General features: G+C 65.6%; 47 protein-coding genes and 1 pseudogene. 19 read left to right on the plus strand and 29 right to left on the minus strand.

Features of this window, described 5'->3' with window-relative positions; genetic code table 11:
- Window positions 1-191 precede the first annotated feature (191 nt).
- Window positions 192-1418, minus strand: coding sequence for a tyrosine--tRNA ligase (tyrS, locus tag ACW7G0_RS13315; RefSeq protein ID WP_456990343.1), 1227 nt, complete (start codon window positions 1416-1418; stop codon window positions 192-194).
- Window positions 1419-1603: 185 nt separating this feature from the next.
- Here tyrS and ACW7G0_RS13320 point away from each other — a divergent pair, with 185 nt between their 5' ends.
- Window positions 1604-3043 carry a peptidoglycan DD-metalloendopeptidase family protein gene (locus tag ACW7G0_RS13320; RefSeq protein ID WP_456990345.1) on the plus strand — a complete coding sequence of 480 codons (1440 nt, stop codon included), beginning with the start codon at window positions 1604-1606 and terminating at the stop codon, window positions 3041-3043.
- A 6-nt stretch (window positions 3044-3049) separates the two neighbouring features.
- Complete coding sequence (locus ACW7G0_RS13325; protein WP_456990347.1) at window positions 3050-4240, plus strand: anhydro-N-acetylmuramic acid kinase; 1191 nt, start codon at window positions 3050-3052, stop codon at window positions 4238-4240.
- On the opposite strand, the gene ACW7G0_RS13330 is transcribed toward ACW7G0_RS13325, so the two are convergent.
- The 3 genes from ACW7G0_RS13330 to ACW7G0_RS13340 form a co-directional block, all read right to left on the minus strand.
- Complete coding sequence (locus ACW7G0_RS13330; RefSeq protein ID WP_456990348.1) at window positions 4225-4575, minus strand: hypothetical protein; 351 nt, start codon at window positions 4573-4575, stop codon at window positions 4225-4227. The two genes, ACW7G0_RS13325 and ACW7G0_RS13330, sit on opposite strands and share 16 nt — an antisense overlap.
- Before the next feature lie 81 nt (window positions 4576-4656).
- Window positions 4657-5952 carry an AmpG family muropeptide MFS transporter gene (locus ACW7G0_RS13335; RefSeq protein ID WP_456990350.1) on the minus strand — a complete coding sequence of 432 codons (1296 nt, stop codon included), beginning with the start codon at window positions 5950-5952 and terminating at the stop codon, window positions 4657-4659.
- Window positions 5949-6758 carry an exodeoxyribonuclease III gene (locus ACW7G0_RS13340; RefSeq protein ID WP_456990352.1) on the minus strand — a complete coding sequence of 270 codons (810 nt, stop codon included), beginning with the start codon at window positions 6756-6758 and terminating at the stop codon, window positions 5949-5951. Before ACW7G0_RS13340 ends, ACW7G0_RS13335 begins: the two co-directional genes overlap by 4 nt.
- A gap of 105 nt (window positions 6759-6863) precedes the next feature.
- On the opposite strand from ACW7G0_RS13340, the gene ACW7G0_RS13345 reads away from it, so the two are divergent.
- The 3 genes from ACW7G0_RS13345 to ACW7G0_RS13355 all read left to right on the plus strand — a co-directional run bounded on the left by ACW7G0_RS13345 (window position 6864) and on the right by ACW7G0_RS13355 (window position 8820).
- On the plus strand, window positions 6864-7397 hold the full coding sequence (locus tag ACW7G0_RS13345) for a GNAT family N-acetyltransferase (protein ID WP_456990354.1): 534 nt from the start codon (window positions 6864-6866) through the stop codon (window positions 7395-7397).
- Between the two features lie 2 nt (window positions 7398-7399).
- Window positions 7400-8062 (plus strand): orotate phosphoribosyltransferase, encoded by a 663-nt coding sequence (gene pyrE, locus ACW7G0_RS13350; protein WP_456990356.1) that lies wholly within the window; start codon window positions 7400-7402, stop codon window positions 8060-8062.
- A gap of 71 nt (window positions 8063-8133) precedes the next feature.
- A complete protein-coding gene (locus ACW7G0_RS13355; RefSeq protein WP_456990358.1) occupies window positions 8134-8820 on the plus strand; it encodes a hypothetical protein in 687 nt (228 codons plus the stop codon).
- Here ACW7G0_RS13355 and ACW7G0_RS13360 read toward each other — a convergent pair.
- From ACW7G0_RS13360 to coaBC, 3 genes and pseudogenes are all read right to left on the minus strand, one after another.
- Window positions 8782-11109, minus strand: a complete 2328-nt coding sequence (locus ACW7G0_RS13360; protein ID WP_456990449.1) for a phosphomannomutase/phosphoglucomutase — start codon at window positions 11107-11109, stop codon at window positions 8782-8784. The two genes, ACW7G0_RS13355 and ACW7G0_RS13360, sit on opposite strands and share 39 nt — an antisense overlap.
- 39 nt (window positions 11110-11148) lie before the next feature.
- Window positions 11149-11622 (minus strand): dUTP diphosphatase, encoded by a 474-nt coding sequence (gene dut, locus ACW7G0_RS13365; RefSeq protein WP_456990360.1) that lies wholly within the window; start codon window positions 11620-11622, stop codon window positions 11149-11151.
- Window positions 11622-12871: pseudogene (gene coaBC / locus ACW7G0_RS13370) on the minus strand (bifunctional phosphopantothenoylcysteine decarboxylase/phosphopantothenate--cysteine ligase CoaBC). Before coaBC ends, dut begins: the two are co-directional and overlap by 1 nt.
- A 162-nt stretch (window positions 12872-13033) precedes the next feature.
- On the opposite strand from coaBC, the gene radC reads away from it, so the two are divergent.
- The 3 genes from radC (at window position 13034) to ACW7G0_RS13385 (ending at window position 16299) form a co-directional block, all read left to right on the plus strand.
- A complete protein-coding gene (gene radC / locus ACW7G0_RS13375) occupies window positions 13034-13708 on the plus strand; it encodes a RadC family protein (RefSeq protein ID WP_456990362.1) in 675 nt (224 codons plus the stop codon).
- Between the two features lie 101 nt (window positions 13709-13809).
- Window positions 13810-15498 (plus strand): arginine--tRNA ligase, encoded by a 1689-nt coding sequence (argS, locus tag ACW7G0_RS13380; RefSeq protein ID WP_456990363.1) that lies wholly within the window; start codon window positions 13810-13812, stop codon window positions 15496-15498.
- On the plus strand, window positions 15499-16299 hold the full coding sequence (locus tag ACW7G0_RS13385) for an SPOR domain-containing protein (protein ID WP_456990365.1): 801 nt from the start codon (window positions 15499-15501) through the stop codon (window positions 16297-16299).
- 24 nt (window positions 16300-16323) lie between these two features.
- Here ACW7G0_RS13385 and ACW7G0_RS13390 read toward each other — a convergent pair whose 3' ends face one another.
- On the minus strand, window positions 16324-17178 hold the full coding sequence (locus ACW7G0_RS13390; RefSeq protein ID WP_456990367.1) for an NAD(P)-dependent oxidoreductase: 855 nt from the start codon (window positions 17176-17178) through the stop codon (window positions 16324-16326).
- Between the two features lie 8 nt (window positions 17179-17186).
- Window positions 17187-19085: an arginine decarboxylase gene (speA, locus tag ACW7G0_RS13395; protein WP_456990369.1), complete on the minus strand. Its 1899-nt coding sequence runs from the start codon at window positions 19083-19085 to the stop codon at window positions 17187-17189.
- Window positions 19086-19335: 250 nt separating this feature from the next.
- Between speA and speE the strand changes: the two genes are divergently transcribed.
- Window positions 19336-20187: a polyamine aminopropyltransferase gene (gene speE, locus ACW7G0_RS13400; protein ID WP_456990371.1), complete on the plus strand. Its 852-nt coding sequence runs from the start codon at window positions 19336-19338 to the stop codon at window positions 20185-20187.
- Between the two features lie 11 nt (window positions 20188-20198).
- Here the strand turns inward: speE and ACW7G0_RS13405 are convergent, their stop codons facing one another.
- Window positions 20199-20537, minus strand: a complete 339-nt coding sequence (locus ACW7G0_RS13405; protein WP_456962884.1) for a P-II family nitrogen regulator — start codon at window positions 20535-20537, stop codon at window positions 20199-20201.
- Between the two features lie 191 nt (window positions 20538-20728).
- Here ACW7G0_RS13405 and ubiK point away from each other — a divergent pair, with 191 nt between their 5' ends.
- Both ubiK and ACW7G0_RS13415 read left to right on the plus strand, forming a co-directional pair.
- The gene (ubiK, locus tag ACW7G0_RS13410) at window positions 20729-21028 is read left to right on the plus strand and encodes a ubiquinone biosynthesis accessory factor UbiK (RefSeq protein ID WP_456990373.1); all 300 of its coding nucleotides are present in this window, start codon (window positions 20729-20731) and stop codon (window positions 21026-21028) included.
- Between the two features lie 9 nt (window positions 21029-21037).
- On the plus strand, window positions 21038-22552 hold the full coding sequence (locus ACW7G0_RS13415; protein ID WP_456990375.1) for a YifB family Mg chelatase-like AAA ATPase: 1515 nt from the start codon (window positions 21038-21040) through the stop codon (window positions 22550-22552).
- A 9-nt stretch (window positions 22553-22561) separates the two neighbouring features.
- On the opposite strand, the gene ACW7G0_RS13420 is transcribed toward ACW7G0_RS13415, so the two are convergent.
- Window positions 22562-22855 (minus strand): hypothetical protein, encoded by a 294-nt coding sequence (locus tag ACW7G0_RS13420; RefSeq protein ID WP_456990376.1) that lies wholly within the window; start codon window positions 22853-22855, stop codon window positions 22562-22564.
- A gap of 85 nt (window positions 22856-22940) precedes the next feature.
- A complete protein-coding gene (locus ACW7G0_RS13425; protein ID WP_456990378.1) occupies window positions 22941-24107 on the minus strand; it encodes a putative peptide maturation dehydrogenase in 1167 nt (388 codons plus the stop codon).
- 134 nt (window positions 24108-24241) lie between these two features.
- Between ACW7G0_RS13425 and ACW7G0_RS13430 the strand changes: the two genes are divergently transcribed.
- A complete protein-coding gene (locus tag ACW7G0_RS13430) occupies window positions 24242-24562 on the plus strand; it encodes an NHLP-related RiPP peptide (protein WP_456990380.1) in 321 nt (106 codons plus the stop codon).
- Between the two features lie 42 nt (window positions 24563-24604).
- On the opposite strand, the gene ACW7G0_RS13435 is transcribed toward ACW7G0_RS13430, so the two are convergent.
- The 6 genes from ACW7G0_RS13435 to aceB all read right to left on the minus strand — a co-directional run bounded on the left by ACW7G0_RS13435 (window position 24605) and on the right by aceB (window position 32118).
- Window positions 24605-27112: a putative peptide modification system cyclase gene (locus ACW7G0_RS13435; RefSeq protein WP_456990382.1), complete on the minus strand. Its 2508-nt coding sequence runs from the start codon at window positions 27110-27112 to the stop codon at window positions 24605-24607.
- Window positions 27109-28095, minus strand: a complete 987-nt coding sequence (locus ACW7G0_RS13440; protein WP_456990384.1) for a GGDEF domain-containing protein — start codon at window positions 28093-28095, stop codon at window positions 27109-27111. Before ACW7G0_RS13440 ends, ACW7G0_RS13435 begins: the two co-directional genes overlap by 4 nt.
- Window positions 28096-28226: 131 nt before the next feature.
- Window positions 28227-28439, minus strand: a complete 213-nt coding sequence (locus ACW7G0_RS13445) for a DUF2945 domain-containing protein (protein ID WP_456990386.1) — start codon at window positions 28437-28439, stop codon at window positions 28227-28229.
- A gap of 39 nt (window positions 28440-28478) precedes the next feature.
- Window positions 28479-28970 (minus strand): hypothetical protein, encoded by a 492-nt coding sequence (locus tag ACW7G0_RS13450; protein ID WP_456990388.1) that lies wholly within the window; start codon window positions 28968-28970, stop codon window positions 28479-28481.
- An 88-nt stretch (window positions 28971-29058) separates the two neighbouring features.
- Window positions 29059-30357: an isocitrate lyase gene (gene aceA / locus ACW7G0_RS13455; RefSeq protein ID WP_456990390.1), complete on the minus strand. Its 1299-nt coding sequence runs from the start codon at window positions 30355-30357 to the stop codon at window positions 29059-29061.
- Between the two features lie 45 nt (window positions 30358-30402).
- Window positions 30403-32118 (minus strand): malate synthase A, encoded by a 1716-nt coding sequence (gene aceB, locus ACW7G0_RS13460; protein ID WP_456990392.1) that lies wholly within the window; start codon window positions 32116-32118, stop codon window positions 30403-30405.
- A gap of 161 nt (window positions 32119-32279) precedes the next feature.
- Here aceB and ACW7G0_RS13465 point away from each other — a divergent pair, with 161 nt between their 5' ends.
- On the plus strand, window positions 32280-33248 hold the full coding sequence (locus tag ACW7G0_RS13465; protein WP_456990393.1) for a LysR family transcriptional regulator: 969 nt from the start codon (window positions 32280-32282) through the stop codon (window positions 33246-33248).
- 21 nt (window positions 33249-33269) lie between these two features.
- Here the strand turns inward: ACW7G0_RS13465 and ACW7G0_RS13470 are convergent, their stop codons facing one another.
- From ACW7G0_RS13470 to ACW7G0_RS13510, 9 genes are all read right to left on the minus strand, one after another.
- Window positions 33270-34712, minus strand: a complete 1443-nt coding sequence (locus ACW7G0_RS13470; protein ID WP_456990394.1) for a glycosyltransferase family 2 protein — start codon at window positions 34710-34712, stop codon at window positions 33270-33272.
- Between the two features lie 195 nt (window positions 34713-34907).
- Window positions 34908-35528 (minus strand): 1-acyl-sn-glycerol-3-phosphate acyltransferase, encoded by a 621-nt coding sequence (locus tag ACW7G0_RS13475; protein ID WP_456990396.1) that lies wholly within the window; start codon window positions 35526-35528, stop codon window positions 34908-34910.
- A gap of 96 nt (window positions 35529-35624) precedes the next feature.
- The gene (arfB, locus tag ACW7G0_RS13480) at window positions 35625-36047 is read right to left on the minus strand and encodes an alternative ribosome rescue aminoacyl-tRNA hydrolase ArfB (protein WP_456962869.1); all 423 of its coding nucleotides are present in this window, start codon (window positions 36045-36047) and stop codon (window positions 35625-35627) included.
- A 9-nt stretch (window positions 36048-36056) separates the two neighbouring features.
- Window positions 36057-36860, minus strand: coding sequence for a pseudouridine synthase (locus tag ACW7G0_RS13485; RefSeq protein ID WP_456990398.1), 804 nt, complete (start codon window positions 36858-36860; stop codon window positions 36057-36059).
- A complete protein-coding gene (gene ubiB / locus ACW7G0_RS13490) occupies window positions 36836-38533 on the minus strand; it encodes a ubiquinone biosynthesis regulatory protein kinase UbiB (RefSeq protein WP_456990400.1) in 1698 nt (565 codons plus the stop codon). Before ubiB ends, ACW7G0_RS13485 begins: the two co-directional genes overlap by 25 nt.
- Window positions 38530-39240 carry a ubiquinone biosynthesis accessory factor UbiJ gene (locus tag ACW7G0_RS13495; RefSeq protein WP_456990402.1) on the minus strand — a complete coding sequence of 237 codons (711 nt, stop codon included), beginning with the start codon at window positions 39238-39240 and terminating at the stop codon, window positions 38530-38532. The genes ubiB and ACW7G0_RS13495 overlap by 4 nt, the downstream gene beginning before the upstream one ends.
- Before the next feature lie 9 nt (window positions 39241-39249).
- A complete protein-coding gene (gene oleD / locus ACW7G0_RS13500) occupies window positions 39250-40278 on the minus strand; it encodes a 2-alkyl-3-oxoalkanoate reductase (protein ID WP_456990403.1) in 1029 nt (342 codons plus the stop codon).
- Window positions 40279-40354: 76 nt separating this feature from the next.
- Window positions 40355-42013 carry an olefin beta-lactone synthetase gene (gene oleC, locus ACW7G0_RS13505; protein ID WP_456990405.1) on the minus strand — a complete coding sequence of 553 codons (1659 nt, stop codon included), beginning with the start codon at window positions 42011-42013 and terminating at the stop codon, window positions 40355-40357.
- 27 nt (window positions 42014-42040) lie between these two features.
- Window positions 42041-42973, minus strand: coding sequence for an alpha/beta fold hydrolase (locus ACW7G0_RS13510; protein WP_456990407.1), 933 nt, complete (start codon window positions 42971-42973; stop codon window positions 42041-42043).
- 165 nt (window positions 42974-43138) lie between these two features.
- Between ACW7G0_RS13510 and xth the strand changes: the two genes are divergently transcribed.
- Complete coding sequence (gene xth, locus ACW7G0_RS13515) at window positions 43139-43927, plus strand: exodeoxyribonuclease III (protein ID WP_456990409.1); 789 nt, start codon at window positions 43139-43141, stop codon at window positions 43925-43927.
- Window positions 43928-44028: 101 nt separating this feature from the next.
- On the opposite strand, the gene ACW7G0_RS13520 is transcribed toward xth, so the two are convergent.
- A complete protein-coding gene (locus ACW7G0_RS13520) occupies window positions 44029-44298 on the minus strand; it encodes a GlsB/YeaQ/YmgE family stress response membrane protein (protein WP_456963064.1) in 270 nt (89 codons plus the stop codon).
- Between the two features lie 99 nt (window positions 44299-44397).
- Entirely contained in the window at window positions 44398-45759 is a 1362-nt protein-coding gene (locus ACW7G0_RS13525; protein ID WP_456990411.1) for an AMP-binding protein, read from the minus strand.
- Between the two features lie 77 nt (window positions 45760-45836).
- On the opposite strand from ACW7G0_RS13525, the gene ACW7G0_RS13530 reads away from it, so the two are divergent.
- From ACW7G0_RS13530 to ACW7G0_RS13550, 5 genes are all read left to right on the plus strand, one after another.
- Complete coding sequence (locus ACW7G0_RS13530; RefSeq protein WP_456990412.1) at window positions 45837-46424, plus strand: 4'-phosphopantetheinyl transferase family protein; 588 nt, start codon at window positions 45837-45839, stop codon at window positions 46422-46424.
- A 38-nt stretch (window positions 46425-46462) separates the two neighbouring features.
- Entirely contained in the window at window positions 46463-47164 is a 702-nt protein-coding gene (gene rsmG / locus ACW7G0_RS13535) for a 16S rRNA (guanine(527)-N(7))-methyltransferase RsmG (RefSeq protein ID WP_456990413.1), read from the plus strand.
- A 60-nt stretch (window positions 47165-47224) separates the two neighbouring features.
- Complete coding sequence (locus tag ACW7G0_RS13540) at window positions 47225-48052, plus strand: ParA family protein (protein ID WP_456990415.1); 828 nt, start codon at window positions 47225-47227, stop codon at window positions 48050-48052.
- Window positions 48049-49026, plus strand: a complete 978-nt coding sequence (locus tag ACW7G0_RS13545; RefSeq protein ID WP_456990417.1) for a ParB/RepB/Spo0J family partition protein — start codon at window positions 48049-48051, stop codon at window positions 49024-49026. The genes ACW7G0_RS13540 and ACW7G0_RS13545 overlap by 4 nt, the downstream gene beginning before the upstream one ends.
- 104 nt (window positions 49027-49130) lie before the next feature.
- Window positions 49131-50963, plus strand: coding sequence for a DUF885 domain-containing protein (locus ACW7G0_RS13550; RefSeq protein WP_456990419.1), 1833 nt, complete (start codon window positions 49131-49133; stop codon window positions 50961-50963).
- Window positions 50964-51105 lie beyond the last annotated feature (142 nt).

A 51105-nucleotide genomic window follows, 5' to 3' on the forward strand; every position in this document is an offset into this window, starting at 1 on the left:
TTTTACCGCTGCCCCGTCGCGCTGTTGCTGCGTCGAGCCGACCATCTTAACCGGTTTTCACAGCACGTCAACACCTCGTGAACCCCGCAACCCCTCAACCCGCTCCGCCGCCCTGCTCACCTCTCGGCGCGGCCGCGTAGTCTGCACCAGTGGGGATGAACAGGGAAGCGGTCGCGAAACCGCTCCCGCTATCAGGCCGCAACCAGCCGTACCCGCGCGAAGGTCCGCTTGCCCACGGCCAGAACACCCTCGAAGCCCGGGGCGAACATGCGTCCCGCGTCTTCCACCACCTCGCCATCCACCCGCACCGCCCGCTCCTTGAGCTTGCGATTGGCCTCCGAGTTGCTGGAGGTCAATCCGGCGGCGGTCAGTGTCGCGGCAATGCGCAGCCCTTCAACCGGCACCACCAGGTCCCGAAGCGGTAACTGCGCGGTATCCCCCTGTCCGCGAACCACCGCGTTCCAGCCGGCGATGGCGAGATCGGCCGCGCCCGCATCATGGAACCGTGCGGCCAGCTCGCGGGCCAGTCGCAACTTCACGTCACGCGGGTTCAATTGCCCCGCCTGGATCTGCGCCTTCAATGCGGCGACCTCGGCAATCGATATCTCGAAGCTGAGCAGCTCGATCCAGCGCCACATCAAGGCGTCATCGATCTTCATTACCTTGGTGACGATTTCCAGCGCCGGCTCGCTGATGCCGATGTAGTTGCCAAGCGACTTGCTCATCTTCTGGACGCCGTCGATCCCCTCCAGCAAGGGCATGGTCAGCACGACCTGCGGCGGCTGGCCGTGGGCCTCCTGCAAGCCGCGCCCCATCAGCAGATTGAACTTCTGATCGGTACCACCCAGCTCGACATCAGCCTCCAGCGCCACCGAGTCATAGCCTTGAACCAGCGGGTACAGGAACTCGTGGATTGCAATGGAATGTTGTGCGGCATAACGCTTGGCGAAATCATCGCGCTCGAGCATCCGCGCCACGGTGTGGCGGGAGGCGAGCTTGATCATGTCGGCCGCGGTCATCCGCGAAAACCATTCCGAGTTGAAGCGTATTTCGGTCTTGTCGCGATCGAGCACCTTGAACACCTGCTCGGCGTAGGTGTCGGCATTGGCCAGCACGTCCTCGCGGGTCAGGGGCTTGCGGGTGACGTTCTTGCCACTGGGATCACCGATCATCCCGGTGAAGTCACCGATCAGGAAGATCACCTGATGACCGAGGTCCTGGAACTGCCGCAGCTTGTTGAGCAACACGGTATGACCCAGATGCAGGTCCGGCGCGGTCGGGTCAAAGCCGGCCTTGATCCGCAACGGGCGGCCAAGCTGCAGGCGGGTAACCAGCTCGTCGCGTTTCAGCAGCTCGTCTGCGCCGCGCTCGATCAATGCCAGGGAGGCATCCGGGGAGGGTGTGGGTTGTGCAGACACTAAGGAGTCTCGCTGGCTGGATCACGACCGAGTTGCAATCACGATCATAAATGTGAAATAACTTGCCGATCGGGAATCCCTTGGGGAAAACCCTATTCAGCTCAAGGGTTTGACGCATACTTCTCGCGTCCTTATCGTAACGCCGTGACACCGCCTTCACACACTCGCGCGCAGGTAGCCTCCGAATGACAGCACCAGATTCCGGTCCAGATCGGCGCCAGCGCCTGAAAAAGCTTCGCGAAGCCGCCCTCTACCGACCGGTCCTGGCCCGACACCTGTCCGACGGATTCAACGGTCGCTGGACACGACGCCAGTGGATGCAGGCAAGCCTGTTTGCCACCATCGGCATGCTGGTAGGCGCAATCGTACCCGGGTTCGGCGACCTTGAGGTTGGCACTTCACAAGCGCCGCGGCATCTCACGGCGCTGCCGTTGCCACCGCTGACGCTGAAGCAGGCACACGCCCACGCGGAGGACGCATGGCAATTGGTGCAGGTGCAATCGGGCCAGACCCTGGGCGCGCTGTTCCAGCAGGTTGGAGTGCCGGCCAGCACCATGTACCGGATCCTGGACCTGCCTGATACGAAACCGGTATTGACCCGGCTGCGCCCGGGCGCGGAGCTTGCCTTCGAGCTTGGTGCCGACGGTGCACTACGCGGATTCCGCTATGACCGGGACGCCAGCCATCGCGTCGAGCTCAGCCTGGACGGTGAACAGATCGAACAGACGGTGATCAAGCGGCCCAGCCAGCGCCGCAGCACCGTGGCTACAGGCGAGATCAGCAGCTCGTTGTATGCCGCCGCACGCAAGGCAGGCCTGTCCCCGAACTCGATCGCCACTCTGACCGACGAGATTTTCCAGTACGACATCGACTTCACCGATGCACAAAAGGGCGACCGTTTCAGCGTTGTCTACGACCAGATCTGGCGCGAGGGCGAGCGCATCGGCAACGGCGACATCCTCGCGGCGACCTTCACCACGGGCGGCAAGACCTATTCCGGCTTCCGCTTCGAGCGCGATGGCAACATCGGCTATTACACCGCCGATGGTCGACCGCTGAAGAAGGCCTTTATCCGCATGCCCATTCCCTATGCGAGGGTCACGTCGGGATTCACCACGGCGCGCAAACACCCGATCCTGGGACGCACCCGTGCCCATCAGGGCGTCGATTATGGCGCCGGCAGCGGCACCCCGATCATGGCCGCCGGCGATGCCCGGGTGAAGTTCGTCGGCTGGAAAAGCGGCTATGGTCGCACCGTGGTACTGGACCACGGCAAGGGCTACACCACGTTGTATGCGCACATGTCGCGCTTCAGCAAATACAAGAGCGGCGCGAGCATCAAGCAAGGCACGGTGATCGGCTATGTCGGCAGCTCCGGGCTGGCGACCGGCCCGCACCTGCACTACGAGTTCCGGGTCAACGGGGTTCACCGCAATCCGCTGACCGTGACCATGCCGCCGCCCGAACCATTGAAGGGTGCCGCACTGGTCGCGTTCCGCGCCCAGACCGCACCGGCACTGGCCCGGATTCGCCAGGTCGAGGAACTGCTGGAGGGCAACGCACGGGTTGCTTCCACGGAGGCGCGTTCGCCCAAGCCAACGGCCGGGGCCGACCAGAAGGCTTGAGTCCAGATGGCAACAAGCACCCGGACGGGCTCTGCTGACCCAGCACCGGCCGCGCTGGACAACAACCAGCTGTTCATCGGCTTGATGTCGGGCACCAGCGCCGATGGCATCGATGCGGCATTGGTCCGCTTCCACGGCTCCGCCTGCTCCCTGCTGCTGGGCCGCACCTATCCCTGGGACGCTCGGGTACGCGCCCGACTGGTTGCACTGGGCCAGGGCGGCGCGGCGCAATCGGTCGAAGAACTTGGCACCCTGGACGTGCAGGTCGCGGAAGCCTTTGCGGACGCTGCGGTGCAACTGGTGAGCGATGCCGGCGTCGCGCCATCGGAAGTACGCGCCATCGGCTCGCACGGACAGACCGTGCGTCATCGCCCGAACGGGGCGCTGCTCGATGGCAACCAACCCTTTACCTGGCAACTCGGCGACGGCAACCTGATTGCCGAGCGCAGCGGCATGACCACGGTGGCCGACTTCCGCCGCCGCGACGTGGCGGCCGGTGGCCAGGGTGCGCCATTGCTGCCCGGCCTGCATGCGGCGATGTTGCACTCGCCCTATGAGGACCGTGCGGTTCTCAACCTGGGTGGAATCGCCAATTTCACCCTGTTGCCCGCCGGTGATCCAAGCGCAGGCGGCAAGAATGTCCGCGGCTTCGACACCGGTCCGGCGAATGCGTTGATGGACGCCTGGTGCGAACAGGAGCTGGGCCAGCCGTACGACGCGGGCGGCGCGTTCGCCGCGCGCGGAGCGGTCGACGTCGCGCTGCTGGAACGTTTGCTGGCCGACCCCTGGTTTGCACTGCCACCACCCAAGAGCACCGGACGCGAGCAGTTCCATCTGGGATGGCTGCTGGGCCGACTGGCGGGCACGGAACGGCCCGAGGATGTCCAGGCGACCTTGCTGGAGCTGAGCGCGGCCACCATTGCCGGTGCACTGCTCACGCTTCAGCCGGAAACCCGGCGGGTGCTGGTTTGCGGCGGCGGCGTACACAACGCTCGCCTGCTCCAACGCATCGGGGCGCGGCTACCGGGAATGCTGATGGAGTCCACCGCCGCGCATGGGCTAGACCCGGATTTCGTCGAAGCGATGGGGTTTGCCTGGCTGGCTCGACGAACCCTTGCCGGTCAACCCGGCAACCTGCCCAGTGTCACCGGCGCGAGGGGTCCGCGAGTACTGGGCGCAATCTACCCTGCCGCTTGAGGGAGCGCGTCACCCGACGCCTTGACCGGCGCCCCACCACGACCGTCATCAAGCGCATCTGTCGCGGCGTCCACTTCCGCGCCGGAAGGCCCAGCACGGCCGATCAGCGAAAAGCCCGGATCGTTGTCGATCTGCTCCAACGCCATGATCGCCGCCTGCAGCGCATCGGCGTCCGAGTCATCAAACCCCGAGCTCATGGCTGCCTCGCAGGCAAACAATCCGTGTTCCAGTAAATGGATAAGCGCCTGCTTCTGGCTCCAGCCGTTTGCGCTGGCCACCCGACGGATGCGCTCCACCAGAAACATGTCGATATCGAGTAGCACGGTTTCGCTCATGACAGCCTCCTTCGACACGGTAACGCCGTGGCCCGATCTTGCGTGAACGCGTACCGCCAGGGACTCCGGATCATCGTGCCGTCAATCCCTGGATTCGAACAAATGGGTATGCCGCCACAGCCAGGCCAGCAACAACAGGGTCGGCACGATCGATAGCGAACTGAACACGAAGAAGCCGACGTAGCTCCATTTCTCGACCATGAAACCCGACATCCCGCCGATGATCTTACCCGGCATGTTGGCCAGTGAAACGAGTAAGGCGTACTGGGTTGCCGTGAATTCCCGACTGGTCAGCCCCGACAGGAACGCGATCAGCACCACGCCGGCATATCCCAATGCCAGATTGTCGCCGGACAACGCTGCCACGAACGCCCAGGTCTGGCTGGGGTTCATGGCCATCAGCAGGTACAACAGGTTTGACAACGACAGTCCCAGCGCGCCAATCAAAATGGAACGGCGCAGGCCCAGCGCCGCCACCGACAGGCCGCCCAGAAACGCGCCGGCAATCCCGATCCAGACCCCGTACAACTTCGAAACCGTCGCGATCTCGGCCTTGCTGTAGCCGGTGTCGATATAGAACGGTCCGGCGACCACGCCGAGCATCTGGTCGGGCAACTTGAACAGGCCGACGAACACCAGCAGCACGATCGCGACCGCCACCCCGTGGCGGCGGAAGAACTCATTGAACGGGCCGACGAAGGCCTCGCCAAGACTCTTGCGCTCGCGCACCTGGATCTGCTCGGGCTCGCGCGCCAGCAGTGCCGCCAGCAGCGGCAACAGCAACACCGCGGCCATGGTCAGGTAAGCGATCCGCCAGCCGCTGAACTCGGCGATATACAGCGCGCCCGCGCCCGACACGATCAACCCGATGCGGTAGCCGAGCGTATAGGTGGCGGCCAGCGCGCCCTGGGCGTGGACCGGTGCAATCTCGATCCGGTAGGCATCCACCACGGTGTCCTGGGTGGCGCCGGCAAACGCGGTCAGCGCGGCCAGGCCGACAAAGGTGGCCAGTTGCACCGGCCCGGTGAAGGCCATCCCGGCCAGGGCCGCGATCAGCACCGCGATCGCCAGCACTAGCCAGCCGCGGCGCCGGCCAAGCACACCCAGCAACGGGGCGTTCCAGCGGTCGATCAACGGCGCCCACAGGAACTTGAACACGTAGAACATGCTGACGTAGCTGAGCAGGCCGATCGTGCTCAGCTCCAACCCGTACTCGCGCAGCCAGATCGACAACGTGTAGCCGACCAGCAGGAACGGCAGGCCACACCCAAATCCCAGGAAAAACATGGTCCCCGCCGATGGCGTGCCAAACGCGGCCAGGATGCCGCGCCAACCCTTGGGCCTTGCCGGAGCCGGGGCCGCTGCGGCGGCGTTCAACCCAACTCCCCGCGGTAGTCCACGACGAATGGCGCGTGATCGGAGAACCGCGGCTCACGCAGGATCGAGCAAGCCTGCACGCGCGTCGCCAGCGCCGGCGTCACCAGTTGGTAGTCGAGCCGCCAGCCCACGTTGTTGGTATAAGCCGCGCCGCGGTTGCTCCACCAGGTGTAATCCTGGCCCTCGGGGTGCAGTGCCCGGTAGGCGTCGGTCCAGCCAGGGCGGTCGTCCTGACCCGGCCCGCACAGGCCATTGAGCCACTCACGCTCCGGTGGCGTGCAGCCGGAGTTTTTCTGGTTCGATTTCCAGTTCCGGATATCCAGAGCGGTGCGCACGATGTTCCAGTCACCGCACAGCACGTAGTCGCGCCCGCTGGCGAGCCACTCGTCCAGCGTTGGCTGGAGCCAGTTCATCACCTCGAACTTGAAACCCTGGCGCAGCTCGCCCGAGGAACCCGACGGGATGTAGAACGACACCACGCTGAGGTTGCCAAAACGCGCCTCGATGTAGCGCCCCTCCTCGTCGAAAGGCGCCCAGCCCAGCGCGGTACGGACCTCGTCGGGCTCACGCCGGCTGTAGATCGCCACCCCGCTGTATCCCTTTTTGGTGGTCGCATCGCGAAAGAAGGCACGATAGCCATCGGGCAGGAAGGCCGGATCCAGTCCGTCGGGACCGTGAAGCTGGTGCTCTTGCGCCTTGGTCTCCTGCACGCACAACACGTCGGCGTCCTGTTCGCGGAACCAGTCGAAAAAGCCCTTGCGGGCCGCCGAGCGCAACCCGTTGGCGTTGAAGCTGATGATGCGCAAGGTGCGCTCCGCGATGGGGGATTAGCGATCATAACAATGCCGCCACGGCACGCGCAGCACCACGTCCCGGCGGTGAAGGCCAACGGGTGTCTTATCATCGGTTGCATGCACGAGCCGGCCGACATCCAGGTGGTGGTGGCCGACGCCACTCACGTCGCCGCGATACGGAGCCTGCGGGTCGCCCCGGGGCAATCGGCGTTTGTCGGTGACATCGCCTTCAACCTGGCCGATGCGCAGCGTGATCGGCTCAGCGATGCAATGGCGATCCTGCACGCGGGCCAGCTGGTGGGCTTTTATCGACTCGATCGCGCGCCGCACGCCGTCACCGGTCGTCGCCTCGACCGGCCACACCTGGGCTTGCGAGCGTTCGTGATCGATCGCCAGTATCAGGGCCGGGGATTGGGTATACGCGCCATCCGGGCGTGCTGCGCCGATGCATTGCGGCGCTATCCGCAGCGTCGACTGTTGGCGTTGACGGTGAACTGCGACAATATTGTCGCCCTCGCCGCGTATGCCCGCGCCGGGTTTCGTGACACCGACGAGCTCTATCCCGGTGGCCCCGCGGGACCTCAACAGCTGATGCTGTGTCATTTGGACGAACTCGCCACCGATCCACCCTCCCTGCCTGGACCCCGCTGACCATGACCGACCACCGCACCCGATTCCTGCAACTTGGGTTGCGCGTAGACGCGCTGCGCTTCGGTGAGTTCACGCTGAAATCCGGTCGCGTCAGTCCGTACTTCTTCAATGCCGGGCGGTTTGATTCCGGTGCCTCGATGGCCACGCTGGCCGGCTGCTACGCCGACGCCATCGATGCCGCGGGGATCGAGTTCGACCTGATCTTCGGGCCGGCCTACAAAGGCATTCCGCTGGCAACGGCGGTGGCCTGCGAATACGCCCATCGTGGGCGTGACCTGCCGGTGGCCTTCAACCGCAAGGAGCCCAAGGCCCACGGCGAAGGCGGCAGCCTGATCGGCGCTTCGATGGAAGGCCGGCGGGTGCTGGTGATCGATGACGTGATCACCGCCGGAACCGCGATCCGTGAAGCGCTGGGCATTATCGACCGCGCCGGCGGCACGACAGTCGGGATCGTGATCGCACTGGACCGGCAGGAAGCCGTGGACCCGACGCACAGCCGACGCTCGGCGGCACAAACTGTCGCTGTGGAGCACGGCCTCCCGGTCGTCGCGGTGGCCAGCCTGGACGATCTTCTTGCCTTGGTGAGCGAGTCTGGGGCGCTGGGCGACCAGCGCGAACGCCTGTTGGCCTATCGCGCACGCTACGGCGGCGGCACGGACGACTGAGCTGCGGGGCGCGCGGTTTGGCCCGACTCTTGCGTTACCTGTTAGGTGATAGCGACAGGTGCTGCCCCGACATGAACAATCTTCCGCCCCGATCCATTACCCAGGCGCTCGCCGTCGTCCTGCTGTTGGCGGCCGCGCCGGCGCTGGCCCAGAAAACGGAAGCCAAGAAGATCTATTGCTGGCAGACCGAAACCGGCAAGGTCTGTGGCGACGCGCTACCCGCCAGCGCGGTCGATAACGCCCGCACCGAGTTCAGTGTCAGCGGCATGGCGACCAAGCAGGTGCAACGTGCGCCGACCGAGGCGGAACTCAAGGTCGCCCGGGCGCAAGCCTTGCTTGGCAAGGAGGCAGCGCGCGTCAACGCCTCGCAGGCCCGCCAGGAAAGCGCCATGGTGGCGTCGTTCGCCACGGAAGTGGAGCTGGAGCAGAACTTCAAGAACCGCATCGAGGTGATCGAGTCGAACATCGAGACCTCCCGGATCGGGATAAAGAGCACGCGGCGGAGCCTGCTGAACCTGTTGCAGCGGGCAGGACAGGCGGAACTGGCGGAAAAGCCGGTCGCCAAAACGCTGGCTGGCAACATCCTGAGCCAGCACCAGGCGCTGCGCGGACACCAGCAGTTGCTGGAGGCACGGCAACTTGAACTCGGCACGATCGACGAAGAGCTCAACGCCGCACTGGCCCGCTATCGCGAACTGAAGCCAGCGGGCGCTGCCGGATCAGAAGGGCAGCTCGAGGTCCTGGTTCACCGTCAGTAGCTTCTCCCGGAAGATGCCCTTGATCCGGGCCATCGCCGCCTGGTTGTCGGCATCGAAACGCATCACCAGCACCGGCGTGGTGTTGGAGGCGCGCACCAGCCCCCATCCGTCGGGCCAGTCAACCCGCAGGCCATCAATGGTGGTCAACCGCGCGGCATCGAAACTGGTACGGGCAATGAACTGATCGACGAACGCGTGCGGGTCATCGTTGGGCGCGGCGACCTTGATCTCGGCCGTGGCAACGCCATCGGGCAATGCATCGAGCACGTCGCTGGGACGGTCGGCTTGTCCACCCAGGATTTCCAGCAGGCGGGCGGCCGCATAAATGCCGTCGTCAAAGCCGTACCAGCGCTCCTTGAAGAAGAAGTGACCGCTCATCTCGCCGGCCAGCTCGGCCTGGGTCTCGCGCATCTTGGCCTTGATCAGCGAATGGCCGGTCTTCCACATCAGCGGGCTGCCGCCGTGGCGCAGGATGTAGCCTGGCAGTCGGCCGGTGCACTTCACATCGAAGATGATCTGTGCGCCCGGGTTGCGCTCCAGCACGTCGGCGGCGAACAGCATCAACAACCGGTCGGGGAAGATGTTGTGGCCGTCACGGGTGACCACTCCCAGCCGGTCGCCATCGCCATCGAAGGCGATGCCCAGGTCGGCATCCAGCCGCTCGACCATCTGCACCAGGTCGGCCAGGTTCTGCGGCTCGCTGGGATCGGGATGGTGGTTGGGGAAGGTGCCGTCGATCTCGCAATACAGCGGCACCACCTCGGCTCCGATCGCCGTGAGCACCTTCGGCCCGAGCTCGCCGGCGACGCCATTGCCGGCGTCGACCACCACCTTCAGCGCGCGATCCAACTGGATGTCGGAGGCGACCCGCCGGACATAGTCATCATCGATGGTGCGCTGTTCCAGGCCGCCTTCGACCGGCGCGACATGCAGCCGGTCCTCGGCAATGCGCGCATACAGGTCAGTGATCGCCTCACCCGACAAGGTCTCCTCGCCGACCACAATCTTGAAGCCGTTGTAGTCCGGCGGGTTGTGGCTGCCGGTGACCGAGACGCAGGAGCCGGTCTTCAGGTGATAGGCACCAAAATAAACCAGTGGCGTGGGTGCCAGACCGATGTCGATCACATTGCGGCCCGCCCTGCGCAACCCCGCGATCAACCCGGTGACCATGTCGGGACCGGACAAGCGCCCATCACGGCCCACCACGATTTCTTCCAGATTCTTGTCGTGCATCAACGAGCCAATGGCATGGCCAATCAGCTCGGCTACGCCCAGGTCAAGGCTCTGGCCGACAACGCCGCGGATGTCATAGGCACGAAAAATGCCCCGATCCAGTGCTACCGGCGCGCAAGCGCTGCCAGCAGTCGTTGTCGTTGCCGTGGCGGCATCGGTATCCGGGGAAACGTTCTCCCCCATCGATTCGGCCAGGGTCAGCGCCGACTCCCCGGAATCGTCCTGATCGTCATTTCCCGCCGCCTGGCGCCGCGCCACTATCGCCGGCCCGCGCCAGCACAGCACACCCAGCAATGCCAGCAAGCCGGCGAGGATGCCGCAACCCAGCGGGTCCAGGCCAAATGGCGCAGCGGCAACGCGCGGGGCGGCGGCGGCGATGCGCAGATCGTTGCCCGGCACCTTGACCGCCAGAACCTCGGCGCCGCCGGCCAGGCCGACGTCACCGCGTTCAACAACGTTGTAGTTTCCCTGGCGCAGCGCCAAGTAGGTGTCATTGGCCACCGATACCGCCGCCAACGGCGCGGTGAGCCGCTCCAGTGGCAGGTAGACCAAAGCCACGGCAACCGGCTCGCCGCCACGATTTACCGGCGCCGCCAGCGCCAGCCGGTTCTTGCCATCGCCACGAATGACAGCATTGACCGGCTGGTCCTCCGCCAAAGCCGACTCCAGCACCGCCAGACGGCCGTAGCCCCCTTTTGGCAGGGCGGCGTAGCCGGAATCAAGCGCCGGTTTTACCAGCGCCGCGTCGCTGGCGCCGGGCCAGTCCTTGACCAGTAACTCGGCCGCGTGATCGAGTTGGCCGGTTGCCACGGCGGCCGCCAGCACCGGGTCGGCCAAGCGCTGGGCGAAGCGCTCCCGCTCGGCCGCCAGCGTGGCCGCTGTCGCCTGTACCGCCGTGTCGCGCGATTGTTCCAGCGCCATCCGGCGGTTGGCGTCGCCATGCTGCTGCCAGCCACTCCAGGCAAACCACAGCGCCAGCAGCGCGCAGACCCCGGCCACCAGCGGCAAGAACGGCTTGAGCGGCTCCAGCGACAGCTCGGGCCGGGTAAATTTCATATCGACCATGACTTCCCCTTCAGTACCACGCGAGTGCGCCTAGCGGACGCCGGTGTGGCCAAAGCCACCGGTTCCACGGACGCTGTCGCCGGATTCATGCGTTGCGAATTCATCCACCACCTGCAACTGCGCCCGCACCACCGGCAGGACCACCAGCTGGGCGATGCGATCCCCAGGCGCGATCGTAAAGGGCTGATCGCCCCGATTCCAGACGCTGATCATCAACGGCCCCTGATAATCGGCATCGACCAGACCAGTGCCGTTGCCCAGCACTATGCCGTGTTTGTGGCCCAGCCCGGAGCGGGGCAGGATCACCGCGCACAAACCGGGGTCGCCAATGTGGATAGCCAGGCCCGAAGCGACCAGCGCTGTGTCGCCCGGCAACAGGGTGAGCGCGTCGTCAAGCGCCGCACGCAGGTCCAGACCGGCGCTGGCGGGGGTGGCGTATTCGGGCAGTGGCCAGCAATCGCCAAATCTTGGGTCAAGAATCTTCAGTTCCAGGCTGTGGTGCATCAGATATTCCGGGATGTCTGTGGGGCTGCTGTCTGTGAGGGTGACGTCGGCAACTGCCTGACGATCAGGTCCAGCAGGCGTTCGGCCAGTTCGTGCTTGGATGCGGTGCCCAATGGGCACTCAAAGCCGGCGCCGTAAACGACCAGGGTGTTCTCGTCCGCCGCGAAACCCGAGCCGGGCACACCGACCCGGTTGGCAGCGATCAGGTCCAGTTGCTTGTCGACCAACTTGGCGCGCGCATGGCGCTCGACATCATCGGTCTCGGCCGCAAAACCGACCAGCAGGCGGGGCCGCAATGGACTTCCCGCCAGGTCGGCCAGGATGTCCCGGGTTCGCACCAACTGCAGGGTCAATCCTTCACCGCCGGCTTGCTTCTTGATCTTTGCCGTGGCGACGTGCGCGGGGGTGAAATCGGCGACGGCGGCGGCGGCGACATACACCTGCGCCGGCAAGGCCTGCATCACCGCAGCGTGCATTTGCGCGGCCGAGCGTACGTCCACCCGGGTGACCTGGGCCGGGGTTGGCAGCGCCACCGGTCCGGCGACCAGGGTGACCTGGGCACCACGACGAGCGGCGGCGGCGGCGATGGCAAAACCCATCTTTCCGCTACTGCGGTTGCCCAGGAAGCGCACCGGATCGATGTCCTCATAGGTGGGGCCCGCGCTCACCACGACATGACGCCCCACCAGCGTCCCGGGGCTCACGCTGAGGCCCGGGCCAGCTCGGCGACGATTTCATCGGGCTCCAGCAAGCGACCTTCGCCCACCTCGCCGCAGGCCTGGTCACCCGCGCCGGGGCCCAGAACCATCACCGAGCGTTCGCGCAGGGTTTCAACGTTGGCCCGGGTCGCCGCGTTCGCCCACATCAGCCGGTTCATGGCCGGTGCGATCGCCAGCGGCGCATCGGTTGCCAGGCACAGGGTACTGACCAGGTCGTCGGCAAATCCATGGGCCAGCTTGGCGATGATGTTGGCGGTGGCCGGTGCGATGAGTATCCGGTCGGGCCAACGCGCCAGCTCGATATGACCCATCGCTGCTTCGGCGGCCTCATCCCACAACGACGTGCGCACGGGACGGCCCGAAAGCGCCTGGAAAGTGGCTGCGCCAACAAACCGCCGGGCATTGTCGGTCATCGCCACCTGCACCTGCGCGCCGGATGCACCGAGCCGGCGGACCAGCTCCGCCGCCTTGTACGCGGCAATGCCGCCGCACACGCACAGCAGGATCTTTTGTCCTTGGAGCGCTGACACGTTGGGGAAATTCCTACCGTGGGACCAAGGCTTAGCTTACCCGACGCGAAGGGCGGTTCCGATGTCAGGCACCGGGACAATGCGGCACGGTGAATGCGCCCCGAAGCGGGGACGGAAAAGGGTTCCGTCCCCGCTTCACTTTTTCAGCCTTCGAGGCCACCCATGCATATACGAGATTGGCCCGCCTCCGAGCGCCCACGGGAGAAACTGCTGGCACGCGGTGTCGGGGTGTTGTCCGACGCGGAGCTGCTGGCGATCTTCCTTGGCTCCGGCCTGCGCGGAAGCGACGCGGTGACCACGGCGCGCGAACTGTTGACCGCGCATGGGCCACTACGCGCCTTGCTGGAGCGCGCACCGGCGGAACTGGCAAAGCTTCCCGGGTTGGGCCCAGCGCGCGCGTGCATGCTGGCGGCAGCATTGGAGCTGGGTCACCGGCACCTGTCGGGGGAACTGGAGCGCGGTATCGCACTCAGTGATCCGCAGGCAGCCGGCCGCTACTTCGCCCAGCGCCTGCGCGGGTTGCCCCACGAGGTATTCGCGGCCCTGTTCCTCGATACCCGGCATCGGGCAATCGCCTTCGAAGAGTTGTTCCGGGGCACGATCGACGGCGCCGAGGTACACCCGCGCGAAGTGGTGCGGCGGGCGCTGGCCCACAACGCCGCGGCGGTGATCGTCGGCCATAACCACCCCAGCGGGAATCCCGAGCCCAGCGCCGCCGACCGCGCGGTGACCGCCCGCCTCAAACAGGCGCTGGCGCTGGTCGATTTGCGGTTACTGGATCACTTCGTCATTGCCGATGGCCCGCCGGTATCGCTGGCGGCGCGCGGCTGGGTCTGACGGCAGGGCAGTGATGGGATACAGGTGAACGTCGGCAACGCGCCGACGACACGCTCAATTCCGGGTAAAATGACCGGTTCTGCCGCCTTTCCAGAGTTTTCGTGAAAACCACCCTCCGCGCCCTGGTCATCCAAGCCATCGAAGCGATGCGTTCCGCCGGCAGCCTTCCGGCCGATCTGGAAACACCCGACTTCGTGATCGAACGCCCGAAGACGCGCGCGCAGGGTGATTTCTCGACCAACGCGGCGATGTTGCTGGCCAAACCGGCAAGAGCCAATCCGCGCGCGATCGCACAAGCGATCGTGGAGGCACTGCCGGCCAGCGCCGACATTGCCAAAGTCGAAATCGCCGGTCCGGGGTTCATCAACTTCCACCTCGACGAGGCGGCCTGGCGTCGCGAGCTCGGCGAGGTGTTCCACCGCGGCCAGGCCTATGGCCGCAACGATTCCGGCAACGGCCACCACGCCGGAGTGGAGTATGTGTCGGCCAATCCGACCGGCCCGCTGCACGTCGGTCATGGCCGCGCGGCGGTGATCGGCGATTGCATTGCCCGGGTACTGGATGCCAACGGCTGGGATGTCGCCCACGAGTACTACTACAACGATGCCGGCGTGCAGATCGAAAACCTGGCCTTGTCGGTCCAGGCACGAGCGCGTGGCATCCAGCCGGACGACACCGACTGGCCCGAAAATGGCTACCGCGGCGACTACATTGCCGACGTGGCACGTGCTTACCTGGATGGCGCCGGCGTAGAGCTGGACGGCCAGACCATCACCGCCGCGACCGACCCCGACGACCTCGCCGCGATCCGCAGCTTCGCGGTTGCGTGGTTGCGCCGTGAGCAGAACGACGATCTGCAGGCCTACGGCGTCAGCTTCGACGTGTACTTCCTGGAGAGCTCGCTTTACTCCGACGGCAAGGTCGCCGAGACCGTCGCCGCCTTGACCGCCAACGGCCACACCTATGAGGAAGGCGGTGCGCTGTGGCTGCGCAGCACCGATTTTGGCGACGACAAGGACCGCGTGATGCGCAAGTCCGACGGCAGCTACACCTATTTCGTGCCGGACGTCGCCTACCACTTGAGCAAGTGGCAACGTGGCTATGAGCGCGCCATCACCGAGCTGGGCGCAGACCACCACGGCTCGCTGTCGCGTGTGCGTGCCGGGCTGCAGGCGCTGGATCTGGCCATCCCGCAGGACTGGCCGGAGTATGTCCTGCACCAGATGGTGACGGTGATGCGTGGCGGCGAAGAGGTAAAGCTGTCCAAGCGCGCCGGCAGTTACCTGACCCTGCGCGAGCTGGTCGACGAGGCGGGCCGCGACGCTACCCGCTGGTTCCTGGTCGCGCGCAAGCCCGACTCGCAGCTGACCTTCGACATCGATCTGGCACGCAGCCAGTCACTCGACAACCCGGTGTACTACGTGCAGGTGGCGCATGCGCGGATGTGCGGGCTGATGCGCCAGCTGGACGAGCGCGGGTTGTCGTTCGACCGCGAGGCCGGACTGGCGCTGCCGCTGGACCTGGATGACGCCGCCACCCACGAGCTGGTGGTGACCGTACTGCGCTATCCCGACGTGGTCGACAGCGCCGGTCAGGACCTGGAACCGCACCAGCTGGCCATCTACCTGCTGGAGTTGGCGCAAACTTTCCAGTCGTATTACAACGGCCACCAGTTCCTGGTCGACGATGCCGACCAGCGCAACGCTCGGCTGGTGCTGGCAATGGCAACGCGGCAAGTATTGGCCAATGGACTTGGCTTGTTGGGCATCAACGCCCCGGAGGTAATGTAGGTGGCAGCACGACGTGGCAAGACACAGGCGCGGCGCAACCAGGGCAACAACGGCTTGCCGGGCTGGGCATGGATGGTACTGGGCATCGTATTGACCATCGCGGCAATCGCGCTCGCGCCCAAACTGTTGAAGTCGGATGGCGATGGCTTCTTCCGTCCCCAACCCAACCCGGATGCCCGTCCGGCACCGGTTGTCAGTGGCGGCGATGAGGCCGCTCCGGCACAGTCAGGCGCCGAAGGGGAACCCGCCGTCAACGACGGTGGCCCCAAGTACGATTTCTACACGCTGCTACCGGGCAAGGAAGTGGCCGTCAGCGACGCCGAACTGGCCGCCACGGAGCGTGCCGAAGCCGCACGCGCCGCCGCCCTGCTGCGCGGAGAGCAACCTGCCCAGGTCGTCGTCTCCGCCAATCCCGACGCCGCCGACCTCGCGTTGCCAACCCCCGTTGATCCGGCGCCCCAACCCGCGACGACGGCTCCCGCGACGCCGTCGTCCGCAAGCCAACCCGACCGCGACACCGCTTCAGTCGCCGCACCCAAGCCGACCACCGCGACTGCCGTCGCCGATGGCGTCCGCTATTTGCTGCAGGCCGGCGCCTTCCAGGGGGCGAGCCAGGCGGAAGAGCTCAAGGCACGCATCGCCATGGTTGGCTTGAGCGCAAGAGTCGAGCCGGCCCAGATCAATGGCCAGACGATTTATCGCGTGCGCATGGGCCCCTACGACTCCGCCGGCGACCTGGCGGATGCCAAGCGCAAGTTGGGCAACAGCGGATTGCCGGCCATGGCGATCAAGGTCAAGTAGACCCCGCACCGCCGCCGGGCGCGGTCAGTCGCCGCGCTTGAGCTTTATCAATACCGATGTATCGGCATCCCCGTGTCCGCGTTCGGCCAGGGTGGTGTAGTCGGCCAACGCCAGTTCCAGCGTCGGCAGGCGGACTCCTGCCTCGCGTGCGATATCGCGAACGATGCGCAGGTCCTTGAGCATGTGCGCGCTCTTGAAACCTGGGGCAAACTCCCCGCGCAGCATGGTCGCGCCGCGCTTGTCGAGGAACCAGTTGCCGGCCGCGCCCGCCATCAGGGTCGGCAGCAGGCGCTCGGGATCCAGGCCGAGCTTCTCGCTCAACGCCAGCCCCTCGCAGACCGCTTCGTTGATGCCGGCCACCAGCACCTGGTTGACGGCCTTGGTCGCCTGTCCGGCACCGGTATCGCCCATGTGGCTGATCCGGCTGGCGTAGGCCTGCAGCACCGGTTGCACCGTCTGGAAGTCGGCCTCCGTGCCACCCGCCATGACCGACAGCTTGCCGTTGCGCGCACCTTCAACACCGCCCGACACCGGCGCGTCGATAAAGCCAATCCCCTGCGCCTGCAAGGTGGCCGCTGACCGCCGCGCCGTCTGCACCGACACGGTGGAATGATCGACCACCACCGAACCGGGCCTGAGCACTTGCGCCAGTGCGTTGACGTTTTCCAGCACGTCGGCGTCCAGCGACACGCACAGCGCGACCACGTCGCAATCGGCGAAGTTGTCGGCCGAGCGTGCGGCACGGATACCCAGTTCGGCGGCCAGCGCATCGGCCTTCGCCTGGGTGCGGTTGCCCACGGCGGTCAGCAGGCCGCGTGAGTGCAGGTAGCGCGCCATCGGTGCGCCCATCGCGCCGAGGCCAATAAATCCGGTTTTCATGCAGTTCCTCATGCCAAGGGCGCGTCGTCGAGATAGGTGTAACCGGTCAGGCCCGCTTCCAACGTCGCATTCAATTGGTCGGCCTCATCCGCGGGCAGGTTGGCGGCAGCTACCTTCTGCCGGTAGTTCGCACGCAAGTCGTCCACCTTGTAGCCGACGTAGTCCAGCATCACGTCGGTGGTGTCGCCACGACGTTGCTGGGCCAGCCGGTAGCCGCCGTCGGCCGCGCCGTCCACCCGCACCTCGACCGCATCGGTGTCGCCAAACAGGTTGTGGATGTCGCCGAGGATCTCCTGGTAGGCGCCTACCAGGAAGAAGCCCAGCCGGTAGCTCTCGCCGGGAATGAGCGAATGGATCGGCATCGAGGTGTCCAGCGTCTCGTTGCCGACATACGTGTCGATGCGGCCGTCGGAATCGCAGGTCAGGTCGGCGATCACGCCGCGGCGCTGCGGCGCCTCGTCCAGCCGCTCGATCGGCATGATCGGGAACACCTGCTGGATTGCCCACACGTCGGGCATCGACTCGAACACGCTGAAATTGACGAAGTACTTGTCGACCAGCCGCTGGTTGAGCTCGTCCAGCACGCTCTGGTGACTCTTCTCGCCCGGGCTGAGGCGGTCGCGCACGCCGTGGGCGATCAGGTAGAACAGGTCGTCGATGCGGGCGCGGTGGGTGAGGTCGATCTGGCCGAGCGCGTACGCGGTCAGACCTTCGCTGTGGAAATGCACCGCTTCGTGGAACAGCTCTACCGCCGGGCGCGCGTCCAGCTCCGCATGGATCCCGCGCAGGTGGCGGATCACCGCCGGCTCGTCGTCGTGCAGGTCCGGCACGCGGCCCTCGGGCGCCGGCTCCACCTCGGACACGTTGGCCACCAGCACCGCGTGGTGCGCGGTCATCGCGCGGCCGCATTCGGTGACGATCCGCGGCGGCGTGAGGTCGTGCTCGGCGCAGGCATCGGCCAGCGGCTGCACAATGTTGCTGGCGTACTGCTGCATGCCGTAATTGATCGAGTAGTAGCTGCGCGAACGGGTGCCCTCGTAGTCGATCCCCAGGCCACCGCCGACGTCCATGTAACGCACGTTCGCGCCCAGCTTCGACAGCTCAATCAGATAGCGCGTGGCCTCACGCATGCCACTGGCGATGTCGCGCACGTTGGAGATCTGCGAACCCATGTGGAAGTGAAGCAGGCCCAGGCAATCGGTCATGTCGGCCTCGCGCAGCCGCTTCCACAGGTCCAGCACCTGGCGCGGGGACAGGCCGAACTTGGCCTTGTCGCCGCCGCTGTTCTGCCACTTGCCCGCGCCCAGGCTGGCCAGCCGCATGCGCACGCCCAGACCCGGCTTCACGCCCAGCGCCTTCGACTCCTCCATCACCAACGCCAGCTCGGACGGCTTCTCGATGACGATGAAGGTCTCCATGCCGAGCTTGCGGCCGATCAACGCCAAGCGGATGTACTCGCGGTCCTTGTAGCCGTTGCAGACAATCAGCCCGCCCGGCCGGCTCAGCGCCAGCACCGCCATCAGCTCCGGCTTGCTGCCGGCCTCCAGCCCGAAACCCTCGCCGTGGTGCGAGGCCAGCGTGCCAGCGACGCCTTCGTGCTGGTTGACCTTGATCGGGTACACCGCGGTGTAGCCACCGGCATAGTCCGCCTCCGCCATCGCCTGCACGAACGCGCCCTGCAGCTTGCCCAACCGGTCGCCCAGGATGTCCGGGAACCGCACCAGCAGCGGCAACCGGGCGCCCTCGGCGCGAGCCTGATCGACGACCTCGGGCAGCGCGACCGCCGGACCACCGGCACCCGTCGGCAGCACCGTGACCCGGCCGGCCTTGTCGACGTCGTAGTACCCCTCGCTCCAATGCGGAATCGAATAGGCTTTGCGGGCCTGATCCATCGACCAGTGGGACATCGGTTTGCTACCAGCAGTGTGGGGGATTGGCATTCTATCGTCCCGGTGACCCGTGGGCGTCACAACGGAAGCCGGTTTACCCTGCCGTCATCAGGCACCGACCGCTGATCATGGGTCCGTCGCACGACGATCCATCACGAAAGCGCAGCGGATGGTTCGCTACAATTGGGGTTTAATTTCGACCCCACCAAATGGCGGCCCCGAGCGGGACTGCCCGATGGCGGCCTCCCCGAATACTGGACGAACCGCAATGACCCCCAACCCCTCCTGGCACTACGAGAACTTCGAGCCGTCAGGCTCGGCAATCGGTTTCCGCATCAACAAGAAGCTGGACGAGGTGCAGTCGCCATTCCAGAAGATCGAGATCTTCGAGACGACCGACTGGGGCAACCTGATGCTGATCGACGGCGCGGTGATGCTGACCACGCGCGACAACTTCCTGTACCACGAGATGATGTCGCACCCGGCGCTGTTCACCCATGCCGACCCGAAGCAGGTGGTGATCATCGGCGGTGGCGACTGCGGCACCCTGCGCGAGGTGCTCAAGCACCCCGGCGTGGAACGCGCGGTGCAGTGCGACATCGACGAGCAGGTCACCCGGATGTCGGAGAAGTACTTCCCCGAGCTGTGCGAGTCCAATGCCGATCCGCGCGCGCAACTCCTGTTCGACGACGGCATCGCGTACATGAAAAACTGTGCGCCCGGCAGCCTCGATATCGTGATCGTCGACTCGACCGATCCAGTCGGGCCGGCCGAGGGCCTGTTCAACAAGTCGTTCTTCGATTCATGCTTTCGCGCCTTGAAGGACGACGGCATCCTGGTGCAGCAATCCGAGTCGCCGCTGGTGCTGTTGGAGCTGATCAAGGCGATGCGCGCGGAGATGGGAAAGGCCGGCTTTACGTCGTTCCAGACCCTGCCGTTCCCGCAGCCGTGCTACCCCACTGGCTGGTGGAGCTGCACGCTGGCGAGGAAGTCACGCGGTTTCGACTTCCGCGAGGCCGACGCGCGCGCCAAATCCTTCGATAGCCACTATTACAGCGCCGACATCCACAAAGGCGCCTCAACCCTGCCGCCCTTCGTTGCCGCAGCACTGGGCGAGTAACCCTGGCCTGCCTACAGCGCGTCGCCGTCCAGTTCGCCGGTACGGATCCGGACCACCCGGTCCAGGTCCCAGACGAAAATCTTGCCATCGCCGATCTTGCCGGTGCCGGCGGCCTTCATGATCGCCTCCACCACGGTGTCGGCCTGGTCGTCGGTGATCGCGACCTCCAGCTTGATCTTGGGTAGGAAGTCGACCACGTACTCGGCCCCGCGATACAACTCGGTATGGCCTTTCTGGCGACCGAATCCCTTGACCTCGGTGGCCGTGATCCCGGCCACCCCGGCCTCTGCCAATGCCTCGCGGACATCGTCGAGCTTGAACGGCTTGATCACCGCCATCACCATTTTCATCCACTGCCTCCGGGGCTTGGGTACGATTGTCGACGAGGATAACGCTAGCGTTCCGTCGCCTGGGTTAGAGTAGCGGCTCCGCGGGGTCGGGCCATCAGGGTCAGACTAATCTGACCCCTGATCGCGGCGCCGACTGATGGCGCCGGACCGACCGGCACGCGAGGCTGGGACCATTGTTGCAGGAGCCCACCATGATCGATCTGAACCACATCGACGAACTCGCCCGCCGCCTTAGCGGCCTGGTCCCGGAAAGCGTGCGCGAGAGCCGTGAGGAACTGCAGCAGAACATCAAATCGGTGCTGCAGACCGGGCTGTCCAAACTCGACCTTGTCACCCGTGAGGAGTTCGAAGTCCAGCGCGCGGTGTTGCTGCGTACCCGCGAGAAGCTCGAGCAACTGCAACGCACGGTGTCCGACCTGGAGGCGCAGGTCGAGCGCGGTTCCGGCGGTGCAGCGCCGTCGTTTGATACTCCCGCCCAGCCGCGCCACTGAGTCGTCCCGATGAACCTGGCACTCGTGCACAGCCGTGCGCGATCGGGGGTGCGTGCGCCTGCGGTCCGTGTGGAGGTCCACCTTGGTGGCGGCCTGCCGTCGATGTCGATCGTCGGCTTGCCCGAAGCTGCCGTGCGCGAAGCCAAGGATCGGGTTCGCGCGGCAATCCAGTGCGCGCAACTCGAGTTTCCGACGCGTCGGATCACCGTCAACCTGGCACCGGCCGACCTGCCCAAGTGCGGCGGTCGCTTCGACTTGCCTATCGCCCTTGGCATTCTCGCCGCCAGCGGCCAGATCCCGCTTGAGGCACTCAGCGAGTATGAGTTTCTCGGGGAACTTGGGCTGACCGGCGAGTTGCGCGCCATCGACGGCGTCCTGCCGGCGGCATTGGCGGTGGGCAGTGCCGGACGCAAGTTGATCGTCCCGCTTGGCAATGGCGCCGAGGCGGCACTGGCCAGCCAGGTCGAAGTACGCACCGCGCGTACCTTGCTGGAGGTGTGCGCGATGATGAGCGGGACCAAGTCGCTGCCATCGGCGATCGCGATGCCCACCTCGCGCACTCGCGGCCCCGACCTCAGCGACGTTCGCGGGCAAACCCATGCCCGGCGCGCACTGGAAGTCGCTGCCGCCGGCGGCCATCACCTGCTCCTGGTCGGCCCGCCGGGATGCGGCAAGACCTTGTTGGCATCGCGGTTGACCGGCCTGCTTCCGGACGCGACCCAGGACGAAGCCCTGGACTCGGCCGCGATTGCTTCCATCAGTGGTCGCGGACTGGACCCGTCACGATGGCGCGAGCGTCCGTTTCGCGCGCCCCACCACACCGCCAGTGCGGTGGCGCTGGTGGGCGGCGGCGCCGAGCCCCGACCCGGTGAGATTTCCCTGGCCCACAACGGCGTGCTTTTCCTCGACGAACTGCCCGAATGGGGGCGGCACGCGCTTGAGGTACTGCGTGAGCCGCTGGAGTCGGGCGTGGTCACGATTTCGCGGGCCGCGCGCAGCTGCGAATTCCCGGCCCGGTTCCAGCTGGTGGCGGCGATGAATCCGTGCCCCTGTGGCTGGGCCGGCGATCCCAGCGGTCGCTGCCGTTGCAGCCCCGACACGGTGTTGCGCTATCGCGCACGCATCTCCGGCCCGTTGCTGGACCGGATCGACTTGCACGTGGAGGTTCCGAGGTTGCCGACATCGGCGCTACGTCCGGACGCTCCCGACGGCGAGCCAAGCCAACAGGTGCGCAAGCGTGTCCTGCATGCCCGAAGCCTGCAATCCGATCGTGCCGGGAAAGCCAACGCGCAACTCAGCCAGCCGGAAACCGCCGCGACCTGCCGACTATCCAACGCCGATCACGGTTTGCTGGAGCGCGCCATCGATGCACTCCAGCTATCGGCACGCTCGATGCACCGGATCTTGCGGGTCGCCCGGACCATCGCCGACCTTGCCGACAGTCCGCACATCCGCACCCCGCACCTGAGCGAAGCGATTGGTTACCGGAGAATGGACCGCGGCCAGGCTAACCAGGCCGCCTAGGAAGCCAGCTCAGTCGCCGCCGCAGTCCGCACAGATGGAACGACTTTCCATGGCGGCTCGCGATATCTCGCGTTCGCGTTCCCGCACCCGCGCGGTTTTGCAGATGCGGGTCTTCATGTTACTGCCGATTCTCTTCTCGTATTCGCAGACCATCCGGTCACCGTCATCGTCCGCGTTGGTTACTGCCGCGTCCTTGGCCACGGCTGCAGCGTCGGCCGGCGCACTCACCTGCCCCGCGTGGACAACCGACCCGGCCAGCAGAAGGCCGGAAAAGAGCAACACAATTACACCTTTGGCTTGCATGAATATCCCCCCTTAAAGACATACCAATTGGAAGTGTTTACGCGCGTATTCCACAGCGGTCAAGACTGCGTCGGCGCGTCGCATGTTATTCCGGCTGCCATACCTCATGGGCCGGATCGAACTCCGCAGTCTCCATGGTCCCGGCGCGCCAGCCAAAGCCGCAGATCGCCAGCGGTCCTTCCAGCAATGGGTCGAGACCGAAGCTACGCTCGATGTCGACCTCGTTGATCGCCGAGGTCACGAACGCCCCCAAACCCAACTCGGTTGCCGACAGGTAGAGGGTCTGCGACAGGTGCCCGCTGTCGAGCACCAGCGCCCGGTAGGCCTTGGCGTGGTGGCGGTATTTCCAGAAGCTGCGGCCAAAACGTGGCGTCAGCACCACCAGTACCGGCGCATTGGCGAACCAGTGCTGCCCGGCCAAGGCGAGTTTGGCGAATTCCGCCAACGGCAGCGCGGGCGCCGGCAACGGCTCCAATGCGTGATCGACCGGGTGGTAGTGGTATAGCCCGGGCGAGATACCTTCCACGTCCTGCACGATCAGGTACGCCTCGGTCGGGTGCAGGCCACCGCCGGAGGGACTGGTCTTCTTGAGGAACGCCGTGTCGTGACTGACCCGCACCTGCGCCTGCGCGGAGAACACGCGTTGCAGCATCCGCGCGAACAGGGCCTCCGGCAAAGGCCGGTCGGCATCGAAATTTCGACAGGTGGTCCGGCGCGCAAGCAGATCATCGAAATCGTTCCCCGCTGCACGCGGCAGATACAGGCGTGGTGCGATACAGGCTTGCTCGCCCACTTCCGCGGGAGGCGCACCAAATCGTTGGCGCAATTTATCCGCGGTCACCAGGTCGTTTTCCTGCATGGCCCGCACGCCATCAATCCCGTGCCAACGACTCTGCCGATGGATGAGCGCGGCCAGGGGCCACCAGTACGAGGCGCGAAGCACATCATCGCGCTCCCAGTGCACTGTGCGCTGCTCATCGGCAACCACCAACCCCTCACGCAGCAAACGCTCGAGAGCCCCGGGTGCATGGTCCGACAAGGTGTCGGCATCCACCCACTCGACAGGACTCAGGCCGCCGAGCAATTCGCGTTGCACAACATCCACCTCGACCTCGTGATCCAGATGGGGCGTCAGTGCCAGCCAACGCGACTCGCGGCTTAGTCCCGCGCCCCCCGTCAGTAGCGACGCCAGGCTGAAGCTGGCGTCCTCCCGCAACTCAAAAAACAGCACCGCGCAGCGACGCACCCGCATGCACCTGCCCCCCCCCGGCAATCCGGATCCTAGATCCACCGAGTATGTTATGAATCCGGCTCCATACGAACCGTCCACAGCGCGCCAGGACCTCAGGCCGGCCGCCAGCAGCAATTTTCAGGAAAGGGGAAACCATGACTAACCTGCACGACGGATCAGGGCACCCGCCGCTGGATCCCAGCGTCGCCGACAAGCTTCTCGAACTACTGAGCACCGACGATGAATTTCGCACCCTCTTCAAGCGGGATGCGGAGAAAGCGCTGAACCAGGTCGGCTACTTCCTGCCCGTCGGGGCGTCGCCCTTGCGCTGTACCCAGGTCGACCGCCTGGCCTCGAAACACGAGGTTGCCGAATCCCGCGAAGCACTCAAATCGCACCTCACGGCAGCAGGTCCACTGACCGTGATTTTTTGTTTCGAGGCAGGCAAGGTCTCATCGTTTCTTCGCAGCAGATAATCCGGCTGCATCGACGCCACGAAAGCCCGTCAGAGCCTTCGATCAATTGCCGTCACTGAGGGCCTGCCGGACATCGGCGACATTGATCGGCTGCAACAGCTGGCTATGTCCGATTTCCGCGTAGGCACGGCCCAGGTGGGCAGCCAGCCATCGCGTTTGCTGCCCTGCCTGCTCATCCTTCCCCACGGCCTCGTAGGCCGCGAGCAAAGCCGAATGCGCCTGCAGCAGCTCGAATCCGTCAATCTGTGGCTCCAGCAAGGCGATCGCAGCATCGTGATCTCCCTTCAGGCGCAGTTGGGTCGCCTGCACGATAACCAGCAGCTTGCCGGTATTGATGTCGTCCAACGCGTTGATCGCCGCTGCGGAGTGTTGCAGGACGTCCCCGGAAAGCGCGCTGTCACCACTGCGCTGGGCCAGGTAGGCCGCCATCAACAATCGGAAGGCGTCGCCTTGGCGCGCGGGTGAATTCACGTCCTGCAACCTCGCCTCGGCCGCGCGTGCAACCCGCCTCAGACTCGGGACGGACACGTCACCGGGCTTGTCTGCCAACGCAGCCGATTGGGCGATCAATTCAAAATTGTGCCGATGGAATTCATCCAGCGGAGCGGTGGCAGCCATCGCCTCGGCGGCTTTCTTGCGCGCAACCTCGAAGCGCTGCTGGTCGAGCGCGACCGATACCCGATCCAGGTTCATGTAGAAACTGGACGGGTCGCCTTCGCGGGGTTTCAGGACGTCCAGAATCTGCCAGGCCTCGTCGTATCGGCCGAGTGCTGCCAGCGCGGCCGCAGAATGCCGGGTGGGCTGACCGTTCCCGAGCCTGTCCGCAAGGCGGTACTGCTCGAGCGCGGCCGCCGGATCGCCCAGGGCGAACCGTATGTGCCCGATATGCCGGATCGGAAATGCACGCAACGGATCCTGCGGCACTGCGGCCGCCTCTGCATAGGGAAGTGCTTCCTTGAAGCGATTGGCTTCCAGCAGGTACCAGGAAGCATTCGACGCACCGGCAAAATAATCCGGATACAGCGATGCCAACATGCGCCACTCCTCCAGTGGCGTGCCGGTACTGGCTGTCTCGGCCTTCCATGCTTCCAGATACAGGCGGTCGCGCGGTGGCAGCGCGGCGCGCAGGGACAGCGCCTTGTCCAGGTAGGGCAATGCCGCCTTGTAATCGATCGATGACCAATGCAGTTGCACCAGCCCCATGTAGGCCAACGCAAATCCGTCATCAAGCTTGATTGCATGCTGGTAAAGGTGTTTGGCATCCTCCCATCGCTGCTCCGCGGTTGCCTTCCGGGCCAGTGCATAGGTCCGAAGCGCATCGAGGTTACCGGTCGTCACCTCCGGCAACGGTACTGAATCGCGCTGCACTCCCTCAAGGGCTTCGCCAAGGCGTTCACGCAACGTGGCGGTCACCTGGTCGATCGACGCCAGTGCGGACAACGCCCCCTTGCCGTCGGCGTATTCGGCATACACCGTGGTCTGGCTGTGAGGGTCGATCACCTCGGCGCTGACCCGCACGCGGCCACCAACTTCGGCCACCGTGGGCAGGATCACGGCACGGGCACCATCACGAATGGCAATCTCGGAGGCGAGGGCGCGGTCGAGCCCGGTGCCGGCCTTTCGCTGCATCCGCACCAATGTGGCTTGGGTCTTCAGATCACTGAGTACGTTGACGTGGCGGGACTGCTCCAAGCTGATCCGGAATGCCTGCTCAAGCGACGCGCTGAGCAGCGGTTGGTCAGTCAAGTTTCGCAGGTCGGCCAACACCACCCAGTCGCGCTCGTTGAAGGCAATGGCCGGTTGCGGCTTGGCCATCACCCACAGCCCTACACCCAGCGTGAGGACCATTGCCGCCTCGGCCACCAATGCTGCCGGCCTGCGCCATAAGGCGACGTCCCGCCAGGCCTTGGCGCTGCTGCATGGCGACCGCAATGGCGCCAATCCCGCCTCACCTACCTCGAACACCTCCTGGGATTTTGACACCCCCTTGAACCGCCAGCGCCCGTGCGACTGCCAGGACAGGCGCTTCCCACGCTCGCCCAGTTCGCGCGCTGCACGGTGGGTCAATGACTCGGCGGTGGCCGACAACAGGATCTGTCCAGGCCGGGCCATCGTCATCAATCGTGCCGCCATGGGCTTGGCCAGCCCTTCGACTTCGACCGGCTTGGCACCCATCGATACCGCTTCATCGCTATTGCGCCAGCTCAACACTTCGCCAACATGCAGGCCGGTGCGAGCCTCCAGTACAACGGCATGTGAAGTGCCCAGTCGGGCCAATCCGCGGTTGTAATCGAGCGCAAAGGCGAGCCCGTCGATGGGTCTTTCGAACAGCAACAGCAAGCCGTCGGAACGATCGATCAGGCGACCTGACCATTGCTGCAACAGTTCCAGCGTCAAGCGGTCGTGGGCACGGAACAGGTCGGCCGCGGCGCCATCACCCAGTCGCTCGACCCAGGCTGTCGAATCGACCAGGTCGGTCAGCAGGATCGTGCACAGCCTCGGTACGCCACTGGACGCAGCCGGGGCTGACGAGGCGGGATCAGAGATCATCTGGCAGGCTCTGGTTGCGACTGGACCGGAGATGCCTCTTGCCACTCCACCCGGTCGCCGCCCAGTCGTTTGGCCCGATACAACGCGGCATCGGCATCGGCGTACCAGTCGTTCCATTCGCCATCGGGAGCCACCAGGCAGGCTCCGGCGCTGAGCGCGCAAACCAGTGACTGGCCCTGCGAGACCTTCATCAGCCCCTGCACCGTGCCGAGCACGAAGTTCGCGTAGCGCAGCACGTCCCGGCGGGTATCAGCCTTGACCAATAGGCAGAACTCATCACCTCCCAACCGGCAGGCAACGTCCGCCGGACCGGTGACCGAACGAAGGATATTCGCCACGGCCTGCAGCACCCGGTCACCGGCAAGATGCCCATGATCGTCGTTGACCTGCTTGAATCGATCGCAATCGAACAACACCAGGCCAAGGCCACTGGTAGCCCCCCCGTTGCGCCGTTCTTCCAGGTGTTGCAACAGCCCTCGCCGGTTGTACAGGCCAGTCAATTCGTCGCTGTGAACCAGGGCTTCGGCCTGGCTGAGTTGCTGGCTGGTCGCCCGCAAACGGTCCATCGCCGCCTGCAAGTCCTGGTTGCGACGACGCAAGCGTCGAATCAACTCCCGCTCGTTGAACACGACGCGGGTGATCGCACGCCGCAGGAAATAGGAGATCAGCTTCGGACTGGTGTCGACCAGTCGCTGGAACTCCTCGTGGCGCAACTCCAACAGCTCCCCACCGGTGACGATATTGGCATCAGCACTGCGAGCATGATCGCCGATCAACAGTCCAAGCTCGCCAAAAAACTCGCGCGGACCGAAGCACTTCGCAATCAGGTCGTCGCCGAAATCCAGCTCGACCAGACCGCTGGCGATGACATACATCGTGGTACCCAGGTCGCCACGACGGAACAACGAGGTGCCAGCTTCCACACGGCGGGTGCGCGCGAGGGACGCAAATAAAGCGTACTCGTCGCTGGATAACTCGCCCATGTCCGGACCTCGTCCCTTGACTGCGCCCATGCCCATTGCAAATTCCACGTCCGCCATTGGCAGTGCTGGAACAGGCAATCAGCATAGCACCCAGCTGAACAGGCCATGCCACTCATCGGCGGCGCGCTTCGTCAATCTTTCAACTTGTGCAACGCGCTACCTTTGTGCGCGGCGACATGATCGGTTTTGTCGCTCTTGATCTCGTATTGCGGCTCATCCGCACTGGCTCGATGGGTATGGCCCTTGTAGTCGAAATCGCGAGTGTGGACCTTGCTGATGGTGCCACTCACGTGGCCCGCCTCCGAGTTCCAACTGACGTGGTCTCCAACTTTGTAATTGGACATGGGTCTCCTCGGATGTTTAGGGGCCAAATCCGCTACCTATCAGCCGTCGCTCATCGCGTTCGCCGTCGTGCACCCCTTCGAGTTGGAGCAGGGATTGCCGTTTCCCCACAGCTTTCTCGAATCTTCAAGATCCTTGCGCCGCTCCGCGACGGTTCTGCACACGCGCTCCTTCAGGTGGGTGCCGACGCGCGTTTCACGCTTGCAGACCAGGCGGTCCTCCTCGGCGTTGTGAATCTCCGCGCGGATCCACTCGAGCGAGTTGATCGCTTCGGTCCGACCCTTCTCGTCCAGGTCGAGCAACGAAGCCTTGCCCTCGATCAGGTGCAGCAGGTCGCCCTGCCGTCGCACCAGACGCTCCCGTTCGCGTTGTGACATGTCGTCGTAGGGAGGCCTGTTGGCGTCCACGTTCGCCCGGATCTCTATTTGCTGTTCGCGGATATCGGAGAATGACAGCGGCTCCTCAGCGGCTGACGCCGAGAAGCTGACGAACAGGCTCAACACTGCCGATGAAACCAGAACACGAAAATCCATGACCCCTACCCCTTGTCTTCAGATATCGTGAATCCACAATACCAGCATGGGGCGATTGTCAAACGTACATGTCTCGGAACGCGCCGAATCATGCCGCTGCGGCGCGTGCGGGTGCGAACTGCTCCTCCTCGGTCGAGCCCTTCAACGCGACGGTCGAGGACTGCCCGCCCTGGATCACCTGGGTCACCGCATCAAAATACCCGGTACCCACTTCACGCTGGTGCTTGACCGCGGTGAAACCTTGCGCGGCAGCGGCGAACTCGGCCTGCTGCAATTCGACAAACGCGCTCATCTGGCGCTCGGCATACCCACGGGCGAGGTGGAACATGCCGTAGTTGAGTGCGTGGAAACCAGCCAGGGTAATGAACTGGAACTTGTAGCCCATCGCGGCCAGCTCAACCTGGAACTTCGCAATCGTCGCGTCATCCAGGTTGCCCTTCCAGTTGAAGCTCGGCGAGCAGTTGTAGGCCAGCAGCTTGCCGGGGAACTTTGCGTGGATCGCTTCGGCGAATTTGCGTGCGAAGGCCAGGTCCGGCTTGCCGGTCTCGCACCAGACCAGGTCGGCGTACGGCGCGTAGGCGAGGCCGCGGCTGATCGCCTGGTCAATCCCCTTACGGGTTTTGTGGAAGCCTTCGACGGTGCGCTCGCCGGTGACGAACGCGGCGTCGTTGGCGTCGATGTCGCTGGTCAACAGGTCGGCGGCCTCCGCGTCGGTGCGCGCGACGATCAGGGTCGGCACGCCCATGACGTCGGCGGCCAGGCGCGCGGCGACCAGCTTCTCGACCGCCTCGCGGGTCGGCACCAGCACCTTGCCACCCATGTGGCCGCACTTCTTGGCGGAGGCCAGCTGATCCTCGAAATGCACGCCGGCGGCGCCGGCTTCGATCATGCCCTTCATCAGCTCAAACGCGTTGAGCACGCCGCCGAAGCCGGCCTCGGCGTCAGCCACTATCGGTTGCAGGAAGTCGATATCGCCCTGCCCCTCGGCGCACTGGATCTGATCGGCACGCAGCAGGGTGTTGTTGATGCGCTTGACCACCGCCGGCACCGAGTCGGCCGGGTACAGCGACTGGTCGGGGTACATCTGCCCGCCCAGGTTGGCGTCGGCGGCGACCTGCCAGCCCGACAGGTAGATCGCCTTGAGTCCGGCCTTGACCTGCTGCATCGCCTGGTTGCCGGTCAGCGCGCCGAGCGCGTTGACGAAGTCCGTGGTGTTGAGCGAGTGCCAGAGTTTGTTGGCGCCGAGGGTGGCGAGGCTGTGCTCGACGGCGACGGTGCCGCGCAAGCGCACCACCTCTTCGGCCGAGTAAGGGCGTTTGATACCGGTCCAGCGCGGGTTGGTGTTCCAATCGTGGCGTATCTGGTCTGCGGTGGGTTGGCTGGTCATGGCGTGGGTCCTTGGTCAGGTTGGTTGCTGGAGGTTGATGCGACGTCAGTCGAGGCGCTGGTAGGCCGGCAAGGTCAGGAAGTCCTCCAGGGTGTCGGCGTGGGTCAGGCGATCGAGCATGCCGATGGCCTCGTTGATGCGGCTGCCGCCGGGCAGCTTGCTGCGGTCGCCGAGCCGGGTCGGCAGCGCGATCAGGGCGCGGTCGAGTAGCGCGAAATCGATCGGGGTGCCGTCATCGAGGTGCAGCGGTTCGCGAATGTGTTGTGGCGATGTCGGCATCTCGGCGCCAAGGGGGCCTCGCTTGCTACGGGCCGGAAGATCGCAGTGATGCAGCCATTGCCATAACTGCGCTCGGGCGATCTCGGCGGTGGCGGCGTCTTCCATCAGCCAGTGGATCGGCACGCAGCCGGTGCCATCCAGCCACGCGGCGAGGTAACGGACGCAGACCTCGACGTTGTTGTCGAAGCCCGCGCGGGTGACCGTTCCCAAGGGCGGAGTGACCAGCTGATCGCGCAGCTGCCGCTCGCTGAAGGCCTGTACGTCCGCGCGCTGCACGTGGTGCTGGTTCGGCGTGGACATGCGCTCGTCAAACACGTCGCGGGCAATCGGGATCATTCCCGGGTGCGCGACCCAGGTGCCGTCGTGGCCGGCGGTGACCTCGCGTATCTTGTCGGCGCGCACCTTGGCCATCGCCGCTGCATTCGCAGCCGGGTCGTTGCTGATCGGAATCTGCGCTGCCATGCCGCCCATCGCATGGGCGCCGCGACGATGACAGGTGTGGATCAGCAGTTCCGAATAGAGGCGCAGGAACGGCTGCTCCATCGTCACCTGGCCGCGCTCGGGCAGGATCCTGTCGGGGTGGACACGGAAGGTCTTCAAGTAGCTGAAAATGTAATCCCAGCGCCCGCAGTTCAGGCCGGCGATCCGCCCGCGCAGGACGTGCAGGATCTCGTCCATCTCAAACGCCGCCGGCAAGGTCTCGATCAGCACCGTGACCTTGATCTGGCCTGCCGCCAGCCCGAGTGACATCTCGATGTGGCCGAGTACCTCGTCCCACAAGGCCGCCTCCTCCATGCACTCCAGCTTGGGCAGGTAGAAGTAAGGGCCGCGGCCCTTCGCCGCGAGCAGATGTGCGTTGTGGAAGGCAAACAGTCCCAGGTCGAACAGACTGGCCGACATCGGCTGACCATCGACCAGCACATGCTTCTCGTCCAGGTGCCAGCCACGCGGACGTACCAGCAACACCGCTTGCTCTGTCAACGGCTTGAGTGCGTAGTGCCTGGCCGGCTTGCCGTCGACCCCGGGGGTTGTGTATTCCAACGTGCCTGCGGCTGCGGCCCGCAGGGCGTGCTGGCCGGCCATCAGGTTGCCCCAGGTCGGCGAGGTGCTGTCCTCGAAGTCGGCCATGAAGCAATTGGCGCCGGAGTTGAGCGCATTGATGACCATCTTGGGGTCGACCGGGCCGGTGATCTCGACCCGGCGATCCAACAATGCAGCCGGCAATGGCGCGACTCGCCAGTCACCTTCGCGAATGGAGCGGGTGTCATCGCGGAAGTCCGGCAGCTGACCCGCATCAAAGCTTGCCTGGCGTGTCATCCGACGGGCCAAGCGTGCTTGGCGAGGCGCTTCAAAGCGCTGGTGGAGGGCTGCGAGAAACGCCACCGCTTCGGGCGTCAGCAAGCTTTGCTGATCGTTGGCTGTCGCGGTGATAGTCACCGTTGCGGTGGGATCTCGCGAGGCAAGAGGCCGTACTGCCGACATGCCGGTACTCCGTTGGGATGGGAGATCGACCATGCGGTTGCGTACTTGTATTTGACAACACAGATATTTCAATGTCTTGTATAATTTATACATATAACTGGATCGCAACTGGTGCCCAGCCTGCCGATCAGACCTTCAGCGCGTCCCCGACGAGAGTGCAAATGACTGCCGAGTCACCCGCGGTTCCGCGCTTTTCCTACAAGGGCGACCGGCTGAAGCCGCTGCGGGCGTTCTGCCAGACCGTGCGACTGGGCTCGGTATCGCGCGCCGCCGAAGCGCTATACCTGAGCCAGCCCGCCGTCAGCCTGCAACTGCAGGCTCTGGAGCGCGACATGGGCTTGCGCCTGCTGGAACGCAGCGGCCGGCGGTTGGTGATGACGCGCGAGGGCGAGGCACTGTATGAGCTGGCCCGGCCGCTGGTGGAGGGCTTCGACGAGCTCCCCACCGTATTCCGCGAGCGTGTGCGCGGGCTGGATGCCGGCGAACTCAACATCGCCGCCGGCAGCTCCACGATCCTCTACCTGTTACCCCAGATCGTCGCAGCCTTCCGTAGCGCCCAGCCAGAGGTGCGGTTGAACCTGCACAACGTCACCGGCGCCGGCGGCCTGGAATTATTGCGATCCGATGCGGTGGACCTGGCGGTGGGCTCGATGCTCGACGTGCCTGGCGACCTGGATTACGCGCCGGTGGCGCGTTTCGAGCCGATGCTGATCACCCCGTTGGACCACCCGCTGGCCTCGCTGAAGAAGCTGAGCTTGCAGGACCTGTCTCCCTACGGCCTGATCCTGCCGCCACAACGGTTGACCACCTACCGGATGGTCGATCTGGTATTCCAGCGCAATCGCGTGCCCTACAACGTCGCGCTGGAGGTTGGCGGCTGGGAGGTGATCAAGCAGTACGTGGCCATGGGGCTGGGGATCAGCATTGTCACTGCGATCTGTCTGGGCCCTGCCGACGCATCCCGGTTGGTAGCCCGCTCACTGTCGGACTACTTCCCGGATCGCAGCTATGGCGTGGTGGTGCGCAAGGGCAAGTACCTCAGTCCCCAGGCACGCGCGTTCACCGAGCTGATCAAACCGGATTTGTTCATGCGGCAGGATTACGACGCCACCGGGCAATCCCAGCGCTGAGGCGGCTCGTCCTCGGCTGCATCAGCGACCACGCCGGAGCCGGACGCCGTCCACCTGACGACGCACGAACCAGCGGTAGCGACCCCACATCCATAGCCGGGCGGCAAACCACGCCATGGCCCATGGCGCGGTCAGCACCAGTGCATAACGCAGCGGCGCGACAAACGCGGCCCGTCCCACGGCGAGCCAACGGTGGGGGCCCGAGAATCTCCAGGCCAGCAAGAGCGTTGCACCCACCTCCAGCCCCACCACGCTGGCCAACAGGCTCCAGTGCCCGGTCAACATCAGCGCGTACAACAGCGTCGGATACCCAAGCTGCTCCAGCGCCATCAACACCAGCGTGGTGCCGGCGGGCCGTCCCAATTGGCCGGTCAGGCGCTCACCGAATGGTTGCCGATACGCCTCGCGCACCCGGCGGAGCTCGGTCCCCGGGTCTTGGCTGCTCACGCTTGACGGTGATTTCCCCCGCCTTTGCATCCATCGTTGAGCAACGCGCAGCGGACTGCGCAGCAATACATCGAAGTAGTGTCCGCACTGGAGCAGCCCGATACTCGCTTGCCAGCACCGGCGTGGGAGGTGCTGTAGCTCGGGATACTGGGTGCGCGCTACGACATCGGCGATCCGGATATTGCGATAGCCCTCGGTGACCAGCGCCAAGGCAATGAACTGATCCTCAACGGCAGTCAGGTCATCGCCACGGATCGGCTCATAGCGGTCGAACAGATCCTCCAGGTAGCGGCGCCGATAGACCACCGCGCCACCAGTGGCGCATGCGATGCCGCCCTGGCTGCGCATCAGCCCGCGGTCGATAACCTCTTGCTGGATCTGCGCGAGGTGCTCGTGATATGCCACGCCGAGCGCGTGCCACCAACGCCGGTAAACCGGCCAATGGGCGCACGGGTCCCGATACCCGTCCTCGCCCAGCCAGCACCGGAACGGCGTCGTGGTTGCCAGCGCGGCACGGTCGTCATGCCGCAACGGCCTGACGCTCCCGCAGGCACTGGCAATACCCACGCCCTGGTACAGCTCACGGACACAACGTTCGATGTAGTCCGGCGATTCGAGCACCGTATCGGCATCGAGCACGCACATCACGTCCCCGGTGAACTGGCGCGCCTGCCACTTCAACGTCGCGGCCCGGCCGATAGACCACGCCCGCACCACGATCTGCAGATCGATCCCGTTCGCGCGTGCGAACTCCCGCGCAAACTGGATGGTGTGATCACGATCAACCCCGGCATCATCGACCAGCACCACGCGCCGTGGGAGACGGGTCTGGCGCAGCAATGACGCCAGGCAATGGGCGATCGTGTCCTGATTGCGGCAAACCGGAATGACGACGTCCACGATCGCCCGACGCCAATCCTCGGCCGGTGCCGGCACGGTCGGATCGGCCGCGCGCCAATAACCGGACACCGCCAGCCAGGTGCTCGGGCCGATCACGAACCAGGGCACACAGGCCATGGCTCAGCGCCGCCCGATCCACAGTCGGGATCTCGTGACACGGGCAAGACGGAAGACAGCATCGACACGGCGCATTGCGGCACTCCGCGGCCGTGATCTGGACGGCCAACTGGTTCGTTTGTTGGGAAATACCACCCCAGACAGAGACAAACGCAATTACCATGCCAACCCGGCACCCACGTGCCGGAGACCGCCTCAGGCGTCGTGATGCTTGCCCCGCGACACGCCGCGATACCACTGTCGGATGCGCGCGATGTCGGCGCTCATGTCGTCGCTCAAGCTGATGGGAGCGGCCACCACCAGCACCTTGTCGGGATAGTGGAAGTACACCGGAAGTACCGGCACCTGGGCCGCATGGGCAATCTTCCAGAAGCCGGTCCGCCAATGCTCCACCGGCTTTCGGGTCCCCTCCGGCGCGAGGCCGATCCAGAACCGGTCGGCCCGCTCCAGCATTTCGACCACTTGCCCGACCACCCCGCTGGCGGCGCTGCGATTGACCGGGATCACACCAAGCCCGGTCAGGACGAAGCCCAGCAATGGCAGCCGGAACAACGAGTCCTTGCCCAGGATCTTGATGTCCAGCCCGAGCGCCAACTTGGCCGCAAACCCCCAGATCCCGTCCCAATTGGACGAATGTGGTGCACCGATCAGGACCACCTTGGGCAGATCGGGGAACTCCCCCAGCATCCGCCAGCCGCCCAGACGCAATACGCTACGGCCCAGCCAACGCTTGAAAGGACTTGGTTTCGTCCGCGGCACGCTGGGTGGCAACGCCGGCACGATGTCTGCAGCAGGAGCATGGTCTGGTCGACGCATCGGTTGGATATTTCCCCGTGTTCTAGTTACCCATGTTTCCGTCACCCGTCTTCAACTCGCCGCGAGATGATCTCCGGCCACCGACCGGAAAACCCGTCAGTCCCACTCCTGCCGTGATCGCCCCCGTCCCTGCTTGATCGTACTGCGCTCGCGCTTGCCTGCCAGCCGTCGCTCCTTCGATCCCCGGGTCGGTTTGGTTGCCACACGCTTCTTGGGCGGCTGCAGCCCGTGACTGACGAACGCCGCCAGGCGCTCACGCGCATCCTCGCGGTTGCGATCCTGGGTGCGAAACCGCTGGGCATTCAATACCAGCACGCCGTCCAGGGTAATCCGGCGATCCCGGCGCGCCAGCAGGCGTTCGCGCACCGGCTCGGGCAACGAGGGCGAGTTGACGATGTCGAAGCGCAGCTCGACCGCAGTCGCGACCTTGTTCACGTTCTGCCCGCCCGGACCGGCCGAACGCACGAAACGCTCGACCAGTTCGGACTCGGGAATCACGATGCTGCCGATCTCGACCATGCAGTGAGTCTAAACGCCATGGTGCTCGGGTCCGGTCCGGCACTCGTCCGGAAGCGTCTGGAACAGCCCCAACACCTTTCCGAACGGCGGGTCGACCGGCGCGGTCACCTGCACTACTTCCCCCGAATCCGGGTGTGCAAATGCCAGCCGCCGGGCATGCAGCAACATCCGGTGCACGCCGATCATCCGAAACGCCCGGTTGTGGCGCCCATCACCATGACTGGTGTCGCCAATGAGGTGGTGCGACATGTGCTTGAGGTGACGACGGATCTGGCGGAAACGACCGGTCTGCGGCTGCGCGCGTAGCAGCGCGTAGCGCGAGGACGCAAAGCCACTGGAAGGCCAGTCGCACTCGGTTTTTGCCAGCAGCCCGAAGCGGGTCGTCGCGTCTTTTTTCACCGGCTTTCCCGGCCCCCCGTCAAGCGGGTGATCCACCTGGAAGTCGCCGTCTGGCCATCCCCGGCAGACCGCCCAGTAGTCCTTCTCGATTGCGCCCGCCATCACCGCCTTGCCCAGCACCGAGGCACTGTCGCGATCAAACGCCAGCAGCAGACAACCACTGGTGGCGCGGTCCAGGCGATGGACGAGGAACACCTTACGGCCAAATTGCTCGCGCAGGCGATCGGCGGCGAAGTCGGTCTCGCCGCGCGCCAAGGCGCTGTCGTGCACCATCAGCCCGGCCGGTTTGTTGACCACGGCCAGGTGCTCGTCGCAATACAGCACGTCCAGCGCGAGTGCGGACGCGACCGGCACGCTGTCCGCTACGTCACCGTCGATGAACCCACCGGTCACCGTCGTGGACGCCGTGGCCACGCCATCAGCATCGCGACCAGTCCAGCCACGCCGGCGACCCAGGACGCGACCGGGATCGACCATAGCGTCGGCCCGCTCGCCTCCAGCCCATACAGCACCGCCGCCACGATCAGCAGGCCACTGCCAAGGATCGCCGCGACGGTATGTTTTTGCGCATCGCGAACGCTGCGGCTCAACTCGGCCAGATCCTGCGAGCGCATCTTCAGCTCATGCTTGCCTTCGATCTGCTGGGTCAGCCAGGTGTGCAGCAGTCGCGGCATTTCCGGAGCGTGGGTGACCAGCTCCGGCAGGCGCTTGCGGAACTCGCCCAACAAACGCCTGGGGCTGTAACGGGCAACCAGAATTTTTTGCAGCACCGGCTTGGCCACGCCCCAGATGTCGATCTTCGGATCCAGCTGTCGGCCAACGCCCTCGATGTTGAGCAGGGTCTTCTGCAGCAGGATCAGTTGCGGTTGCAGGGTCAGCTCGTGCCGCTGCGCGGTGCGGAACAGCTTGACCAGCACTTCGGCCAGCGAGATCTCGCTCAGCGGCCGGGTGAAGTACGGCTCGCACACCGCGCGTACCGCGGCCTCCAGCTCGTCTACGCGGCTGTTGGCGGGCATCCAGCCAGCGCGCAGGTGCAGCTCGGCGATGCGGCGGTAATCGCGGTTGAAGATCGCCATGAAGTTCTCGGCGAGGTAGTACTGATCTTCATCCGAGAGCTGACCCATGATCCCGAAATCCAGCGCGATGAAGCGCGGGTTCGCCTTGCGCGCGGGGTCGATATCGACCCAGATATTGCCGGCGTGCGCATCGGCGTGGAAGAAGTTGTCGCGGAACACTTGGGTGTAGAACACCCGCACGCCCTTGGCCGCCAGCGCGGGGCGATTGATGCCGGCTGCGTCCAGCGCCTCGATGTCGTCGGACGGGATGCCATGCACGCGCTCCAGGGTCAGCGCGCGGCCGGCCGTGTGCGACCAGATCACCTCGGGCACGTACAGGTCGTCGCTGGGGGTGCCGTCCGGCTTGGTCCAGAAGCGCCGCAGCACGCTGGCATTGGCACCCTCACGCTCCAGGTCGAGCTCCGCGGCCAGGGTGTTCTCGATCTCGGCGACGATCTCGCGCGGGCGGATCATCCCGGCGCGCGGATGGGTGCGCTCGACCACGCCGGCCAGCGCGCGCAGCAGCCGGATGTCGGCGGCAATCTGCGCCTCGACATCGGGCCGCAGCACCTTGACCACGACTTCGCGACCGGGGGTGGTGTCAGGCGACGGCAACGTCGCCGCGTGGACCTGGGCAATCGATGCCGACGCCAGCGGGGTGACATCGAAGCGCGCGAATGCCTCGGTGACCGGGCGGCCCAATGCCTCTTCGACAATGGCGCGCGCGAGCTCGCCATCGAACGGCGCAACCCGGTCTTGCAGCAAGGCCAACTCGGTGGCGATGTCCGGCGGCACCAGGTCGCGACGGGTGGACAGTATCTGGCCGAACTTGACGAAGATCGGGCCGAGCTCCTGCAGCGCCAGCCGCAACCGGGCACCGCGTGACTGCATGGCGATCGACGCAGGCGCACGCGGCACGAACGGGCGCGCCAGCTTCAGCCAACGCTCCGCCGCGGTGCCATCCAGCAGGTCGTCGAGGCGATGGCGCAGCAACACCCGGCCAATCCGCCAGGCGCGGAAAAAGGACTTCATTGCGTTGCGTCCCCGGCCGATCCGCTACCCGCAGGACGCTTCGATGCACTGCTGCCCAGCGCGCTGGTGTGCAACCGGGCTATGCGCGCGGCAATCCGTTCCACGTCATCGCGCAAACCATCCACGTCGTCATGGAAGGCATTGAGCTCAGCGCGTGGCACCACGTCGCGCGATTCCTCTGTGACGAACTCGGCCGCACTGCCGGCGAGCTGCCCGGCCACCACCTGTGCGTGGCGCAATCCGGCCGCCAACGCGTTCGCGATCTGTACCCCCAACACGTCCCCGAACACCTTTGCGAAGGGCCGCTGCCAGTCCGGGTCGAACCGCTCGGCCAGTCGCTGCAGCCGCCGCGCGAGATCGGCATCGCCCTCGATCCGTAATTTTCCGACCGGCGGTGCGTCGTCGTTGCGCAGGAAAGGCAGCTGCGAAATCAGTCCGCCCAGGGTGCTGCGCACCGACAGGTCCGGCTCGGACTCACCATCAATCGGCCCGACTTCAAGTCGCTCACCATTGACGCGAACCTGCAGCGCCAGCGGCGGGGAGGTCAAGCGCAGCGCGACCCGCCGACCATCCAGCGCACGCAGGCTGCCACGGGTCTCGGGATCAAGCGCCAACGCACGGTTGAGCGCGGCCTCCAGCGCACGCCCGGCCGCGGGCTTGAGTGCGCCCAGGGGCGATGGGCTGGGCGGGTGTGATGGCTCGGTCATTCGCGCATTCTACTGGGCTTGGCCAGTCCCGCCGTGGTCATGGCTGGAGCCGGAATACGCGGCGGCAACGCGCGCGAGCCCTTCGTCGAAGCTCACCGATGGCCGGTAGCCAAAGTCGCGCCGAGCCGGACCCATGTCGTACCAATGCGTGGTCGCCAGTTGCTCGGCAAGAAAACGCGTCATCGGTGGCTCGCCCTCCAGCGGCAGGGCTCGCCACAAACCTTCGCAGGTGGCTCCGATCGCATAAGCCAGGCCAAACGGCAGGGTCTTGTCCACCAGCGGCGCACCCACCGCGGCGAGCAGCCCATTGACCGTCTCGCGCATGGTCCGGGGCTCATCGTTGCTGATGAAGTACGCCCGTCCGGCGCACGCGGCACCGGGCTCAAGATGCTCGAAGGCATCGAAATGAGCCTGCGCGGCGTTGTCTATATAGGTGGTATCGACCAGGTTGTTGCCGTCGCCAACCAGGCGTAACCGGCCGGCGCGAGCGCGCTCGACCAAGCGCGGCAGCAGCTGGTTGTCACCCACGCCCCAGATCAGCCGTGGCCGCAGCGCCACCGTAGCCAGCGATGCGTCGCTCGCGTCCAGCACATCCTTCTCGGCGATCGCCTTGGTTGCGGCATACGGTGCCTTGAAGTGCTCGCCGTAGGGCACGGTTTCCGCGCTGCCACCTTCCACCGGATGGGTTGCCCGGTGGGTCACGCTCGGGCTTGAGGTATAGACCAGGCGCTGGATGCCACGGGCCCGGCAGGCATCGAGCACATGCCGGGTGCCGAGCACGTTGGCGCGGTAGTAGTCCTCGTAGGGCCCCCATGCACCGGCCTTGGCGGCGTTGTGGAAGATCGCCTCGCAACCTTTCGCGGCATGGATGACCGCATTGGGCGAGGCAAGGTCGCCCTGGATCTGCCTGACCCCCAGCTCGTCGAGTTCGGGGTACAGGCCGCGGTTGAAACTGACCACGTCGTGTCCGCGATCACGCAAGCCGCGGCACAACGCCTGGCCAAGGAAACCACCGCCACCGGTCACCAGGATTTTCATTCGCCCATCGTACGACACTGGCGCCGGGCTGCACGGGCTTGCCCGCGAGGTTGAACACGAGAGGTTGAGCAGACCGCTAACGCTTGCCGGCGGCCCACCGTGCCAGGGCCGGTCGCCCGATCTTCGCGTTGTGACGGATATCGACCGGAAACCCCGGGTGGCGCAGGAATCGGGCGATGCCGGCGGTGTGCGGATGGAGAGCCGCCTGGGCGCGCAGTTCGCGCTCGACCCGGGGCCATTGCGTCGCGTTGACCCCCGGCGCCAACTCCACGCAGAGCACCGGTTGGCTCGCGCCCGCCTCGCCGATCCCGACCAGCGCGGTGCGACGTACCTCCGGGTGGGAGTTGAACACCGGCTCGACCTGCTCGGTATACAGCTGCCCGGCCGTGGTCTGCAGCCGATCGGACTTGCGGCCGCAGAACCACAACCTGCCATCGGCATCCAGATAGCCGAGATCCCCCATGCGATGGACGGTGCGCGTTGCCGCTTCCTCGTGGATCTTGGCCAGTCGGGTCTGCAGGACACGATGGAAGTAGCTGTCGGTCGTGGTCGGCCCCGCCACGGTGATCTCGCCCACCTCTCCGGCCGGCACGCACAGCGCGTCCGACCATTCGCTGATCGCCTCGTCGGTGATGCGGATGATCCGTACCACGTTCGGCGCTACCGGCCGGCCGACACAGGTGCCGGCGCCGGCCGCAGTGGCCACGCCGGTTGTCTCCAGCTCACGGCCCTCGATCATCGCCACCGGCAAGCACTCGGTCGCGCCGTAGGGAGTCCAAAAACACGCGTCCGCGGGCAGCAGGCGTTGCAGCTTGGCCACCAGATGGGCCGGCACCGGCGCACCGGCCGACATCACCCGTTGCAACGTCGGCAGCTTTTGTCCATGCCGGGCCAGCACTGCCATCAAGGCCGGCGACCCGAACAACTGGTCGACGCCGAAACGTGCGATCGCATCACACAGCTTGCGCGGGTCCGCGTTGGCCGGCCGGGTCGGGTCCATGTCCGGAATGATCGACGTCACCCCCAGCGCGGGGTCGAACAAGGCAAACGGCGGAAAGGTCGCCAGGTTGACGCCGCCGGGCACGATGCCGAATGCGTCGCGCAGCATGTCAACCTGGGCGATGAAATGCCGATGCCGGTAGACCACGCCCTTCGGGACTCCGGTCGAGCCACTGGTGAACAGGATCGCCGCGACGTCATCGGGAGCAGTCGCGGCCAGTGGCGCGAACAGGGCCAACGCACCGACACGGTTGGCGCCCTCCTTTTCGACCTGATCCAGCGTTGCCTCACTCAGCCAGGCGCGCTTGCCGGTGGTGATGGTGACCCGCACCGACCTCGCCCAGCCCAGCAGCTTCCGCCCGACATGCGCCAACGGAATTCCGATGAACGCCTGCGGCTCGGACTCGGCCAGGCACTGTTTCAGCGCGCGCTTGTCGATGCCCGGATCCACCAGCACCGGCACCGCGCCGGCCTTGAACAACGCGAACATCAACAGGAAGAACTCCGGCGACGGCCGCACCATGACCACCGTACGGCTGCCGCGCACCACGCCGCGCAACGCCAGCCCGGCCGCGATGGCATCGCTGCGCGTGTCGAGCTCGGCGTAGGTCAGGCTGACGTCATACCGCGCCAACCCATCCGGCCCACGCGAACCCGGGCAACGCATCGCGACCCGGTCGGGTTGCTCGGCGGCCAGCCGCGGCAACGCCGCCGCGATGTTGCACGAATCCGTCATGCCCCGATTGTAGGCGTCGCCCGGCAATCAATCCGCCAACGGATGGGTATCCAGGAACTGGCGTATCGCCGGCACCAGTACCTCGTGCTTGTCCTCCAGCACGTAATGCCCCGCATCCTCGAACGCTTGCACCTGCGCCTGCGGCAGCGCTTCGGTGAAGCCCTTCAAGAAGTGCTTGTCGAACACGAAGTCGCGCAACCCCCAACCGATAAACGCTGGTCGGTCCGCATACTCCGGCAACCGCCGCCCCGCCTCGACCACCAACGGCCACGCCGCATCGCCCTCGCCCAGCGGAATGTCCTGCATGAAGCGCAGCGTGCTGATCGCATTGACCCACCCGTTGTACGGCGCGATGTAACCGCGGCGCACGTCCGCCGGCAGCGACCGTCGCGTCCCCATCCACGCCGCACCGCGCGCGAACAGGTTGAACCTGCGGATCAGCCACCCGCCGAGCTTCGAGTCCCGACCCAGCGACAACCGCCACGGCATCGGCTTGGCCGAAGGTAACGGAAACGCCGCGGTATTCAACACCACCAGTCGCTTGACCTGCGGCATGTGCCGCAACGCCCAGCCAAAGCCGATCATCCCGCCCCAGTCGTGCACCGCCAGCGTGACCGGTCCGGAAATGCCCAGGTGCGTCAGCAGCGCCTCGACATCATCAATCCGCGACTGCAACGTGTAGTCGTAGCGCGGCGACGCCCCCGGCGCATCGTCGGGCTTGTCCGACAACCCCATGCCGACGTGGTCCGGCACGATACAGCGGTAGCGGTCCGACAGCCCGGCCACCAGATGCCGCCAGTAGAAGCTCCACGACGGATTGCCGTGCAGCATGACGATCACCTCCGGCGCCGCGCCCCCATCATCACGCGGGCCCTCGTCGAGGTAGCTCATCGCGATGCCGGGGCGAACATTGAAACGCTGCGGCGTGAAAGGGTAGTCAGGCAGGTGCGTTGGCGTCATTGGAAAGGGAACGGCGACTGGGACCGCCATTGTCGCCTCGCCGCTCGCGCAACGCACGGCAAGCCTTGATGTGACGTCGCGGAAAATCGCATCACGAGTAAGCGTCCGCTAGTAGCAGGCATTGGCGCGGATGATGGAACCGGCCGTGCCGGCTAGACTGGCCGCATGAATATCGCCAGCTGGAACGTCAATTCGCTCAACGTACGCTTGCCGCACCTGGAGCAATGGCTCGCTGCGGCCAAGCCCGATGTGGTCGGGCTGCAGGAGACCAAGCTCACTGACGATCGCTTCCCCGACACCGCCCTGGCGGCACTCGGCTATCGCAGCGTTTTCAGTGGCCAGAAAACCTACAACGGCGTGGCCATCGTGTCGCGCCAACCGGCAACCGATGTGCAGATCGGCATCCCCGGATTCGACGATGAGCAGAAGCGGGTGATTGCAGCGACCGTCGACGGCGTGCGCATCATCAACCTGTATGTCGTCAATGGCCAGGACGTGGGTACCGACAAGTACGCCTACAAGCTGCGATGGCTGGCGGCGGTACAGGCATGGATCGCCGCCGAGTTGCAGGCGTATCCTCAGATGGTGGTGCTGGGCGATTTCAACATCGCGCCGGACGACCGCGACGTGCACGACCCGGCGGTGTGGGACGGGACCCACATCCTGACCTCGGCCGCCGAGCGCAACGCGCTGCAAGGGTTGCTGGCGCTCGGCTTGCATGATGCCTACCGGCTCCACCACGACGATGCCGGGGTATTCAGCTGGTGGGACTACCGACAGGCGGGATTCCGCCGCGACCTCGGGTTGCGGATCGACCTGACTCTGGTGTCGGATGCGTTGAAGCCGCGCTGCGTGGCCGCCGGCGTGGACCGCGAGCCGCGCACGTGGGAGCGACCGAGTGACCATGCGCCGGCGTGGGTGGAAATCACCCCAGCGATGGACGGCGCCGGGTAGCCGGCCGCGAGTACCCGCCAAACGACAAATGCCCGGCGTGCGCCGGGCATTTGCGTATCACCGTCACGATCACGGCCTGTATCGAGCCATCCGCTCGGCTATCAGCGTGGACGACCGCGACGGAACAGGTTCACGATCGCCAGCAGGACCACCGCGCCCACCAGGGAAATCAGGATGCTGGGGATGCTGATCCCATCACCGATGCTGCCGCCGGCAATACCCAGGACACCGGCCAGCCAGCCACCCAGGAACGCGCCGACGATGCCGACGATGATATTGAGAAAGATCCCCTGTTGACCGTCGGTCTTCATGATCATGCTGGCGATCCAACCGATGATGCCGCCTACAATCAACCAGATAATAATGCCCATCATGTTTGTCTCTCCTGTCCATTCAGAGGGTTAAATGCTCCCCTGCTTGGGGGCGAGTCCAGTCTGTATAGGGCGGCGTGATGAAGGCGTCAGCAGGTCTCAACCGGTCAGCAGAGCCAACACCGCATCGCGTGGCAACTTGCCGGTGTCGTTGCGTGGCAGGCAGTCAACACAGCGCAGGCGGCGCGGCAGGAACACCGGATCCATCTGTCCACGCAATGCGAGCAGGATGGTCGCCTCGTCCTGTCCCGGGGCAACCACCAGTGCGGCGATCCGGCGCACGCCGACATCGTCCGCGGCATCCAGCTGCACCATCACCCCATCCACGACTCCGGGCACGGCGAGCAACTTTCGATTCAAGTCGCCCAACGAGGCACGCTTGCCGGCGATTTCCAGCAGGTCGGCGTTGCGTCCACGCAGTTGGAAGCAACCTTCCGGATACAACTCGACCAGGTCAGCCAGCATTACCGGCTGTGCAAGGTGCGGCGCATGCACCGCCGTACCGTCGGGCCGCGGCTCCAGGCGCACGCCGGGCAACGGCGTCCAGGCGCTTTCCACCGCGGTGCGGCGACGGGCAATCACACAGGTCTCGGTTGAGCCGAACAGTTCGCGCACTTCACAGCCAAAGCGCTTCTCGGCGGCTGCAGCCAACTCAACTGGCAGAGGTGCGGTGGACGACACAACTCCGCACAGCCGTGGCAGCTTGATCCCGGAGTCCAGCACGATGCGCAGGTGCACCGGACTGGTTACCAGCAGGGGGGGCGTGGCGGCGTCGGCCAGTGCCTGCGCCACGTCGCCCGGGAAGAACGGGCGCGCCGAATGCATGGCAACCGGGCCGAGCAGCGGCAGCAGCACGGACATCTCCATTCCGTACATATGTTGCGGCGGCACCGTTGCGACCAGGGGCGTAACGCCATCCTGATCAAGCAGTCCGACCAGCGCGGCCAGGTTCTGCGCGGTGCTGGCCTGGAACGAACCCCAACGCTTGGCCGTCGCGGTGGGCTGGCCGGTACTGCCGGAGCTGAAGCCGATCGCGACCAATGCCTGCTCTCTTATCGCCGGCAACGCCCCATCCAGTTGGGGAAGCCTGTCGGGCAGCAGTTGGACGCCGGGCCACACCGGATCGCAGGTACTGTCGCCAATGCAGTAACTGCCCGGATACCGCGACTGCGCATCCTCGATCACCGCCCGCGCACGCGACGACGGCAGCAAGGTGGTCTGCCCACGCATCACGGCGGCGCAGAAAGCGACCAGGAAGCGGTAACGGTCCTCGCACAGGTTGATCACATACGGGGCCGACGGCAAGCTCGCGGCCACGGCGCACACTTCACGCTGGAACGTCGCCAGCGAAATCACGCCATCGGCATTGAACGCGATCACCCGATCAGGCGCACCGGCAACCATGGCCGACGCGTCCGGCGGGATGATTTCATTGGCAGAATTATCGATAACCGCAGACATAGGCCAATCCTGCGGCAACGCCGCTCCCCTTGCATTAGCTTACGCTGACCGACCATGGTCAGATCAACAGCGAGTTCATGTTCCTGTCCGATCCCCCCACACCTCGCTGGATCTGGCTGCCGCTTCCACGGAAACAGGCGGCCGAGCCGGTCGTGCGGAAATGGCTATCGGAACAACTCCACTATCCAGCGGCAGACCTGCGGATCGAACGCACGCCATATGGGCGCCCCATGCTCGGTGCACCGTTCGACCGCTGGGACTGCAACTGGAGCCACAGCGGTGAAGGCCTGCTGGCCGCACTTGCGGAAGGCCGCCGGGTCGGCGTCGACCTGGAGTGGCAACGCCCACGCCCGCGCGCGCAGTTGCTGGCCCGGCGCTTCTTCAGCGCGGAGGAGGCTCAATGGCTCGACCACCTGGACCCCGCGGTGCGTGAGCACAACTTCGTGCGTTTATGGTGTGCGAAAGAGGCGGTCCTGAAGGCGCACGGGCGCGGTCTGGCATTCGGCCTGGACCGGCTCGCGTTTACGGACACCGCGGCCGGGCTGCAACTGGCCACCTGTGACCCGGCACTGGGACGCCCCTCACAGTGGAGCCTGCGTGAACTGTCACCCGCCCCTGGCTACACCGCAATGCTTGCCTGGCGTGACCACTGGCCGCCGATGTGACGGTTACCAACCGCCTACGGCCGTCATACTCTCCGACGATGATTAGCCCAACCTTCCCCGCCGCGGCGACCTCCGAGCGCCTGCAAGCCCGCCTGCACGCGGGCCTGGAGGCCCTCGCCCTGGATCGCGGCCTGGCCGCGCCGCTACTGGACTACCTGGACCTGCTGGCCCGCTGGAACCAGACCTACAACCTCACGGCCGTGCGCGACCCGCTGGAAATGGTCGACAAACACCTGCTCGATTCGCTGGCGATGCACGCGTATCTGGACGATATCGCCGGGGCGGGCGGGGCATTGGCCGACCTGGGTACCGGTGCCGGCCTGCCTGGCATCCCGTTGGCCATCGCCAAGCCCGGCCTGCGAGTCACGTTGGTGGAGAGCAATGGCAAGAAGTGCCGGTTCATGCGCGAGGTGGTGCGCAAGCTGGGCCTGCGGGACGTGCAAGTGGTCGAATCGCGGATCGAGGCGCTGGATCGGCCCGGCGCCTTCGACGCGATTACCGCCCGCGCGCTGGCGACGCTGCCGTTGATCCTCCAGCTCGGCGGCCATCTGCTCACACCCGACGGCTGCCTGCTGGCAATGAAGGGCGTGTATCCCGCGCAGGAGATCGCCGAATTGCCACCGGGCTGGGCCTTGAGTGCGTCGCATCCGCTGTCGGTCCCGGGCCTGGACGCCGAGCGCCACCTGGTCATCGTGGGACGAAGCCACGCCCTCGGCAGGCAACCGCCGAGGCGGGCATAATCCCCAGTCCGACCGGCGCCTCGCGCCGCCTTTGCAACCTTGAGCCAGGGGACGAGCCGCATGGCCCGCATCATCGCCGTCGCCAATCAGAAAGGTGGGGTTGGCAAGACCACCACCGCCGTCAACCTGGCCGCCGCATTGGCGCGCACGCCGCAGAAGGTGTTGCTGGTTGACCTGGACCCGCAGGGCAACGCCACCACCGGTAGCGGAGTAGACAAACGCGAGCTGGAAACGTCGATCTGCGAGGTGCTGCTGGGCGAGGACACCGCCGCCACCGCGATCGTGCGCACCCAGGAAGACTTCGACCTGCTGCCGGGCAACATCGACCTGACGGCAGCCGAGCTGCGGCTGATGACCACCGATGCACGCGAGCAACAACTGAAGCTGGCACTGGCGCCGATTGCCGACAACTACGACTTCGTCCTGATCGACTGCCCTCCGGCATTGTCCTTGTTGACGCTCAACGCGCTGACCGCCGCTGATTCGGTGATCGTGCCGATGCAGTGCGAGTACTACGCGCTGGAAGGCATCAGCGCGCTGATGGATACCATCGAGGCGATCCGCGGCAACCTCAACCCGCAACTGGAAATCGAGGGTGTATTGCGAACCATGTTCGATGTGCGCAACAACCTGGCCAATGCGGTCTCGGCCGAGCTGACCACTCATTTCGGCGACCAGGTGTTCCGCACCATCGTCCCACGCAACGTACGCCTGGCCGAGGCCCCCAGCCATGGCCAGAGCATCGTCGGCTACGACGGTGCGAGCCGTGGCGGGATTGCCTACCTTGGCCTGGCCGGGGAAGTATTGCGCCGCCAGCGCGAGCGCAGCCGGGCGGTCAAACAAGCGCAGTCGGGGATCACGCCACCAACCACGGAGACCGCCGCATGAGTGCCGTAAAGGGCGAGCCCGGCAAGCAAGCCGCCGCCAATGAGCCGGCCGCCAAGGCCGCGGCAAGCAAAGGGGCTTCCGCAAAGAAGCGTGGTCTGGGTCGCGGACTGGAGGCCCTGCTTGGCCCGAAGGCCGGAGCCACCGTGCTGGAAGCCGGCATCGGCGATACCTTGCGCTACCTGCCCGTGGATGCTCTCGCGCCGGGCAAGTACCAACCGCGCAAGCACTGGGACCAGGACAAGCTGGAGGAGTTGGCGGAGTCGATCCGCGCCCAGGGCGTGATCCAGCCGATTGTCGCGCGCGAAACCCGCGAGCACGGCGGCAAGACCTACGAGATCATCGCCGGCGAGCGTCGCTGGCGCGCCTCCCGACTGGCGGGACTGGACGAGATCCCGGTCGTGGTGCGCGAAGTGGACGATCGCACCGTCGTCGCGATGGCCCTGATCGAGAACATCCAGCGCGAGGATCTCAATCCGCTGGAAGAGGCCTCCGCGCTGCAGCGGCTGATTGACGAGTTCGACCTCACCCACGCCGAGGCCGCCGGCGCCGTGGGGCGTTCACGCGCATCGGTCTCCAATCTGCTGCGGCTGCTGGAACTGCCGCCGGCGATCCGCGCACTGGTCGAGGCCCGGCAACTGGAGATGGGGCACGCGCGCGCGCTGCTGACCCTGTCGCCGGACCTGGCCAGCAAACTTGCCAGCGATGCCGCCGAGCACGGCTGGTCGGTGCGTGAGGTGGAACATCGCGTCCAGCAGTACGCGTTGGGCAAGGTTCCCGAAGGCAAGCGCGCACGCCCGGCCAAGACGCGCCCACAGGCCGACATCGTGACCCTGGAGCGTGAGCTGTCGGAGTCGCTCAACACCAAGGTCAACGTCCTGCACGGTCGCGGCGGCAAGGGTCGTCTGGTGATTCATTACAGCGACCTGGATTCACTCGACGGGGTGCTGGAGAAGCTGCGCGGCCGCGGCGAGTAACACCGACGGACCCGACCGGCGCCGTCAGCCCGGTACTTTTGGCCCGTGGGCAGGCATCGAGCGCGAATGCGAAGATCAGGAACCTTCCCGTATCCGTAGCCGCCGTGAACCTACTGCTCCCCGCCCTCCTCGCCGCCCACCTGGCGCTTGCCGCCGTGCCCGCCCACGCCGGACCGGCAGCTACCGGGGCGACGGCCACCACGCTCGGCGCCGAGCCAGCCACCGAAGCCTCCGCGGCTGACGCGCGTTTCCAGGCAATCCACGAGCGCGAATGGACCTGGCGGCAGAAACAATTCGGCAGCGCCGACGAGGACAGTGACGGCGCCAACCAGCACCAGCTTCCATCGGTCGACGCGGCCAGCCAGACCGCGCGGTTGAAGGTCTGGGAGGGAGTGCTGGCCGAACTTGACGCGATCGATCCGGAAGCACTGTCGGCAGACAACCGTATCAACCTGGCGGTGTATCGCCCCCAGATCGAGAACCTCGCCGCGGAGGTCCGGTTCCGCAGCTACGAAATGCCGTTCAACTCGGACTCCTCGTTCTGGTCCAACCTGGGCTTCATGACCCGGCGCCCGATGCATACCTCGGAAGACTACCGGGCCTACATCGAGCGTCTGGCCGACGTGCCGCGCTACTTTGACCAGCAGATCGCCAACATGCGCGCCGGGCTGGATCGAGGCTTCAGTGTGCCGCGGATCGTGCTGGACGGGCGCGATGTCTCGATCGCCGCGATCGCCGAACTCGACGACCCGACCCAGTCCAGCTTCTACGAGCCCTTGGAGAAGCTCCCCGACGCCATCCCTGCCGCCGAGCAAGCCAGGCTGCGCGAAGCCGCGCGTGCCGCGATCGGTGAACAGCTGATCCCCGCCTACGGCCAGTTGCTGGCTTTCTTCCGCGAGGAGTACGTGCCGCGCGCACGCACTACCCTGGGCGCCTCCGAGTTTCCCGATGGCGAAGCGTTCTATCGCCAGCAGATCCGCAAGTACACGACCCTGGATCTCACCCCCGATGAAATCCACCAGATAGGCCTGGATGAAGTCGCCCGGATCCAGACCCAGATGGATGCAATCATCGAGCAGGTCGGCTTCGAAGGCAGCTTTGCCGAGTTCCTGGAGTTCCTGCGCACCGACCCGCAGTTCTACGCCAAGACCCCGCAGGAACTGCTCAATCGCGCCGCCTGGATCGCCAAGCGCATCGACGGCGTCGTCGGCCAGTACATCGGCACCCTGCCGCGCGGCCGCTTCACCATCATCCCGGTACCGGAAGACATCGCGCCGTTCTGGACCAGCGGTCGCGGTGGCAACGGCACCTACTGGCTCAACACCTACGATCTGCCCTCGCGCGCGCTTTACAACCTGCCGGCCCTGACCCTGCACGAAGCCTCACCCGGTCACGCCCTGCAGGGCGCACTGGCAGAGGAGCAAACCGCCCTGCCCGACTTCCGCCGCAACACCTACATCTCCGCCTTTGGCGAAGGCTGGGGGCTGTACGTGGAAAAACTGGGCGAGGAAATGGGCATCTACCAGACCCCCTACGAACATTTCGGCCGACTGACCTACGAGATGTGGCGCGCGGCGCGACTGGTGATCGACACCGGCGTGCATGCCCAAGGCTGGACCCGCGACCAGGCCCTGGCCTACCTGCGCGACCGCACCGCGCTGAGCGAGCACGAGATCACCACCGAGGTCGACCGCTACATCTCATGGCCCGGCCAGGCGCTGAGCTACAAGCTGGGCGAACTGGCGATCGTCCGCCTGCGCGGCGAGGCCGAGAAAGCACTGGGCAACCAATTCGACATCAAGGCCTTCCACGACATGGTGCTGGCGCTGGGCTCGGTGCCACTACCGGTGCTGGAAACCCAGGTACACGAGTTCATCGAGCAATCCCGCGCGGCCGAAGCCACTCAACCCGAAAAAACGGAAACGACCAGCACCTGACCGCGCCACCCAAAGCGCCGGCGCGGTGTCCGGTGTGGGGCCTGCGTATAGCGGACATGGATGTCCGCGGCGGGGGGGGGGGGGGAAGGAGGAGGAAACAACACACAAAAACAGACACCACACCAAGAACCCACCCCCCCCA

It is taken from the genome of Lysobacter sp. A286, from assembly GCF_054052105.1.

Bases quoted from the DNA above. Each gene is read 5' to 3' on its own strand.
- ACW7G0_RS13320 (WP_456990345.1), top strand. From the start codon at position 1,604: ATGACAGCACCAGATTCCGGTCCAGATCGGCGCCAGCGCCTGAAAAAG.
- ACW7G0_RS13325 (WP_456990347.1), top strand. From the start codon at position 3,050: ATGGCAACAAGCACCCGGACGGGCTCTGCTGACCCAGCACCGGCCGCG.
- ACW7G0_RS13330 (WP_456990348.1), bottom strand. From the start codon at position 4,575: ATGAGCGAAACCGTGCTACTCGATATCGACATGTTTCTGGTGGAGCGC.
- ACW7G0_RS13345 (WP_456990354.1), top strand. From the start codon at position 6,864: ATGCACGAGCCGGCCGACATCCAGGTGGTGGTGGCCGACGCCACTCAC.
- pyrE (WP_456990356.1), top strand. From the start codon at position 7,400: ATGACCGACCACCGCACCCGATTCCTGCAACTTGGGTTGCGCGTAGAC.
- ACW7G0_RS13355 (WP_456990358.1), top strand. From the start codon at position 8,134: ATGAACAATCTTCCGCCCCGATCCATTACCCAGGCGCTCGCCGTCGTC.
- ACW7G0_RS13360 (WP_456990449.1), bottom strand. From the start codon at position 11,109: ATGAAATTTACCCGGCCCGAGCTGTCGCTGGAGCCGCTCAAGCCGTTC.
- dut (WP_456990360.1), bottom strand. From the start codon at position 11,622: ATGCACCACAGCCTGGAACTGAAGATTCTTGACCCAAGATTTGGCGAT.
- radC (WP_456990362.1), top strand. From the start codon at position 13,034: ATGCATATACGAGATTGGCCCGCCTCCGAGCGCCCACGGGAGAAACTG.
- ACW7G0_RS13390 (WP_456990367.1), bottom strand. From the start codon at position 17,178: ATGAAAACCGGATTTATTGGCCTCGGCGCGATGGGCGCACCGATGGCG.
- speA (WP_456990369.1), bottom strand. From the start codon at position 19,085: ATGTCCCACTGGTCGATGGATCAGGCCCGCAAAGCCTATTCGATTCCG.
- speE (WP_456990371.1), top strand. From the start codon at position 19,336: ATGACCCCCAACCCCTCCTGGCACTACGAGAACTTCGAGCCGTCAGGC.
- ACW7G0_RS13405 (WP_456962884.1), bottom strand. From the start codon at position 20,537: ATGAAAATGGTGATGGCGGTGATCAAGCCGTTCAAGCTCGACGATGTC.
- ubiK (WP_456990373.1), top strand. From the start codon at position 20,729: ATGATCGATCTGAACCACATCGACGAACTCGCCCGCCGCCTTAGCGGC.
- ACW7G0_RS13415 (WP_456990375.1), top strand. From the start codon at position 21,038: ATGAACCTGGCACTCGTGCACAGCCGTGCGCGATCGGGGGTGCGTGCG.
- ACW7G0_RS13420 (WP_456990376.1), bottom strand. From the start codon at position 22,855: ATGCAAGCCAAAGGTGTAATTGTGTTGCTCTTTTCCGGCCTTCTGCTG.
- ACW7G0_RS13425 (WP_456990378.1), bottom strand. From the start codon at position 24,107: ATGCGGGTGCGTCGCTGCGCGGTGCTGTTTTTTGAGTTGCGGGAGGAC.
- ACW7G0_RS13430 (WP_456990380.1), top strand. From the start codon at position 24,242: ATGACTAACCTGCACGACGGATCAGGGCACCCGCCGCTGGATCCCAGC.
- ACW7G0_RS13435 (WP_456990382.1), bottom strand. From the start codon at position 27,112: ATGATCTCTGATCCCGCCTCGTCAGCCCCGGCTGCGTCCAGTGGCGTA.
- ACW7G0_RS13440 (WP_456990384.1), bottom strand. From the start codon at position 28,095: ATGGGCGAGTTATCCAGCGACGAGTACGCTTTATTTGCGTCCCTCGCG.
- ACW7G0_RS13445 (WP_456990386.1), bottom strand. From the start codon at position 28,439: ATGTCCAATTACAAAGTTGGAGACCACGTCAGTTGGAACTCGGAGGCG.
- ACW7G0_RS13450 (WP_456990388.1), bottom strand. From the start codon at position 28,970: ATGGATTTTCGTGTTCTGGTTTCATCGGCAGTGTTGAGCCTGTTCGTC.
- aceA (WP_456990390.1), bottom strand. From the start codon at position 30,357: ATGACCAGCCAACCCACCGCAGACCAGATACGCCACGATTGGAACACC.
- aceB (WP_456990392.1), bottom strand. From the start codon at position 32,118: ATGTCGGCAGTACGGCCTCTTGCCTCGCGAGATCCCACCGCAACGGTG.
- ACW7G0_RS13465 (WP_456990393.1), top strand. From the start codon at position 32,280: ATGACTGCCGAGTCACCCGCGGTTCCGCGCTTTTCCTACAAGGGCGAC.
- ACW7G0_RS13470 (WP_456990394.1), bottom strand. From the start codon at position 34,712: ATGGCCTGTGTGCCCTGGTTCGTGATCGGCCCGAGCACCTGGCTGGCG.
- ACW7G0_RS13475 (WP_456990396.1), bottom strand. From the start codon at position 35,528: ATGCGTCGACCAGACCATGCTCCTGCTGCAGACATCGTGCCGGCGTTG.
- arfB (WP_456962869.1), bottom strand. From the start codon at position 36,047: ATGGTCGAGATCGGCAGCATCGTGATTCCCGAGTCCGAACTGGTCGAG.
- ubiB (WP_456990400.1), bottom strand. From the start codon at position 38,533: ATGAAGTCCTTTTTCCGCGCCTGGCGGATTGGCCGGGTGTTGCTGCGC.
- ACW7G0_RS13495 (WP_456990402.1), bottom strand. From the start codon at position 39,240: ATGACCGAGCCATCACACCCGCCCAGCCCATCGCCCCTGGGCGCACTC.
- oleD (WP_456990403.1), bottom strand. From the start codon at position 40,278: ATGAAAATCCTGGTGACCGGTGGCGGTGGTTTCCTTGGCCAGGCGTTG.
- oleC (WP_456990405.1), bottom strand. From the start codon at position 42,013: ATGACGGATTCGTGCAACATCGCGGCGGCGTTGCCGCGGCTGGCCGCC.
- ACW7G0_RS13510 (WP_456990407.1), bottom strand. From the start codon at position 42,973: ATGACGCCAACGCACCTGCCTGACTACCCTTTCACGCCGCAGCGTTTC.
- xth (WP_456990409.1), top strand. From the start codon at position 43,139: ATGAATATCGCCAGCTGGAACGTCAATTCGCTCAACGTACGCTTGCCG.
- ACW7G0_RS13520 (WP_456963064.1), bottom strand. From the start codon at position 44,298: ATGGGCATTATTATCTGGTTGATTGTAGGCGGCATCATCGGTTGGATC.
- ACW7G0_RS13525 (WP_456990411.1), bottom strand. From the start codon at position 45,759: ATGTCTGCGGTTATCGATAATTCTGCCAATGAAATCATCCCGCCGGAC.
- ACW7G0_RS13530 (WP_456990412.1), top strand. From the start codon at position 45,837: ATGTTCCTGTCCGATCCCCCCACACCTCGCTGGATCTGGCTGCCGCTT.
- rsmG (WP_456990413.1), top strand. From the start codon at position 46,463: ATGATTAGCCCAACCTTCCCCGCCGCGGCGACCTCCGAGCGCCTGCAA.
- ACW7G0_RS13540 (WP_456990415.1), top strand. From the start codon at position 47,225: ATGGCCCGCATCATCGCCGTCGCCAATCAGAAAGGTGGGGTTGGCAAG.
- ACW7G0_RS13545 (WP_456990417.1), top strand. From the start codon at position 48,049: ATGAGTGCCGTAAAGGGCGAGCCCGGCAAGCAAGCCGCCGCCAATGAG.